The organism is Paenibacillus macquariensis, from assembly GCF_900156375.1.
Classification (GTDB): Bacteria; Bacillota; Bacilli; order Paenibacillales; family Paenibacillaceae; genus Paenibacillus_AQ; species Paenibacillus_AQ macquariensis.
This window is the reverse complement of the sequence record NZ_FTNK01000001.1, coordinates 173,014-230,684: the sequence shown is the minus strand read 5'-3', so window position 1 is coordinate 230,684 and position 57,671 is coordinate 173,014. Positions and strand designations below refer to the sequence as shown.

Genomic DNA, 57,671 nt, shown 5'->3' with positions numbered 1-57,671 from the left:
TATAAGGAGTGAGTCCAGATGTCAACAGAAGCACCTACGGAAGACGAATCTGTAAAGAAAGACGATGCAAGTCAACAACAACTTCAGGATAAAAGAGACAACGAAATGTCGGATTCGATTGAAGAGTCGATTATATATTGGCAGGATAATGATGAATTCACCGGTGATCTAAAACAGCTTATAAAGGTGTTAAACGAGGTCGTGGGATTAGGTACTTCATTTGATGTCGTTCTCCGGGAAATGAACTTTGGTGGCATTGAAACAGGGATACTATTTATAAATGGTTTTACAGATAGCAATATCATGACTGAGATTCTCATGAGATTGACCTTTATTGATCAAGGAGAAGTCTCCTCAGAAGCTATGAAGTCATTCTTTGATAAATACATACCTCATATTCAAGTGGAAAAAGTGACGGCATTAAGTGAGGCTATTAATAAAGTACTTACAGGTATGAGTGCTTTCTTTTTTGAAGGTGATAGCACTGTAGTTTTGGTAGATACGCGTACTTATCCCTCTCGTACTCCATCTGAATCGTCCATCGAACGTGTGGTTAGGGGATCTAGAGATGGCTTTACGGAGACGTTACTCACAAATGTGTCATTGGTTCGACGCCGTATAAGAGACCCTGGATTGAAATATGAAATTGTTCAAGTTGGTACAAGAACGCGTACGGATGTATGTATTGCTTATATTGATGATATTGTGGATAAAGTGCAAAAAGATACCATTCGAGAGAAGATTAAAGGCGTTAAAATTGACGGTATCCCGCTTGGTGATAAACAACTTGAGGAAGCTATCATTAATAAAGGATGGCATCCTTACCCATTGGTGAGATATTCAGAACGTCCAGATGTTGTAGCGTCACATCTGCTCGAAGGAAGAATTGTTGTATTCGTAGATACTTCACCAAGTGTCATGATTATGCCTACAACATTTTTTGATTTATGTCAGCATGCAGAAGAGAATCGACAAACGCCGTTTATCGGAACGTACCTAAGGTGGATTAGGTTTCTAGGGATTTTCTTTTCCATGTTTCTACTTCCTCTATGGATGTTACTTGTTCTTCACCCCGAACTGAAACCGGCTGGTTTAGACTTTATAGGTCCGGATAAGCTTGGGAAAATCCCTCTAATTGCCCAGTTCCTTATGGTGGAATTTGGTGTGGATTTGCTCCGACTTGCAGCGGTTCATACCCCAACTTCCATTGCGTCAGCCATGGGTTTGATTGCAGCAATTCTAGTAGGGGACGTCGCAGTAAAAACAGGTCTATTTGTCAATGAAGTTGTCTTATATATGGCCATTGCTGCGATTGGAATGTTTGCAACACCAAGTTATGAGCTCGGTCTCGCTAATCGAATTGTTCGGCTTGTTTTGCTTGTTGCTGTGGCTATCTTTAAAGTCCCTGGATTAGTGATTGGATCGACGTTGCTTGTTCTCTTATTGACGCTGCATAGATCGTACAACTCTTCATATTTATGGCCATTTATACCTTTTAATGCAAAGGCGATGGCTGAAATATTGTTCCGTATGCCCGTGTTGACGAATAAGAAACGCCCTTCTTTCAATAAGCCGAGGGATAATACACGGATGCCACCTCAACAGGGTAATGAGTAGATCTACGTTAATTAATATAAATGATCTGCAAATTAATCCATTTACTCTTATTTCAGGAGTCTGCTATACTGATGAAAACTCAGATGGAATAATTTATTATTTCCATAAAATGTGGAGGATTGCTGAAATGTTCTTACATGGTACAAGTAAAATAAATGCAAATGGACACTTAGAAATTGGTGGTTGTGATGTTGTTAATCTTAAAGCTGAATTTGGCACACCACTCTATATCGTTGATGAACAATTAGTTCGCGATCGTTGTAAAGAATATGTTGAAGCTTTTAAAGCATCTGGTCTTCAATTTCAGGTAGCATATGCAAGCAAGGCGTTTTGTGTAATGGCAATGTGTGCGGTAGTTGAGCAAGAAGGAATGTCTTTGGATGTCGTATCAGAAGGTGAATTATATACGGCTTTACAGGCAGAATTTCCAGCTGAGCGTATTCATTTCCATGGAAATAACAAAACACCAGATGAGATCGAAATGGCCATCGATGCAGGAATTGGCTGCTTTGTAGTCGATAATTTGATTGAGTTACATTTGCTACAAGCGATTGCGCTTGAGAAGAATGCACGTGTTAAAGTTCTTCTTCGTGTTACCCCAGGTGTTGAAGCTCATACACATGAATATATCTCTACAGGACAGACGGATTCCAAATTCGGGTTCGATATTGGAAATGGTTCTGCCTTTGTAGGGGTGGAGACTGCTTCTAAGCAATCTAACATTGAACTACTTGGTGTTCATTCCCATATTGGATCTCAAATCTTTGAAGTAGAAGGATTCCAAATGGCTGTTCAAAAAGTTGCTGAATTTGCTCGTGGTGTTAAGCAACAACTTAATGTTGAGTTTAAAGTGGTCAATCTTGGTGGTGGATTCGGTATCCGTTATGTTAATGGCGATACACCACTACATGTCTCCCAATATGTTAAAGCAATTACAGATGCGGTTAAAGAACACTTTGCAGGTATCTCTAATCAGTTGCCAGAGATTTGGGTAGAACCAGGACGCAGTATCGTAGGAGATGCTGGGACAACCCTGTATACTGTCGGTACCCAAAAGAATATTCCGGGTGTGCGCAAATATGTTGCTGTTGATGGCGGAATGACGGATAATCCTCGCCCAGCGTTGTACCAATCACAATATGAAGCAGTTCTTGCTAATCGGGCAAATGACGCTGAGGAAGAGATCGTATCCATTGCAGGTAAATGTTGCGAAAGTGGTGACATGTTAATCTGGGATGTTAAACTTCCTGAAGTCGAAAGCGGAGACTTATTAGCTGTGTCTTGTACAGGAGCGTATAACTATTCTATGGCAAACAATTATAACCGGATTCGTCGTCCAGGGATTGTGTTTGTTAAAGATGGCGAAAGCGATCTTGTTGTACAGCGTGAAAGCTTCCAAAATATTATCGGGAACGATCTTATTCCTGAACGAATTCGAAAGCAAGCAGTATTGAAATAAGCCTTAGGTTTAGCTGTTGTATACGCCTGAGATAGCTTTAGATAGGGGATTAATTCTTGCGGGTTTACGCAGGGATTGATCCCTTTGCTTATGATGACTGTGTTTGTTTTGCTTTAAGGTAATGTTTCATAGTAAACTATAGGATGTCTGTTAATAATGCAAGAAATGCTTTTTTAAGTATTGCGTTTAAATGTAATCACATCATATTTTAAGGAGATGGATAATTATGAAAAAAGGTACAATCGAATTAGAAAACGGCGGCGTAGTAGAAATTGAGTTTTTACCAGAAGAAGCACCGAACACGGTGGCTAACTTTGAGAAATTGGCAAATAGCGGATATTATAACGGTCTAAGTTTCCACCGTGTAATTCCTAACTTTGTGGCACAAGGCGGATGCCCAACTGGAAACGGTACTGGCGGACCTGGATATACAATCAAATGTGAAGCATCTAGCAACACAACTAAACATGCTAGAGGCGTATTGTCCATGGCTCACGCAGGTAGAGATACTGGTGGTAGCCAATTCTTTATCGTGTATGCACCACAACCACACTTAGATGGCGTTCATACTGTATTTGGTAAAGTAACAAGTGGAATCGAACTTGTTGACAGTATCAAAGCAAATGACAAAATGAAAGAAGTTAAAGTTTGGGACGAAGCGTAAGTTTATAAAATATCAGAAAAAGCTAATCTCCTAGGGGATTAGCTTTTTTGGCGTTGAATAATAAGGACAAGTTATGATGGTCTCAATAATTTACTACTCTTGTTTTTTTGATTTTTTGATGTTAATATTCGTACATAAATACAATTTCATATTGATTTATCCTTCGGGGTTGGGTGAAATTCCCTACCGGCGGTGATGTCTGATCGTTTATAGCATACTTATGCACACGATGAGGCTTAGTCCGTGACCCGGGCGCTGATGTATGTAGCGTACGGTGGACCTGGTGCAATTCCGGGACCGACAGTAAAGTCTGGATGGGAGAAGGAGAGCAACTTACGTAAATCATAAAGTGATCGCGTAAGTGTTCAAAGATAAAACACAAGAGTATGTGACGACTTTCACATTTGTTCCGCAAGCAAATTTTATTCCATTTGCTGTGGTCTATTTGGGTAATTGTCCATTGACTTTATATTTGTGTATTCTATTTGACTCTCAATATTCCAACCCCTTAACGGATGAGTATCTTTCATCAGGTAAGGGGTTTTTCTATGTGCCGTGTTTTTCTGATAAAGGTTCACGAAACATAAGGTTGAGGTGAAGGTTGAGGTGAAAAGATATTGGAAATTATGAACGATGAGTTTTATATGACGCTCGCACTAGATATGGCTGAACGAGCGCAGGGACAGACGCATATTAATCCTGTTGTAGGTTGTGTTGTCGTAAAAGATGGGGTCTTAGTCGGTCTGGGAACGCATTTAGAACGTGGTACCGCACATGCAGAAGTTCATGCTTTAAATATGGCTGGTGAGAAGTCCGTGGGAAGTACGGTCTATGTTACCTTAGAACCTTGCAGTCACTACGGAACGACACCACCGTGTAGTGAACGTCTGATAAAAGAAGGAGTCAGGCGGGTTGTAGTTGCATGCTTAGATCCTAATTCTCAAGTAGCTGGTAAGGGGATTGCCATGCTTCGAGAGAAAGGGATTGAGGTAGAAGTTGGATTGCTGCAAGAACGAGCATTGAAACTTAATGAGAAATTCATCAAGTATATTACGACAGGAATTCCATACGTCACATTAAAGACGGCCAGCACGTTGGATGGCAGAATAGCTTCCAAAACAGGAGACAGTAAATGGATATCTAATGAAATGGCACGTGAACAAGTTCATACATTACGACATCGGCATCAAGGGATCATGGTAGGTGTGGAGACGGTTGTGAAGGATAACCCACATTTGACTACACGTCTTTCTGTGGAAGGGTTGAGTCCAATTCGCATTATTGTAGACTCCAAACTCCGCATCCCATTAGATTCTAATGTCGTACGTGATGGAGTAGCTCAGTCTATCGTATTGACTACTGAGCAGATGGATGTTTCAAATGCAGAGAAGCTACATGAAGCGGGTGTGACTGTCATATCATGCGGTGCTGGTCCGCAAGTGAATCTATCACTAGCTCTTGAAAAGTTGGGTGCCATGCAAATAGGTTCCATTCTTCTTGAGGGCGGCGGAGCATTGAATGGAGCGATGCTAGAAGCTAAACTGATTGATCGAATTATGATTTATTTAGCACCCAAAATTGTGGGGGGGATAAACGCACCTAGTAGTTTTTCTTTTGAAGGTAGTGAATGGATGAAAGATGCCGTTAGATTAGAATCATTGGAAGTAGAACAATTGGGAGACAATCTATGTATTAGTGGTATTCCTGTGTGGTCCTAATTGACTTGAAGGACGGTGATCATGATGTTTACAGGGTTAGTTGAGGAAATGGGTACACTTCGAGGAATAACTCGAAATGGAGAAGCGATGGTACTGCACATTACTGTTTCAACAATAATGAGTGATTTGAAGATAGGAGATAGTGTCTCCGTTAATGGCGTATGCCTTACGGCGAGCTCATTAGATGCCAACTCCTTTGCCGCTGACGTCATGCCAGAAACTTTTCGTAAATCTAATCTGAAAGATCTTCAGATGGGTAGTAAAGTGAATCTGGAGCGGGCAATGATCGCTAATGGACGCTTTGGTGGACATATCGTGCAAGGACATGTGGATGGGATAGGTCGAATACAACATGTCACTAGGAATCAGAATGCAGTTGTGTACGAAATCACACCTGCAAGCCAGAATATATTCAAATATATTATCCCTAAGGGCTCGATAACACTGGATGGAATTAGCTTAACAGTGATTCAAGTCAAAGAAAATACATTCGAAGTATCAATCATACCGCATACACTAGCACAGACGGTCCTTAATCATAAACGTGCAGGCGACACTGTGAATATTGAATGCGATGTGCTTGGGAAATATGTAGAACATCTGCTTAATTATGGTTCATCAAGGCAGCAAGATGATGTGAAGCCATCGGGAATAGATATGGAATATCTAGCCCAGAACGGGTTTGCGTGACGCTTCAAAACTAAGCATTTGCTTCCGAAGTAAGTTTTGACGAAGTGATTCTCAGAAGTGATGATTCAAAACTTTTAGGAGGAAACGATCATGGATAACGAAATCATTTTTGATTCTATTGAAGAAGCCATATATGATCTGATGCGTGGCAAGGTGATTATCGTCGTCGATGATGAGGATCGAGAGAATGAAGGGGATTTCATAGCGCTTGCTGATAAAGCTAGCCCAGAAGTCATTAACTTCATGATAACGCAAGGTCGGGGATTGGTTTGTTTACCGATCACCCAAGAGAGAGCGGATGAGCTGGATCTGAGACCTATGGTTGCTCATAATACGGATAATCACGGTACGGCCTTTACCGTGTCGATTGATCATAAAGATACAACAACAGGTATTTCCGCATACGAACGTTCTTTGACCATCGAGGCAATTATGGATCCAAATGCAACCAGCAGTGATTTTCGTAGACCGGGTCATATGTTCCCGCTTATTGCCAAGAAGGGTGGTATTCTTCGTCGAGCAGGACATACCGAGGCAGCTGTAGATTTGGCTAAGATGTGTGGTTCTTATCCGGCAGCAGTCATTTGTGAGATCATCAAGGAAGATGGCACAATGGCACGCCTACCTGATTTATTCGAAATTTCACGTAAACAAGAATTGAAATTAATCAGTATTAAAGAATTAATTCATTATCGTAATGAAAAGGAAAGATTAGTTAATCGTGAAGTCTCGGTGCGTATGCCAACGGATTTCGGAGAGTTTCAAGTGATTGCCTATACGAACGAAGTGGATGATAAAGAGCATCTTGCCTTGGTTAAAGGAGAGATTGACCCGGATAAACCGTTACTTGTGCGTGTACACTCTGAATGTCTGACAGGGGATGTGTTTCATTCACATCGTTGTGATTGCGGCCCGCAATTTGCAGCAGCACTTCGTCAGATTGATGAAGCCGGTAGTGGTGTTCTACTTTATATGCGTCAAGAGGGTCGCGGAATTGGTCTAATTAATAAACTGAAAGCTTATAAATTACAAGAAGAGGGTCTGGACACCGTAGATGCGAATTTAAAATTGGGTTTTGCAGCTGATCTGCGGGATTACGGCATTGGTGCTCAGATTCTAAAGGATCTCGGTGTTCGTCACATTAGGCTGCTTACGAACAACCCACGCAAGATTAAGGGGTTAGAAGGATACGGATTAGAAGTCGTAGAGCGTGTACCTATTCAAATACAAGAGAATGAAGATAATAGTCGCTATTTGCATACGAAGCAGGCAAAGCTTGGCCATTTGATGGAATTTGATGATATCGAACAAAATGAAGATTCAAACAAATAATAAAATTTGAGAGGTAGATGATTGAATATGACACAATATTTCGAAGGTAATTTAGTATCCGAGGGCTTGAAGTATGGCATTGTTGTAGGGCGTTTCAATGAATTCATCACAAGTAAATTACTTAACGGAGCGCTTGATGCACTGAAGCGCCATGGTGTTCAGGAGGGTGAAATTGCTGTAGCTTGGGTGCCGGGAGCCTTTGAGATTCCTCTCATTGCCCAGAAAATGGCTGAAAGCGGTAAGTATGACGCTATCATTACATTAGGCACAGTTATCCGTGGTTCGACTTCCCATTACGACTATGTGTGTAATGAAGTAGCTAAAGGGGTTGCAGCCATTAATCTGAAGAGTGGCATACCAATTATCTTTGGAGTCGTCACGACGGAGAACATTGAACAGGCCATTGAACGTGCTGGAACGAAGGCAGGAAATAAAGGATATGATTCGGCAATTTCGGCAATTGAAATGGCAAACTTGACGAAACTGTTTAAATAGTGCTTATTTAATGTAGTATCCTTTTTATTGGGTACTACATTTTTATTATTTCTGGCGGGAGGATTTATCGTGTCTGTACAATATAAACTGGAAACATTTGAAGGTCCGCTGGATCTGCTACTACATTTAATAGATAAAGCGGAAATCAACATCCAGGATATCCCCGTCACTGAGATTACGGAACAGTATATGGTTTATTTGCAGAATATGCAGGAACTCGAACTGGAAGTTACAAGTGAATTTCTTGTAATGGCTGCTACTTTGTTATCCATTAAGAGCAAGTTGTTGCTTCCTAAGCCACCGATCATTGAGATGGATGATTTCGATTTCTATGAAGAGGATGATTATGATCCTCGGATGGATTTAGTGCAAAAGCTCATAGAATACCGTAAATACAAAGGGATCGCTCAACATCTCCATGAACGCGAATGGGAAAGAAGCCTTATTTTCTCGAAAGAACCAGAAGATTTGGCTTCTTGGATGCCGACCGCTTCAGAGAATCCTGTTCAAGGACTGCACACCGTAGACTTAGTCGCGGCTTTTCAGAAAGCATTACGTAAAGTAGTCAAGCGAAATTCTTATGCTCGAATTCATAGAGATGAAATATCTGTCAAAGATCGAATAAGAGATGTTGTGGAAGCTCTGAAACGTGGAGGAAAAGGCGGGAAAGTATTGTTCTCAAAGCTACTACATGAGGATATGGTTCGCCATGAGATCGTAGTGACATTTCTTGCTATTCTGGAGTTAATGAAAATGAAGCAAATTGTGTGTTATCAAGAAAGGCTGTTCGATGACATTGTCATGGAATGGAGAGGAGAAGAAGAATTACATGGAATACCCGATGTTGAAATCGATTATTGAAGGACTGCTATTTCTAGCAGGAGATGAAGGACTGAGTGTTAAGCAGATTGCCGAGATTGTAGAGCAACGTAATGAGTTAGTCAGTGATGCACTGGAAGAGATGAGAGAAGATTTCGTGAGTCAACAACGTGGACTTCAAATCATCCAGATCGCAGGAAATTACCAGTTGGCTACACACCAAGAGCATGCTACCTATTTCGAACGATTAGCTTATTCACCATCTCGCGCTACATTGTCACAAGCCGCTCTTGAGACGTTGTCTATTGTAGCTTATAGGCAACCTATCACTCGTGTCGAGATCGAGGAGATTCGTGGAGTCAAGTCAGAAAGAGCCATTCATACTTTAGTTAATAAAGATCTGATAGAAGAGAAAGGCCGTGCAGAAGCGATTGGCCGCCCTATCCTCTATGGTACAACGAAAGCATTCTTAGATTATTTTGGACTTGCTGCACTTAAGGATTTACCTGAACCTTCTCTTTTCGAGAACAAGGACAACCTCGAAGAAGAGACTCAAATGCTCTTTGATCGCCTCGATGGACGTCAACTGACATTCGATGATGTCAAAGATTCGTAAAAGCTATCATTCATACCACAGCCATCATTTCTTATAGAAATGGCGGTTTTTTGTTATGTTTATCTTCTTTGCCGAATTTTTTCCAAGTATAGTTGCCATACTAAGAACAGACGTTTAATTTCAAACAGGCAACGGGGGTTTATATGTGTGGATTTTAATAATAATTGTATTTGTTCTTGTACTACTCGTTATTACTGTCCTCCTCTCTAAGATTAATATGGATATTAGGCTGAGTAAGTATGGGAAGAACGATGAAGTGGTATTCAATATAACGATGTTATATGGATTGATCCGGTATCACTATGACTTACCGATGTTGAAATTTGAGAATATGAAGAAAGGGCTAACCGTCAAAGTCAATAAGCGAAAAAATGTCGGTATGGGTGCCTCCACAAGTAAGGAGGATAGCGAAACACAAGTGAATAGACGGAAAATTGATCTCTGGATGAGAGAGGTTCATGAAATTCTCGAAGCGACGGAATCATTTAAAATATGGATGAAACGTACGTTATCTCGACTGTCTATCGTGAAGCTTACTTGGTCTACGCAGTTTAGTATTGGAGATGCTGCGAGTACTGCAATCGCTACAGGAGTCGTTTGGAGTGTGAAGACATTCATCATTGGGTGGTTATCATATCAAGTTCGCATGAAGAATCACCCTCAATTGGTTGTTGTTCCTGTTTTTGAAGATAACCCTCAGTTCTCCACGGACATCTCTTGTACTGCTCATATCACTTTAGGGTACGCATTATATGCGGGATCAGTTCTCATCTTTCGTGTGTTGAAGATTAAAGGGGGAGTAAAAAGATGGAAGGCGCTTTTATTTAAACGTTAAAAGCAGATGGGAAGTAAAAATTATAGGGAAGATACATATATGAGGTGGGTTAGTTGCAATAGTATTATGGTGTTTCCGTACATACTCCATCTTCATAATGCGCATAATACAAAAAGCGAAGGAAAGTCCTTATTATTATCGCACTAAGGAGGAAATAACATGTCTGATCATCCTATTCAAGGGCTAATGCAGACGGCAATGGAGAACATTAAGGGAATGGTGGATGTGAACACGATCGTTGGTGATCCTGTTCAGACACCTGATGGTAGTGTGATTCTGCCTATTAGCAAAGTAACATTCGGATTTGCGGCTGGTGGTAGTGATTTTCGTGTTGAGGGCTCAGCGAAGAATGCTGGTTCAAATGACCAACAAGATAAAAAGACGCTCCCATTTGGAGGAGGTACGGGTGGTGGAGTATCCATTCGTCCTATCGCTTTTCTTGTAGTTGGTAAAGATGGCGTATACATCTTGCCACTTGATTGCCAGACACATATTTATGAAAAAATGATCGATACAGTACCGTATGTGATGGAAAAAATTCAAGAGATGTGTCAGAAAAATTTCAGCAAACCGAATAAATCAAATGGTTCTTCTACAACTGCACCTGCTGGGGAATAATCAGCTAAGCCTGTTTTTGAAGAAGATGAACCCCCTTCCACAAAAATGGAAGGGGGTTTTCGTTTCCATAAATGTTATGCGTGAATGGTGGACATACCTGTTTATAGCTAAGCATATACTTGTACTAGAACCCAAGAAGACTTTCGCTGGAGGACAAGAAAAACATGAACAATAACAATAAATTCAAGATCGTTCTAATGATATGTCTATGTTTATCCATTGTTGTTGCTGTACCTACTTCTGCAAGTCAAGTACAGAATGGTGTTTCAACGCATGCTCAAGCAGCATCATTAATGGATGTTACTTCAGGTCGTGTGCTGTTTACTAAGCATGGCGATGATGAGCTTCGAATCGCTAGCTTAACTAAAATCATGACTGCTATTGTGGCTATTGAATATGGACAGATGAATAAGCCAGTTAAGGTTAGCAAAAATGCATATGCGAAAGAAGGCTCCTCTATATACTTGAAATTGGGTGAGCAAATGGGTCTGGAGAATATGTTGTATGGACTCATGTTACGCTCCGGAAATGATGCAGCTACAGCGATTGCCGAACATGTTGGTGGTTCTGAAGAGGGATTCGTCTATTTGATGAATGCCAAAGCTGAAGAATTAGGTTTAAAGCATACTCATTTCATGAATCCACATGGATTAGATGCTGAAGGACATTATTCTTCCGCAAACGATTTAGCAACTATGACCGCATATGCTATGCATATCCCCATGTTCAAGGAAATTGTTAAGACTCCTGTAAAAAAAGTCCCAAACCCTAATGAAGCTTGGGATTACAAGTGGGATAACAAGAATAAAATGTTGCGATTTTATGATGGAGCAGATGGAGTGAAAACCGGTTATACGAAAAAAGCTTTTCGTTGCCTGGTTAGTTCTGCAACGAGAAATGGACAACAGCTTGTAAGTGTCACTATAAATGATGGTGATGACTGGAATGATCATGGGAAAATGCTTGACTACGGCTTCGCTTATTTTCCACTAGTACACTTGATAGAGCGAGGACAGAAAGTTGAAGGTCATGAACTTGTGACAAGTCAGTCATTCTCATATCCGGTAGCGATAGGAGAAGAATCTGCCATTACCAAACGCCTTGTGTTACTGAAACCAGTAGAAGCGGGTGTGGATCTTACTTTTGGACTTAAGGGTAGAATTGAGCTTATACATGATGGGATAACGATAGGTACAGTACCCGTCTATTCTCCTAGGAGTCTTCTTCCAGGTCCAGGTCAATCAAATCCAACCAAAGACATAAAGCAACAAGAACATGATGGCGGTAAACCTAGCAGTATGTGGTTTCCTGTATTTGGAAGGGTGTTAAAAGAAATGTTGGTTGTATAAATGAAAGAATGAATATATATCGATCGAAAAAAGTTGGGAGGTAACAGGGATGATCAATGTGATCTGGTTTGCTTTAATTGTCATTGGCTTTGTATTTGCGGCTATAACTGGAAATATTGAGTCCGTAACGACAGCAGCGTTTGATGGTGCGAAGACAGGTGTTACCGTTTGTTTCGGTCTCATCAGTGTGCTCGTATTCTGGATGGGGATGATGCGAATCGCGGAAGACTCTGGACTTCTGAAAAAAATTGCAAAGCTTTTAGGTCCCATCGTTCGTTTCTTGTTTCCTGATGTCCCACGAGATCATCCCGCGATCGGATATATTCTATCGAACATGAGTGCGAATCTGCTTGGATTAGGGAATGCAGCAACACCCATGGGCATTAAAGCGATGCAGGAACTTCAGACCCTTAATCCCGATAAAGAAGTAGCAAGCCCTGCCATGTGCACATTACTTGCTCTTAATACTGCAAGTGTTACCCTTATTCCAACAACACTTATCGCGATTCGAATTAATTACAATTCAGCTAGCCCAACTGAGATTGTCGGAACTACCTTGGTAGCTACAGCCATTGCGACAATGGCTGCTATCTTGGCAGATCGTTGGTGTAGAAGATGGAATCTTCATAGAGATCGTACACCACCTGCGACAAGCATCTCTTCCAAGCCGAGTCTGAAAGGATGATTATTTGTGTATGCACTCATTAATCTGGTCTCTATTTGGGCAATACCGATCATTATCGTCTTTATCCCCTTATTCGCTTTTACCAAAAAAGTACCCGTCTATGAATCCTTCATTGATGGTGCCAAAGACGGATTCTCGACAGCGATTCAAATCATTCCTCATCTTGTTGGGATGATGGTAGCGATAAGTATATTCCGTGCATCGGGCGCACTTGATTTCTTCGTGGGTTGGACAGGTTCCTTTCTCACTTCTTTAGGTGTTCCTAGCGAAATTCTTCCCTTAGGTCTTCTTCGTCCATTAACCGGGACGGGGTCTCTTGCCTTCGCAACAGATTTAATTCGAGAATATGGACCCGATTCTATGATCGGGAGAATGGCATCTACAATACAGGGAAGTACAGACACGACGTTATATGTCCTTACTGTATATATGGGCGCTGTAGGTATTCGTAATGGACGGTATGCACTTAAGGTTGGATTATTCTCTGATGCGGTCGGTTTTGTTGCGGCGATAGCGGTATGTCTGATTTTCTTTGGATAACTTGAATAATAAAAATACATAGCTACCCATGTTTTTGCCTATACCATTAGGATGTATCCTTCATATTCTATACAAGCCAAATGGCCCTAGAATGAGGTGAATATATGCCATATGAAGGTTTTATGATTCATCACTCTGCCTGTTCCTCGATATACAAGAAAGAATACGATTTCTGGATAAGTTCCGACTCTTCAATCATCGTTTCCTCAGTTCTATCCGATCATGAATATATTCATATCTGTCTTGAAGGTCATTTCAATCAACAATATGAACTGATGTCAGCAAGAGCGAAACAACAACTTTTTACGGCCAGTAAACTGATTATGGAGCTCTCCAGGCTTTATGAAATCTCCCCTCTATATCTCCATCCCTATTCCCAAGTTTGTCCAGGTTCACATTTTCCGTGGAATGAACTTGTGATTTATCCTGCTGATGGGTATCATTAGCATGAGGTGAATTATCCAAAATGGAAAGATTACAGAAAATATTGGCACAAGCTGGGATAGCTTCTCGACGTAAATGCGAGGATTTAATCGTAGCAGGTAAAGTGGAAGTTAACGGGGAGGTCGTAACTACACTAGGAACAAAAGCGGACCCCGACCAAGATATCATTACGGTAAGTGGTAGACCTATTCGTAATGAGAAGAAGGTTTATCTCGTTATGAACAAACCTAAAGGGGTTATTACGAGTGCATCTGACCCTGAAGGCCGTAAGATTGTTTCTGATTATTTAAGAGACATTAAAGAAAGAGTATATCCCGTGGGAAGACTTGACTATGACACAGAGGGTTTACTTCTTCTAACCAATGATGGAGAGTTCGCTAATCTTCTTACGCATCCCAAACACCATGTGCCAAAAACATATATGGCAACAGTGAAAGGGGTGCCTCACGGTACCGAACTGGACAAGTTGAAGCAAGGAATCATGCTCGATGATGGAATGACAGCTCCAGCTGATGTTGAGTACAAGGATATCGATACTGCAAAGAATGAAGCAACAATCTCCATTACGATTCATGAAGGGCGTAACCGCCAAGTACGAAGAATGTTTGAAGCTATTTCGCATCCCGTAATTAAATTAAAGAGAATCTCTTTTGGTGAACTTTTGCTACAGAACCTTAAGCGAGGATTATTCCGCCATTTAACGAAAAATGAAGTTGAAGATCTAATTAAATTGGCTAAATCCCCTAAATTACCGAAAAAATAATGTCTAGTCACATAAATTTCAAAATCTTCTGCTATATTTATGACAAAAGTCGTTATAATTGTTCATAGGATGTTCACACTGCGTGAATTTATTATGACTATTGTCATAGAGGGAGGCTTTGAAATTGGGAAAATCCAGAAAAAAAGTCCAGATCGTTATTTTGCTTATGATTGTCATTCTAGGAGGGTATGCCATTATCTCTAACGTTTATGGATCGGGTGGCAAACCTGAGGTTGGAGATAAGGCACCCTCCTTTAATCTTTTAGGATTGGACGGGAGCGTTCATAACCTTGATGAATACAAAGGCAAGGCAATGGTTATCAATTTCTGGGGGACATGGTGTAAACCTTGTGTCAAAGAGATGCCTGCACTTCAAGCACAATCGGAGAAGTGGAAGTACAAGGATGTGGTTGTTATAGGTATTAATGCAGGTGAAGATATCATGTCAGTTGATAATTTCGCGAAACAGGCGAATATTAGCTTTCAAATCCTGTTAGATCCGAATAAAGAAGCCATTCAAAGTTATGGAATTTCACCGTTACCGACAACGTTTTTTGTGGCAGCAAATGGGAAAATAAAGAAAATTCATTTGGGCGAACTTGATTTAAATGCCTTAGATTATGAAATTGAACAGTTGGTGAGTAATAAATGATCCCAGAAATATTATCTTTTCAGAATACAAAGTGTGAATGTGGCCATCAGAACCCTGTGGGAACGGTGCTATGTGAAGCTTGTGGTAAGCCCATAAGTAAGGAAGATCAAGAGTCTGACAAATTATTAGAGATGAGATATGACGGTATGGCCCGTCGCTCACAACGTAGTGCTCCTAACATTATTGATCGAGTTTGGAACTTTTTTAGCTCAGTAAAAATTGCTGTATATATGATCATATTCACGTTGGTTGGCTCTATGTTAGGGACGATCTTTCCACAAGAGAGTACGTTCTTGAACATTGATGCTGCAACATATTATCCTGAAACATATGGGACAGCGGGTAGCATTTATTATAAGTTAGGGTTGTCAAACACGTATGAGTCATGGTGGTTTGTGTCACTTCTTGTGATGATTGGAGCATCGCTTGTGATTTGTAGTCTGGATCGTGTATTGCCCCTTTATAAGGCACTCTCGAAACGAAAGATTCGCAAACATATGCAATTCCTGACGCGTCAGAAAGTTGTATATCAGACACGAGTAAATGACGATGAGGAAATTTGGATTAACAACATAGTACCAGCACTCAAAAAAAAGGGCTACCGAGTACATACAGATGGAAGTGCACTACTTGCCGAGAAGTACCGATTCAGTCGTTGGGGGCCTTATATCCTTCATATTGGATTGATCATTTTCTTATTGGCCGTACTTGCACGGGGACTTCCTGGTTTAAATATGGACCAGCATTTGGCTTTTCCTGAAGGGGAAATCAAGCCTATTCCCAATACATCTTACTTTTTGAAGAATGAGAAATTTACAGTAGAGTACTATACGGAAGATGACCTTCCTGAGGAGTTTAAGGGGAAAGGGAAGATGCTTCCAAAGCTATTCCGAACCCAAGCTACGCTCTATGAATGTACGGCAGATTGCAAGGATCCTTCTAAGGAACCGCAGTTAGTTGAAGTGGATAGTCATCCTATTGAGGTTAATGATCCTTTAGATTATAAAGGGCTTAAGGCATATCAGTTTGATTTTGACACAAACCCGATTTTGAGATCGGTTACACCAGCTTTAATTGAGAAAAAGACAGGCAAGAATTTGGGTCAATTCAAGTTGGATATTCGTAATCCTGAACGTTCTTATCAAGTGGGAGAATATACGCTTAATCTAGTAGAGAAGTATATGGATTTTGGTATGAACGATCTTGGGGAGCCTGTATCCATATCACCTAATCCAAATGCGCCATCATTTCTGTTTTTGATTAAGGGTCCAAATCTACCCGTGCAGGGTGTACAATACTTTTATTTCCCTAAACAAATTGATAAACAGCGATTTCAACAAGACATCATTAATGAAAAGTTAGCGGGCACTAATAATTTATTCGAACTGGATGTCCAAGGAATGAGTAATGTGGACTTCTCGATGTCTACATCCTATTTAAACATTCGGGTGGACAAAGTTATGCCGTTTGTATGGTTGGGTTCAGCTATCGGTATGCTTGGTCTTGTCTTTGGTTTCTACTGGCAACATCGTCGGATATGGATCCGCATCGATCAGGGGGATTTGACGCTAGCAGCTCATACCAACAAGAATTGGTTCGGCATACGTAAAGAAATAACAGTAATATTACAAAAAGTGAATATGGAAGTGGACGAAAAGTCGCTAGATAACGGAGGAAATCAAGTATGAATTTATTAGATTTCAGTAGCTTGTTTTTTACTATCGCATTCTTGGTCTACGGTGTGGCATTCATTCTGTATGGAGTAGCCGTGATGGGAAGTGTGTGGAGAAATCGTGATCCCAAGCTACATATGAAGAAGTGGGGGAAAATCTCTTTCTCGGTATCCTCATTAGGTCTTGCCTCTCATTTGATCTATTTCTTCACACGGTGGGCTGGCGCGGGGCATATTCCAGTTAGTAATATGTTTGAATTTATGAGTACATTGTCTATGATGATTATGATTGCATTCACAGTTATATTTATCATCTACAGAAAGACTCTTTTGGGACTATTTTCCGTTCCGATAGCTATTATTATAATGGCTTATGCCGCTGTTTTCCCACAAGAAGCTCAACCACTGATTCCTTCTCTACAGTCGTGGTGGTTGCAAGTTCATGTCACGATGGCTGCATTAGGTGAATCATTCTTTGCGATTGGTTTTGCTGCTGGATTTATGTATTTGCTTCGTACAGTAGATTTCAATAGCAAGAACAAAAGTGATCGACGACAACAACGTGGTGTGGAGTTCACGCTTCTGTCTATCGTCATTGTTATTGGATTCATTGCTTCTGTCTACGCTTTCCGTGTAGGTGGATATGAAACTGTGTTCACCCAAGAACAGGCTGTAAATGCTCAAGGGGACAAGACTATTGCAAAGGTCGAGTATAATTTACCACCAATCGTCGCGCCTTACCAAAGTGAGGTAGAGAGCTTCCAATCCTTCTTAGGTATAGATAAACCTTTATTCGAGGCTCCATCTTGGATGGTTGGTATTAATGCAGGTAGGAAATTAAATACGATTATTTGGTCGGTATTAGCAGGACTCATTCTTTATGCACTTATTCGTCTTATCCTTCGTAAACCGCTTGGTAAAGCCATACATCCTTTGTTAAAAGGGCTGGATGCAGACGACCTTGACGAAATTACGTATCGAACGATCGCGATAGGTTTCCCCATATTCACCTTAGGAGCACTTATATTTGCAATGATGTGGGCTCAAATTGCATGGGGACGTTTCTGGGGCTGGGATCCGAAAGAAGTATGGGCACTTATCACTTGGTTATTCTATAGTGTATATTTACATTTGAGATTATCACGTGGATGGCAAGGAAAGAAATCCGCTTGGCTTGCTGTTCTTGGCTTTATGATTGTGATGTTTACACTCGTAGGCGTGAATTTAGTAATAGCTGGTCTACACTCTTATGCAGGTACGAATTAAGTTGGAGTTACAAATTATGTCTAATTCGACAATCCGTTTCACATTTGATGTTGAATGTTGAAACGGATTTTCGTTATAATTGGATTTTAGAAGAACTATTTAATGTATTACATAGTCTATCTATCCGAGAATCGGGCTTTCACGGGTCCTACGAAGGATAATTAAGGGGTTGTAGATGATGTCAGAGGAATTGAATCGGATATTGATAGTGGATGATGAAGAACGAATTAGACGTTTACTTAAAATGTATTTGGAAAAAGAAGGTTATGTGATTGATGAAGCTGAAGATGGAGAGATTGCTCTTCAGAAAGCGACAACTAATGATTATGGCTTAGTTATCTTGGATCTTATGCTTCCGGGCATGGATGGCGTAGAAGTCTGCACGCGTCTAAGACAAGTGAAATCGACTCCGATCCTAATGCTTACGGCAAAGGGAGAAGAAATTAATCGAGTGCAAGGTTTTGAAGTGGGAGCAGATGATTATGTGGTGAAACCATTTAGTCCACGAGAAGTCATTTATCGCGTTAAAGCGATTTTACGTCGTTCTTCCACGACTTCCTATTTATCCAAGGAAGGGAACTCCAGTAATGATATTGTGTTTCCTCATTTGGTTATTGAGCATGATGCACACCGTGTTACGGCCAGTGGTGAAGAAGTTAGTCTTACGCCTAAGGAATATGAGTTGTTGCATTATTTGGCCATTTCTCCAGACAAAGTGTTCTCAAGAGAAGAGCTTTTGAAGGATGTATGGAATTACGAATTTTTTGGAGATTTACGTACCGTAGATACGCATGTTAAACGTTTAAGAGAGAAATTAAACAAAGTATCTCCAGAGTCAGCGACGATGATTACGACGGTATGGGGTGTAGGTTATAAGTTAGAGGTCTCGAAATAACGTGAATTTCTGGAAAACACTTGTCGGTAAAATATGGCTGACGATCATTTGTCTAGTTGCCGTTGTTCTGATTACACTGGGGTTGTTCTTGTTACCCTATATTGATACGAATTTTGCTAACTCTGGGGATATCAAACGTTTATTTACGTACACATCCATTATCGGGTTCTCGATGACAACTTTTTTTGGACTGTTTCTCCTCTCAAGAATTACGCAACCGATGCAGAAGTTAATTCATGCTACGGATGCTATTCGTAAAGGAGAGTATGGAACGCGGTTATCCGTCGTTACTAGTGATGAGATCGGCGCATTAGCGACTACCTTTAATCACATGGCGGCAGAGCTTGAAGATAACATTCGTAATCTGAATCAAGAGAAGGAACATCTAGCTAGTGTTCTACGAAGTATGAGTGATGCTGTAATTACTTTTGATAATTCCGGTAAAGTTATCCTAACGAATCCACCGGGTCATCGCGTGCTTGAAATGTGGCGAACGATTGATTGGGATTACGAATATACGAATGATGATCAAGGAGATCAGTCGTTAGAAGTACCTGAACCTTTACATGAGTTATTTAATATGACAATCAACGGTAGTGGAGATTCTAGCACCTCAGTGCATGTGAAGCAAGATGTATGGTCCGTTATTATGACACCTCTGTATTCGGATAATGATATCCGTGGAGCTGTAGCTGTGATGCGTGATGTGACCGAGGAAGTTCGTTTGGAGAAAATGCGTACTGATTTCGTAGCGAATGTGTCTCATGAAATTAGAACACCACTTTCGATGATGCAAGGTTATAGCGAAGCGTTATTAGATGGTATGGCTACGTCTCCTGAGGAAAGCCGAGAATTGATTCAAGTGATCCATGATGAGTCGCTTCGTATGGGCAGACTTGTGAAAGACTTACTCGTTCTAGCTCGTATGGAAGCGGGTCATCCTGATATGGATATGGGCTTAGTAGATATTCATGAGTTGCTTGAAAGAGTCTATCGAAAGTTCTCAGTTCGTTCTAAGGATTACGGTCTACATCTTCATTATGAGCAGCGTTCTGATCATTTGGTCATTCAAACCGGCGATGAGGATAAGTTAGAGCAAGTCATGACTAATTTACTTGATAACGCCTTCCGGTACACACAAACGGAAAAAAATGTCTATATTATTGCGGAACATATTCAGCTTGAGCAACAAGCTTCCTTCGTGCTAATACAGGTTAAGGATGAAGGTGTTGGCATTCCGAAAGAAGACGTACCCTTTATTTTCGAACGATTCTACAAGGCAGATAAAGCTCGCGTTCGTGGGGAATCGGCAGGTACTGGACTGGGACTTGCTATCGTTACGAGTATTGTGGAAGCACATCATGGAAGTGTAAAAGTCGCAAGTGAGTTGGGTCAAGGTACTATTTTCACGGTAAAACTCCCTGTCGAATACCGTAAATAATGAAATAAGGTTAAAAAACACCTCTTTTGGAGGTGTTTTTTGTAGAAGAAGAAAGATAAATCTTGTTCACCGTGGAACAAAATAGAGATAGAAATCATTCATTCGGATACTCCTTAGGATGTTCCAGAAGAAATTAAGGAGGCTTAGAAATTGATGAGCAACCAATATATATTAGCACTTGATCAAGGAACTACGAGTTCAAGGGCGATTGTATTTGATCAGCAGGCTAGACCTGTAGCGCAGGCTCAAAGGACGATTAGACAAAGTTATCCACAACCTGGTTGGGTGGAACATGATGGTGTAGAAATATGGGAATCACAACTTGCCGCAGTCCAGGAAGCGTTGCATAGTGGCCAAATTAATCCTGAACAAATAGGTTCTATAGGTATTACTAATCAAAGAGAGACCGTTCTCGTCTGGGACCGTACAAGCGGTGAGCCTATCCACCCAGCAATCGTATGGCAGGACAGGCGTACGGCATCACTTTGTGAGGCGTTGAAAGATCGGGGACTTGCGAAGGTAGTTACGGACAAAACAGGCCTATTGATAGATGCTTATTTCTCAGCAACCAAAATAGCATGGATTCTAGACCACATTGAGGGTGCGAGGGAGAAGGCGAATAGGGGCGAGTTGCTCGCAGGTACAATGGATACATGGTTGATATGGAAGCTTACAAGCGGGCAAGTGCATGCAACGGATGTAACCAATGCATCCAGAACGATGTTATTCAATCTAGATACCCGAGATTGGGATGAAGAGCTATTAAGTGAATTACAAATTCCGCGGTGTATTCTTCCTACGATATGTATGTCGGGTCATTTCTATGGGATGACTGACCCTAAATGGTTAAATGGTGTTGCCGTTCCTATACATTCTGTACTTGGTGATCAGCAAGCTGCCCTTTTTGGTCATACCTGTCTAGAGGCTGGAAGTGCTAAGAATACCTATGGTACAGGTTGTTTCATTCTGATGAATACAGGGAGTGAACGGGTTACCTCCACCCATGGATTACTCACTACGGTAGCATGGGGTATGGGAGATGAAATGTATTACGCTTTGGAAGGTAGTGTCTTTGTAGCTGGAGCTGCCATACAATGGCTCGAAGAAGGTTTAGGATGGATTGATGAACCTGCTCAGTCAGAAAGGATGGCAAGTCAAGTACCTACAAGTGATGGTGTTGTCGTTGTTCCAGCTTTCACGGGGTTAGGAGCACCTTATTGGGATATGTATGCTCGTGGAGCTATATTCGGGCTTACGCGTGGCACGACATCAAATCATATTGTACGGGCAACGCTAGAGTCACTAGCTTATCAATCAAGGGACGTTATTAATGCGATGGAGAAAGATGCTGGGATGCCTCTCCAAGAGCTTCGTGTGGACGGTGGGGCTGTCTCAAATGATCTCCTCATGCAATTCCAAGCGGATATTCTTGGGGCTGTGGTCACACGGACAGAGACTGGAGAGACAACAGCTCTTGGAGCTGCGTTGTTGGCAGGTTTAGTCAGTGAAGTATGGAGTAAAGAACAACTCAAGCAATTTAATCCTGCAGAAAGAATGTTTCAGCCCTTGATGGATGAAGAAAAAAAAGAGGAATTATATCGCGTGTGGCAGGATGCGGTGAGGCGGACAATGGGTTGGGAACAACATCATTTCGAATCATGAGGTAGAAATCTTGATATGCATTAAAAACCGTCGATCAAAGGATCGACGGTTTTTTGTGATTTCGCTAAAGTTGATACTAATTAAGAATAATTTCTTGAGCTGTATTAATCTCTTGAAGTGCAACAAGTTGAACTAATACATCTTTAGGTACAGCTTTATCAACTGTTAATATCATAAGGGCAGAACCACCAACAAGTGTACGTCCAACCTGCATAGAAGCGATGTTGACATCATTCTTACCAAGAAGAGTACCTACTAGTCCGATGATACCTGGTTTATCATTATGTGAGATCAAGATTTGGTGTCCCTCAGGAGCAATATCAACTGGGAATTTATCGAGTAATACGATGCGTTCTCCATAACCCTGAAGTAGTGTACCTGCTACTAGGCGATCTTGATCGCTTTGTGTTTTGAGGGTAACCGATATAAGGTTAGTGAAACCTTTTGTTTTTGGTGCTTTAGATACAACAATGTTTATATCGCGTGATTTCGCTAGGTGTGAGCAGTTAACAATATTCACTTCGTTACCTAAATGATAGGAAAGCACACCTTTCAGGATATAACGCGTAAGAGGTAATGTATCCACATCAGACAGATCACCTGCATAGTCGATATGAATTTCGCTTACTGCTTTTGTCGTGATTTGTGCTGCGAAGCTTCCTAGTTTCTCACCAAGGGAGAAATAAGGCTGAAGTTTCTTCATTACCGTTGGTGCAACTGGTGGAATATTTACAGCATTCTTGAAAGGCTCATTACGTAGAATGTGCAACACTTCCTCAGATACATCAATGGCAACATTTTCTTGAGCTTCGATCGTCGAAGCACCCAAGTGAGGTGTAACTATAATTAGAGGATGACTTAAGAAAGGATGATCACTTTCTGGTGGTTCATGCTCAAATACGTCAAAGGCAGCTCCTGCAACAATACCTTGGTTAATGGCTTCTACTAATGCCAATTCATCAATAACACCACCGCGAGCACAGTTGATAATACGCATTCCTTTTTTCATTACTTCGAATTGAGGGCGTGAAATCATATGACGAGTTTCAGGAGTTAAAGGTGTGTGTACAGTCATGAAATCTGCGTTGTGAATAATATCATCCACTGAAGCTAATGTCACTTCCATTTTCTCTGCACGTTCTTGCGTCAAGTATGGATCGTAAGCAAGAATATTCATTCCAAAAGCTTTCGCACGTTTAGCAACTTCACTACCGATACGACCCATACCAAGTACGCCCAATGTTTTGTTGTTAAGTTCTACGCCAAGGAAAGTCTTGCGATCCCACGTACCGCCAATTGTCTTAGCATAGGCCTGTGGAATATGACGAGCCAATGCCATCAGCATTGCGAAAGTGTGCTCACATGTTGTGATGGTGTTTCCGTCAGGTGCATTTATGACTACGACTCCGCGTTTCGTCGCAGCTTCCAAATCAATATTATCAACACCAACGCCGGCACGTCCTACGGCTTTCAAATTCGTACCTGCAGTCAAAATACGTTCTGTTACACGAGTCTGGCTACGAACGAGTAATGCATCGTACTCACCGATGATCGCTACTAATTCATCTTCACTAAGCCCCGTTTGTTTCACAACCACTACATCTTCTGCGTCCATTAATTTCTGAATTCCTAAATCACTAATTGGATCCGATACCAACACTTTAAACATGGTTTCTTTCCTCCTTAATAATCTATAACTTTATATTTAGGCACGAATCTATAGTTAGATACATGACCGAAAAACCGATATTCTCTCAATTAACGCGTTGTCGTAACAAAGGCGATGTATGTAACAAAGTGGCCACTTTTAAGGTATGATGGTGAAAGAGTAACAAAAAAACTCTCAATCCTCATACTACTTGCGTAGTAAGGGACGAAAGTTGTTCGTGGTACCACCCTAATTCACTGCATCATATCAGCAGCCTCAAATGATCATCGTGATGATCATATCTTATAACGGAGATTATCCGATTGCACCTACTTAACTTCAATGCAATTTCTCAGGAATGCTAAGACAAATTCTCGCCATCGGTTTGCACCAACCACCGACTCTCTGAAGACTATTGATCTGTCCTTTTTCCATCATCGACTTATTCGTACTTAATTTTTTCATAATGTATCATGGTCGCGTAAGAGATGTCAATAGCATTATGAACTAAATTAAGTTCAGAAAGTGAGGTCAACTTGAATTTCTTCTTATAATTCGCTATGATTCTTTATACTGTTGAGGACCTGAGAGCCCTCAAGATATATCATAAAAAAAGGGTATTTGAGGAAGAAGTTCGTTCGTGTAATATTTGTTCTTCCACTTTTTGAAATCATTCTCTTTTACGGCATCGGTATTGTTTAATAGATTAATAACAGCTTCTACCGAATGCAGATTCATAGATTGTATCTTACCTGAGTTGATCATGTTGTCAATTCTTGCAGTCATATCTTGCGGATCGTACGCGCCATAGATTGATTTTTTTGTCAAAATTGTGGACACAGCGGCATTTTTAACAATTAAAGAATATTTTTTCCAAGATGTGAAAGAAAGATCTTTTGAGAAATCATATTGTAGGGTTAGAGATGGGTCCACTTTAGCATTCCATTTTAGCATCGAATTGTAATATTTTTTCTGAGCTGAAAGGCCATAAATTATTCCTTTCGTGTACAAATCATTGTGTTGGAATTCTTTCATTAATTTCTCTCCGCTATTAGAAATCGAGGACGAAGAGATGTTATCCGCGGATTCACGAAACAGACTAATGCTCTTAAGGAGTTCTGTCTGAGATTCCTGTAACATTGGAGAGGCGGAATACAGGGTGGTCTTCGTGATTGCGTTATATTTCTCATCCGCTAGATTTCGAAGTTGTTTGAGTATCTTTTTAACTTGAGAGGAATCTTCGGTTTGACTGATTGTTTCTGTTTTAGCAACCCATTCTGATTTGAATTCTCGATAAGGTAAAAATACGGTATGATAGAAAGTAACTAAATCTTGTTGTTGGTATGAATCGTTGAATTCAGGTTCAGCAGGTGTGATTTTTAAGTAGCTATACTTGGTTTCCACTTTGTCGGCACCTACCTTAACACCCATGAAGAAAGCTGCTGCGCTTAAGATGAGGACGGATATTAGGGTTAGGCTGAAATACAATTCAATTCGAGAAGTGCCTTTTTTCATAATAATATCTCCTTCAAATTTCAAATAATACGAATTAAGAACAGGCAGGACACAATGAAAAAAATAAAATTTAAAGTCCCGAAAATAAGGATTAAACAAGTATCAGCAGATCAATTAACAACTCGGCTACTTCTTATCAATCTATATTTTACACAAGGTCTTACTTTACTTATCGGCATATGTTGGATTTTTTTGCAGAAGAGAAATCCATTTGAATTATTTTCATTCCAGCAAGATGTCAATTTTGTGGCATGGGGTCTTGGGTTAGCATGCGTGATGCTTATGATTGATTTTCTAGTATCCAGAATTATGCCGGAAGATGCCATGGATGACGGTGGAATTAACAAAATGTTATTCAGTGATCGTCCTGTATGGCACATCGTATGTATTGCAGCTATGGTAGCCATTTGTGAAGAATTATTATTTCGTGGGGCAATCCAGTATGCTATAGGTCCATATTGGACCAGTATTATATTTGCACTAATTCATATTCGATATCTGAAACATTGGATTCCTACGGGGTGGGTTTTCCTAAGTAGTTATGGACTTGGCTTTATCTACATCCAAACCGGATCGTTGTGGGCTCCAATTGTTTGCCATTTCGTTATAGATTTGATTTCTGGGTTAGTGATTCGATTGCGGAGGGAAACATGAGTAGTGGATTAAGTAGGGTAGAATCGAGTAAGAAGCGTAGGCTCAAGGAGAAGAAGCCTTTAATACGTAGTGGATTAAGAAGAGATAGAACAACTTCAGAACCGATTGAGCTTTCTAACAAGAACGAACCCTTAAGAAGATCAAGTAAATCCGACAATGAAGTGGATAGTGGGAGCGAGGTTGTGCCTTCCCGAACGGATACCTATTCAAGCCGTACTGTTAAATTAAGTAAAATATTTCTTAATACATTAATTTTTCTTTTCGTAATTCTGACCGTGGGATTAGTATGGTGGGGGCTAGCAGGTGCTCCTGACTTGAAGGAGATTTGGTGATGAGTGCGCTGATCTGGGTGTATGCTAGTATTGCTTTAGTGGGATTATCTCTAATATGCAAGATGATCAATGAGGCATTACGTAATAAAGTGAGTCCGATTGAAATTGAAATGGATAGACTTCCAACTTCTTTTGATGGAAGTCGTATTCTCTTAATAACTGACATTCATCGGAGGAAGTTACCTGAGTCTCTTTTGATGGCTCTACACGGGCAGGTGGATTGGGTGTTTCTTGCCGGGGATATTATGGAGAAGAATGTTCCCTTGGGCCGTGTAGAGGCTAATATGAAGCTCCTTAGACGTGTGGCTCCTGTGTATGCAGTACACGGAAATCATGATTACAAAGCTAAGATATCTTCTTTGGATAACATGCTTGAACAATGTGATATTGAATTGTTAATGAACAGCAATGTTCGATTGGACAAAAATGGAGATCATGTGTGGTTGACGGGAATGGATTACCCTCCGTTTCGCAAACGATCGTATCCAGCGTTACCAAAGTTACCAGTCCATGAAATGGAGACATGTCGGATTGTATTGGTTCATGATCCAGCATGGGCTAATCGATACTCGGTTAAACCAGCAGACCTTACCTTAGCTGGGCATACGCATGGAGGTCAGATCAATCTTCCGTTCATTGGACTTATTTCTTTAGACAAGGAATATCATCATATCGCATGTGGGTTGTTCCAATGGAATCAACCAAATGCTGTTGTGAAAACGGCTACAATGTTAGTTAGTCGAGGGTTTGGATATCGTCATCTTCCGCTGAGATTACGTTGCCCTGCAGAAATGCATCTTATTACGTTACGTGCAAACAAGGTTGAAGGATGATGATATACATCACTAAAAAAAGGAATTACCCTACCAAGGTTCATTAACTGACCTTGGTAAGGTAATTCCTTTCTTTATAATACAATCAACTAATATGGCTCTACACCTTATTTAGTATCTGCAGAAAATATAATCGATAAGTTCGAAGTAGCGAAGATGACGGAATTGTCCTGGAGAAGCGTAAGCGTACGCTACAAGTTTTCCGTAGGAAAGCTACTCCGAAAGCATATGCTTGCCCTCTGATTTCCACCGCTTTAGCGGTATATAATCAAGAAATCAGACGGCAACAGCGAGCGGAAGGATAATCCGTCATCGTAGCGGCATCGACACGATTTTTGAAGAATACGGGTTAAGGAGCGGAGCCATTCCTACCTCATCTCCAACTCAATGCTTCGAGGATCAACGAAAGAATATCCTCTGCCTTCAAGTTCGACTAACAACGCTTCCAATGCTTCAACTGTCCAAGGTAATTCATGCATAAGAATGTTGCTTCCTGAATGGAGTTGATCGGTCACATTCTTAATGAGGGCAGTCGTTTTGTTGGCATCTGACGCTTTCATTTCCCAGTCCAATGATCCATTTGACCAAGTCATATATAACAAGCCGTTGTCTTTGGCAACTTTTTTCCCTACATCTCCACCTCCACCATGAGGCGGACGAAAGAATACAGGTGCTGTTCCAGTAATATCCTTAACAGCTTTTTGAACGTCTTCAATTTGTTTTTTCACTTCTGTTTCTGTCTTCTTTTTCAATACAATATGATCCCAACTGTGATTACCAATGATTTGCTCGCGATCATGTATGAGCTTAAGGAGATCCGGGTTTTCTTTTACTCTGTAACCATTCACGAAGAAAATTGCTTTCGCATGATGATTGTCCAGCGTATCAATCATGCTATTGATCATCGATGCCTCTTTTGGTCCATCATCGAAGGTGAGTAGAACAACCTTTTTAGGGGTTTCTTCATCATTTGGAATGATGTCATAATTTTTGTTCATATGATATTTAAGTTCGATTGGAGCTGCTTGATCCGTCTCAGTCTTTGGTGTTTCTGGGTCTTTTTCTGCTGGAATTGGTTCTGTTGAGGGTATGTTGTTTGGTTTGCTTACTTCGGTATTAGGTTCTTTACCTTCTTCTTTAGACTGTTGAAATTGATTTGTAGTCACATTTGAATTAGAGCTGCTTGTTGTCGAATTTCCGCAGGAACTAAGCAAAAAAGCACAAATCAGGAATAGTACTGTTGTTTGTTTGGTCATTATTCCATCTCACTTTCCTGTAATTAACCGTATGAGTACTTAAATTAATGCAAATACTAGCGATGATTCTATCACATAAGGAGGCTACACATGTGAATATTTCGTCACTTTTAACCGGTATTGTTATTGGTGCAGCAGCTACCAATATGATGTCCAAAAACAACCAAAATGGTTCTGTGAATCCAATCGCAGACCTAGCCAAAGGAAAAATGATGGATTTTGCAACACTCGGAATGAACTTTGTGGGGGATAATTTCAGTGAAAGTCCCACGAGTGGCTCCACTCACAATTCGACACATGAATCACCTGCTACATCCGGAGCTGAGACACAGACCCATTCGAAGGAGTCCAGTATGAAGATGGTGAAGGATTTTATTAAACAAAATCCTGATGTCAAATATGAAGTGGATATGATTCTGAAAGAAACAAATACGGTTATACCGGGTTTGTAAACTAAAATGCCTACCTTAGAATCATTTATCAGGCGAGTTTGTCTGATTGAATGATTCTTTTTTTGACTTTATTAATTCGTGCATTTATGAATAGAAAATGATACGATACTTACATAAGAACCATTTTTAGCACATTTAAAATGAGACATCATAACTTGTAATATCTCATTGCTTGCAAAGGAGGATCCTGTCATGAAAATAGAACGTTTAAGTCCAGATAAGATACGGATTTTCCTTACGTTTGATGATCTAAGCGAGCGTGGCATCCAAAAGGAAGACATGTGGCAAGAAATACCGAAGGTGCATGACCTGTTTACTGACATGATGGATCAAGCCTATAATGAAGTTGGTTTCGATGCAACAGGACCTTTGGCTGTCGAAGTGTTTGCCTTACCTGCTCAAGGGATGGTCGTCATCGTAACTAGAGGGAAATACGATCAACATCAATACGCCAATATGGGCGAAGATGAAATTCCAGAGGAAGTTTATGAAATGGAAGTCACGCTTGAACAAAGCGATTCTATTGTATATGCCTTTAATGATTTTGAGGTGCTAATAGAAGCGGCCCATGTACTTCGAGGAAATATTACAGAGGCTGGAAAGCTGTATAACTATAAAGATAAATGGGTTTTGTATTTAGATCCAGAAGATTTAGACGAATTGAAGCATCCCTCATTGATTGCTGTTTTGGCTGAATTCGGAGAATCGATTTCAACAACTGAAGCGGTGCTTGAAGAATATGGAAAAGTCATTATCCCAGAAGATGCGGTTCAAGTTATTTGTCATCATTTCGCTCGACAGAAATAACAGCAGATTATTTGTATTTGGAGACGGAGGAGTAAACGGTGCTACTATTTTCAATAATTGCGTCTGCAGTGGCGCCGGGAATTGCTTTATTGACGTTTTTTTATCTAAAGGACAAATATGATGCAGAACCCATTCATATGGTGATACGCATATTTCTACTCGGACTGCTAATTGTCATCCCAGTGATGATTATTCAGAGAGGGCTAACGTTGTGGCTTGGTCAGGGGCCCTTTGTACAGTCATTTTTCATCTCTGCTGGTGTTGAGGAATTATTGAAGTGGATTGTCTTGTATTACATTATTTATAACCACGTGGAATTTGATGAACCGTATGATGGAATTGTATATGCTGTCACGGTTTCTCTGGGTTTTGCAACCGTTGAGAATGTCATGTACGCTTGGTACAGTCACGCTTCAATTGGGACCATGTTTATACGGGCTTTACTTCCTGTTTCGGGTCATGCCTTATTTGGGGTCATTATGGGCTATTATTTTGGCCGTGCTCGTTTTTCAAATGGGGTTCGCACCAAGCGATTCCTTGTGTATTCACTTTTGACTCCATTACTTTTTCATGGGACGTATGATCTGATATTGGCAACCGTAACTGATTATTGGCTATGGCTTATGATCCCTCTAATGGTCATATTGTGGTACGGAGGAATGGGGAAAGTAACACGTGCTAATAGCCGTTCTCCTTTTCGTTTCCTGAAGAGGGAAGAAGAGGTTAATACTTAAACTTGTTGGACACACTTTATCTAATGAAATGACGTTTACGAGCTACACGTCATTCAAAGATGGGGGTGTCTTTTTTTTGCGCGTGAAAGTTAAAATTATATGTCAAGAATGCGGCGAATTTTTTATACTGAGTGGTAAAAAGGAACAGGGGAAGATTGAAACGGGCTTTAAACAGTGTCTTTGTGATAACCAACAGCACTTTGAAATTGAAGAGCATTTTTTTTGATATGACAGATTGTGAGCCTCGGTAGGACTTGTTTGACAATACATTCTAAAAGAAAGAGTGACTAGCATGCATAAGACGTCTTCCTTCTTGTCACACTAACGGCAAGGATTACAAGAAAGGAGACTTGGAGACATATGTATAAAAGGTTAAGTAGTGTATTATTTCCAGTCATGACGTTATTGTTGATTGGGGCTATAGTGTGGGGGTATCAAGAGAATCAGGAGAAGAATGCAATCCTCATCAAAGCGGAGAACCAATATCAACGAGCGTTTCATGATTTATCTTTTCATATGGATAAACTACATGGCGAAATCGGAAATACGCTAGCTGTAAACTCTACTTCTGGATCCATGCATCGCAAGGGGCTAGTCAACGTGTGGCGCATGACCAGTGAAGCACAGAATGAAATCAACCAACTGCCCCTCACGATGCTTCCTTTTAACAAAACGGAAGAATTTTTATCGAAAATATCTAAATTAGCATACCAGACTTCGATACGCGATTTAGATAAAGAACCACTGAACGATAAGGAATTTAAGACGTTGCAAGTATTGTATAAAGATTCAGGTCAAATTGCTAAGGATTTGCAAGGTGTGCAGAACAAAGTTATAGATAGCCGCCTTCGTTGGATGGACGTAGAAACGGCATTGGCAAGTCAATCCACCGGTGAGAATAGTATTATTGATGGATTTAGGACAGTTGATAAAACGGTGGGAGAATATCCAGATATGGATTGGGGTCCTTCTGTAGCATCGATGAAGGACAAACGTGCAGTAAAGAAATTAGATGGCGTACCCGTAACTAAAGAAGATATTCATCGTAAAGCGATTAAGTTTGCTGATTTAGGATCAAACCCAGAAGTCCAAATTACCGAGAACGGGAAAGGGACAGAATGGGCATCCTTTACGGCTAAAGTGAAGAAAAACAAAGATTCAGCTGCTATTGCTATGGATTTCACTCAAAAAGGAGGAATATTAATCTCCTATACGGACGAGCGGACCATTGGGGACAAAAAAGTGGATATGGATCTTTCCCGAGGGAAAGTCGATAAATTCCTTGAACATAAAGGATATAGTAATATGACTCCGGTCATGGCTGATGAGTATGGGAATATGGGGAACTTCACTTATGTTCGTAAACAAGATGATGTTCTTATTTACCCAGAGAAAATGACCATCCGTGTAGGACTTGATAATGGAGAGGTTACTGGGTTTCAAGCAAGTGATTTCGTGTATGAACATCATGCTCAAAGACCGATTCCTAAAGCGAAACTTAGTCTAGATGAAGCTAGGAAAAAGTTAAACATAGACTTCAAAGAGGATTATAGTCGTAAGTCGCTTATCGAAGATGAGCTTTCAAACGAAGTATTGTGCTATGAGTTTGGTGGTAAGGTGAATGGAGCCAACTATCGAATCTATATTAGTGCTGAAGATGGATCAGAAAAAGCGGTGGAAGAGATCAAGACCCCTATTAAGTCTAAATAAAGACGGTTTATACAACACATTAAAATGGCATTCGAGATGATTAAACACTCGAGTGTCATTTTTTTGTTTCATATAACGATTGGCATGATATAATTACAAGCAGATGATACTATTACGAACGATGGCGGTGAGCAGCTTGTATCCAAAAGTAAATGAACTCCTATTTATCAATATTGACTCAGCTAACGAGATAGAAGCGAATATCGAATATAAGTCTAGAATCTCAGATATTGAAGAACAATCTATATTGATGGAGATTCCAATGCAAGAGTCCGTACGTCGATTAAAGAGAATGAATGTAGGCGACGAGTTATCTGTTTATTATTTAAATGAGAACGGCGTTAAGCATTATTTTAATACATATGTTTTAGGGTTTAAAGAGGACGTTATTCGTATGGTTAGAATTCGTAAGCCGGAACCAGAGACGATTTCGAGAATTCAGAGGCGAACGTTCTTACGGGTGAATGCAGAAGTAGAGATTGCAGTTAAATTGAAAGATACCACACGGTTCATTACCACGACAGTAGATGTTAGTGGGGGGGGATTGTCATTTTACTCCGTATCTAAATATAATCTTAAAGAAGGCGACTCGTTGTCTTGTTGGGTTCTGATCCATTACAAGAATGGTTCAGTGGAACATGTTCCACTGAATGCAGAAATTGTGCGTATTAAGGATCAGGAACATCATCGTAGTATTGTTATGCTTAAATTCATGAGTATATCTGATATAGAGCGGCAGAAATTGATTCGGTATTGCTTTGAGAAACAATTTGATTTCCGCGATCGATAATTTTGGAGTGAATATGAATGTATCTTCTCTAAACTAGGTACACTAACGGAAAAATTCCGGGAGATTAGAGAATGAAAGAGAATCAAGAAGACATAGATTATTACGTTACACTGTTTGAAGAGTTGTTTCGAGCGAGCACAAAAGTGGTCAAGCGTGTATTCTGGACGTTGTTATGTTTGTTGGTTTGTTTTCAGATCTGCATGCATATTCCGCAATTACGAATTTACTTGTCTTTTGTGTATAGAACAGATGGCATCCCTATGGTTGAACGCAATGTAAATGATTGGTAAGGGAAAAGTGGCGGTTCCTTTTGCATGAATATCTTATATGTGGTATAATTCTTACGTCGCAGGCAATGCCTGCTTTTTTCTTGAGTTGATGTTATGGGAGGAATACCCCATTGGTTAGGCAAGAGACAGAATTTAACGACAGAATTAACATTGCAATTGATGGTCCTGCTGGGGCAGGAAAGAGTACAGTTGCACGCTTGGTAGCAAATGAATTGTCGTACATCTATGTCGACACCGGTGCTATGTATCGAGCCGTCACATGGTTTATGACGAAACTTGGCGTAGAACCTGAGTGTCAAGATGAGGTGCTTCGACACACACTTAACATGGTGCTTGAATTAAGACCAGGATCTGAAGGTCAGAAGGTCTTTGTTGATGGTGAAGATGTTACGTCGTACATCCGTTCTACGCAAGTGAACAGTATGGTGTCCCGATATGCGCAAATCGAGGGGCTGCGTACGCATTTAGTACATTTACAGCGGCAAATGGCTTTGCGTAAAGGCGTCGTGATGGATGGACGAGATATCGGAACTACGGTGCTTCCTGATGCAGAAGTTAAGGTATTCTTAACCGCTAGCGTTAAGGAGCGAGCTCTTCGTCGATTTAGCGAACTGAGTGATGCTGATGATATGTCACTGGAACAACTTGAGAAGGATATTGCGAAGCGAGATGCTCTGGATGAACAAAGGGAGATTTCTCCTCTTCGTTGTGCAGAGGATGCTACTGTTCTCGATACTACCAATATGAATATTCAACAAGTAGTAACCACGATTGTTTCATTTTGCAAAAGTCAGAGGGATGGAGAGAAAATTCGATGATTTATGTTTTTTGCAGAGGACTATTACGTCTCATATTTGCAGTTCTTTATCGTTTGGAGACGGTAGGTAAGAATCATATTCCTACTGAAGGTGGCGTATTACTCTGCGCAAATCACATTAGTGTGATGGACCCTATAACCGTAGGGATTAAGTTAAAGCGTCAAGTGAAATATATGGCTAAGGCGGAATTGTTTGATATTCCCGTGTTTGGCTGGCTACTTCGACAACTAGGTGCTTTTCCTGTAAAACGTGGTGGGGTCAGTAAAGAGTCGATTCGTTTGTCTATAAACATCTTACGTGATGGGCAACTGATGGGGATCTTTCCAGAGGGAACTCGTAATTCTACAACAGGTGTTGCCAAAAAAGGAGCTGCAAGTTTCGCACTTCGCTCAAAAGCAACAGTTATTCCAGCTGCTATTATTGGTGAATATAAGCTTTTTCGTAAAATGAAAGTGATATATGGCGCTCCTGTAGATTTAACTGAGTTTATGGAAGAAGGTACAGGCGACCAACTTGAAGCGGTCACAGAACGAATTATGTCTCGTATTTATGAAATGCAAAAGACAGGTAAGCCATCATTGAATTAGTATCTATGCATGAAGGAGATTCCTTTATGGAAAGATACTACAGCATAATGTGTTTTGAACACTGCTTTAGCAGGTTTAAATAAATGGGGTTTTGAATTGAGGAGGGTATTGTTATGTCGGAAGAAATTAAGAATGAAGAAGTAGTAGTAGAAGAATTAAACCAAGAGGAATTGGAACAAGCCATATTGAAAAGTGGTGCTGAAGAAATCGAGAAAGCATGGGATATCTTGGTGAAGAATTTTGAGAGCCAAGAAATCATTGAAGTTATCGTTTCTGATGTCGTTAAGGGTGGTCTAGTAGCAGACGTAGGCGTACGTGGATTTATTCCTGCTTCTATGGTTGAACGCCACTTCGTTGAAGATTTCAGCGAATACAAAGGTCGTACATTGCGCGTGAAAGTGAAAGAACTTGATCGTGAGAACAATAAAGTGATCTTGTCTGCTAAAGACGTTCTTGAAGGTGAGTTTGAAGCGAAGAAACTTGAAATCATGGCTAACCTTAAAGAAGGCCAAGTGATTGAAGGTACAGTTCAACGCCTTACTCAATTTGGAGCATTTGTTGATATCGGTGGTGTAGATGGTCTTGTACACGTATCTGAAATCGCATGGAGCCGTGTTGAGAAACCTTCTGATGTCGTTTCTGAAGGCGAGCAAGTTAAAGTTAAAGTGCTTAAAGTTGATTCCGAAAAAGGTAAAATCAGCCTTAGCATTAAAGCTGCACAACCAGGACCTTGGGAAGCAGCAGCAAGTCAGTTCAATACAGGTGATGTTGTAACTGGTGAAGTTAAACGTCTTGTTGCATTTGGAGCATTCGTTGAGCTTGTTCCAGGCGTGGAAGGTTTGGTTCATATTTCCCAAATTTCACACAACCATATTGCTACACCACAAGAAGTATTACAAGAAGGCCAACAGGTTCAAGTTAAGATTCTTGAAATGAACCCAGTTGAAAAACGTGTTAGCCTAAGTATTAAAGAAACAGAAGAAGCTCCGGCTCAAGAACAAAGATCTGATAAACCAAGAGCGCCTAGAAATTCTAGAGAGCCTAAAGTGGAATTCAACAACCCTAACGTATCACTTTCTAATGAGGGTCTAAGCTTTACACTTGGCGATCTATTCGGCGATAAGCTCGATAAATTTAAATGATCGGGATTTGATGCTCCATGAAATCGGCGAACCCTCCCGTGGGGTTCGCCGATATTTTTTTTATGAATGCACATAATAATAGGTAATAGGACACAATCCTCTACCCTATGACATATAAATCAACAAACATAAGAGATTGTGAAACGTTAGCAAAAATAGTTGTTTTTTGCTATGATGATATTCGTAAGATTTGACAGGAGGAATGCTATATGGCAAGACCCGTAGTTGCGATCGTGGGTAGACCTAATGTAGGTAAATCAACGATATTTAACCGGTTAATTGGCGATCGTTTGGCTATTGTAGAAGACAAGCCAGGGATTACGCGTGATCGGATATATGGTATATCAGATTGGAATGGTAAAAGTTTCAGTGTTATTGACACTGGAGGTATCGAATTAGACGGTGATGATCTTATGATGAAATCGATCCGTATGCAAGCTGAACTTGCAATAGAAGAAGCAGATGTTATCGTGTTTATGTGCGATGCGAAGTCTGGTATTACGTTAGCGGATGAGGAAGTTGCTCAAATGTTGTTCCGTTCCGGTAAACCAATCGTTCTAGCCATTAACAAAGTAGATAATATCAAGAAGATTGAAGATACGTATGAGTTCTATAGTCTTGGGTTCGGGGATCCTATCGGTATCTCAGGAAGTCATGGAACGGGTATTGGTGATTTACTTGACGCTGTTGTCAATAATCTACCTGAACTTGTAGAAGAAGAATATGATGACGACGTAATTAAGGTAGCCTTGATTGGACGTCCGAACGTTGGTAAATCTTCATTAGTTAACGCAATTTTAGGTGAAGAACGAGTTATCGTAAGTGACGTTCCAGGAACGACTCGCGATGCGATCGATACGCCGTTTGAGCGTGACGGACAACGTTATGTTATTATCGACACTGCTGGTATGCGTAAACGTGGAAAAGTATACGAGAATACCGAAAAATATAGCGTAATGAGAGCTATGAAAGCCATTGAAAGAGCTGACGTGGTACTTATGGTTCTAAATATCGAAGAAGGTATAATCGAGCAGGACAAGCATATCGCTGGTTATGCATATGAAGCAGGAAAAGCTTCAGTCTTCGTCGTAAATAAATGGGATGTCGTTGAAAAAGACGATAAGACCATGAAGAATTTCGAAACGAAGATTAGAGATCATTTCTTGTTTATGACTTATGCTCCTATTGTCTTTCTTTCGGCCTTAACCAAACAACGCCTTCAAAAATTACTTCCAGTTGTTCAACATGTAGCTCAACAACATGCCCTACGTGTACCAACACATGTGTTGAATGATGTCGTATCGGATGCAGTTGCTTCTAATGCTCCTCCGACGGATAAGGGACGTAGACTACGGATCAATTATGCTACACAAGTAGCAACGAAACCACCAACCTTCGTTATTTTTGCGAATGATCCAGATATGATGCATTTCTCTTATGAAAGGTATTTGGAAAATAAAATCCGTGCTGCATTTAATTTTGAAGGAACGCCGATAAGAATATTCACCCGGCGTAAGTCTGATGAAAGCTAGGTGATGACGGTTTGTTAATGCAAATAATTTCACTCATCATGAGTTACTTAATAGGTTCCATTAGTTTTAGTGTACTTTTGGCTAAGATGCTGAAGGGAATTGATATTCGTCAACATGGTAGTGGAAATGCAGGGGCAACCAATACATTACGTATATTGGGAAAAGGACCGGCTATCGTCGTACTTTGTTTAGATGTACTTAAAGGAATCATTGCAGTATGGCTTGGTAAATGGCTTGGAGGAGACGCAGCGTGGATCCCAGCGCTTTGTGGGATTGCTGCTATCATCGGTCATAACTGGCCTCTTTATTTTCATTTTCGTGGAGGTAAGGGTGTTGCAACGACGATAGGCGTTTTGGTTACTTTAAGTTTCTTCCCTGCTCTAATCGCTGGCATAATTGCAATATTGTCCATTGTAATTACTAGATATGTTTCGTTAGGATCTTTGATTTTCGTAGCACTAACCCCCGTAGTAATGTTACTGTTGGGTGGCTATCCTTGGCCTACTTTTTGGTGTAGCCTTATCATTGTTATTTTTGTTGTCTTTCGACACAGAACGAATATTGTGAAAATAGTTCAACACCGAGAGAACAAAATTGGCTCAGGGGGATCCAGCAAAGGAGGGAAACGTGTTGTCTAACAAAGTCTCCGTGCTTGTTGCAGGAAGTTGGGGTACGGCATTGGCTAGTGTACTCGCTGCAAAGAACCTTGATGTTTCTTTATGGAGCCGTAACGAACAACAGGTGAATGAAATCAATGAATTTCATACGAATAGTCGTTATCTACCAGGTATTACATTATCCTCCAATATAACGGCTACCTATAGCATGAAAGAAGCTGTAGAGAATTCGTGTGCAGTTGTCATTGTTGCTCCTTCTTCTGCCATGAGGGAAGTTTCTCGTGAACTTAAGCAGTATTGGAAGGAAGACATGTTATGTATTCATGCGACCAAAGGATTTGAGACAGAGACGTTACATCGGATGTCATCGGTTATCTCAGAGGAACTTGGTTGTGATGAAGGGGATATCGTTGTATTATCTGGCCCAAGCCATGCAGAAGAAGTCATTCGTCGTTGTCCTACTACGGTTGTAGTAGCCTCGCTCAATAAAGAAAAGGCCGAAGCTGCTCAAGAATTATTCATGAATTCCTATTTTCGAGTGTATACGAATAGGGACATGATTGGTGTTGAGTTAGCAGGCGCGCTAAAGAATATCATTGCGCTTGGTGCAGGGATGTCTGATGGGCTAGGATTTGGTGATAATGCGAAGGCTGCTCTATTGACGAGAGGTCTTGCTGAAATCTCGCGTATAGGTGTAGAACTAGGGGCCAACCCTCTTACGTTCTCTGGTCTAGCGGGTATAGGCGACCTTGTGGTGACGGCTACAAGCCAGCATAGCCGTAATTGGCGAGCAGGTTCATTAATAGGTAAAGGAAATAAGCTGGATGAGGTTCTAGAGTCTATGGGTATGGTTGTAGAAGGGATTCGAACCACGCAAGCAGCTTATAAACTTTCGATTAAGCATGGCGTCCAGATGCCTATTACAGATCAGATCTATCAAGTGCTGTTCAAAGAGCGAGATGCCCGTACTGCGGTTGAGACTCTTATGGGACGCGATCCAAAGACCGAAATGGAAAATATGCGCTTGGATACTTGGGAGCAGTGGCACACTTAAGTTATTCCATTCACCTTTTACGGCCTATCCTCATATTATATTGTGAGGATATTGCCAGAGGAGGGATAACATTTGAGCAAAAATATACCCAAGGATGCACTGAATGCTATTAACAAAAAAACGGGTAAAAACATTACTGAAAGTGCAGTTAAGAAGCTCGCAAGTACCGTCAAACCGACGACTATGCAGAATGAGGATCAACTGCGTCAATTGATCAAGCAAGTCTCTGCCATGGCGAATGTACCTGTTAGTGAAAATACGATAAAGGATATTGTTAGTGCTGTTAAGAAAAGTGGCATGAATTCCCAAAGTATGGAAACCTTAATGCAAATGATGATGAAGAAATAGATTTAATAAGTTGTATCATATGAACACTTTACTATAGGACATGACATTATTGGAGCCTCAGGCTACAAGATGTTCTGCCCTATTTTTGCGAATTGGGACAAGTTTCATGTTATAATAACGAAATATGACCTTAGTGAGAATGGAGAATTAAATGATATGGATCCAATGACAAAAATGTGGGTATCTCTCATCGGAATATTATTGATGGGACTTTCTGTTTTTTTAATTACATATGCCCGTAGTAAAACCAAGGGAATATTTAGAGGACTGTTGTCTATTATTGCCTTTGGATTTATGTTAGTTGGTTTTCTAGGTGGAGTGGTCTCCCTGATTTAAATCTGAAATTATAATAATCATACAGGATTAGGTTGGTGAAATTTGTGATAGCATCATCTGTACAACTTATGGGAAGAACAGTAACAAAAAGTGTTGAACCGAAATTGGGTGTATCTATACTCCAGCATGCTATTGCACATAATGTGGATTGGCAGCATATGTGTACGCGTGGGACGTGTGCTCGTTGTCGTTGTATCATCGAAGAAGGCGCTGAACACTTGGAGGAGCCGACTAAGGCGGAGCATGCACGTCTTGATCCGGAAGAAATCGAAGAAGGGTATCGTCTAGGATGCCAAGCCATTGTGAAAAGTTCAGGTCAGATTACAGCTCGTAATAAAACATATTTCTAAAATAAGAGGTAGTATTCGAACAAGGGAAGTGACAAACGATGCATCATCTCATAACCGAAATGCAGTGTGCACTACAAATGGCTGCTAGATGCTTGAATTCAACCAACCGTGTCTGGTTGGTCGGGGGGAGCTGCAGCTTGCTACTGCAGGGAGTGGACGTTCTCAGTCCTCCACGGGATATTGATTTGTATGCTGATTTGAATTCGGTACATATGCTACATACCGCAATGGAAGAATGGTCTACAGATAAGCAAGTGTTAAATAAAAGTGGACTATATTCGTCCGTTCTTAGTCATTATGATTTAAACGATACACAGATAGAGTTGGTAGGTGATTTTACAATCACTGCGAAAGGCTCCCAGTATAGGGTTGAAGTAGAAGCTAGACTTCATCCTCATGCTCCTGAGATCGAACTTGAGGGTGTTCCAATGAGTTTAATGCCTCTTAGTCACGAACTTTTATTTAATTTGCTAAGAGAACGCAAAGATAGATATGAAGCGATAGCTACAGTCATCCGGCAGCAACCGGAGCACCATGTGCCGTTATTAGTACAATTGTTAGACAATAATAGATTGGAAGCCAACCATATTCGGCAGATCGCCGCACTATTGGATCTTCCAAGTATACTCCAATATGATGCTTATGATCGTAATTGAGTATAGGAGGTGACTGTTGTGGATCATACCATAACGTTTAAACCAGCAGGAAAACATATTAAAGTCAGACACGGTACTAGCGTACTTAATGCCGCTCGTAATTGTGGAGTACATATTCCAACAAGGTGTGGAGGTAAGGCAGGTTGTTTGATGTGTAAAATAGAAGTGAGCGGACAACATTCTGTAGCTCTATCTCGGATTGCCGATGTTGAGAAACGTAAGTTAGGGTCATTGGTGAATGAAGGGATTCGTCTATCTTGTCAATCGTTGATACAAGGTGATGTCGAAGTGAACATTCCTGAAGATCGCCTGAAGGCTGCTGTCCGTAAACAACTTGAAGCTGCAAGAAACAAAGATTTCGAAGATGAGCTATGGTAACCTGTAGCATCCAATATAATTTTCCGAAGGGTGATGTTGGTTGAAGAAAACTAGAATAGTATCATTATTAATGATGGTCATGCTGCTCATGTCGGTAACGACAGGTTGTTTATACCCTGAGGGGAACAGTTCACAAAGTGTCTCATATCGTGAAAGTGTAAATCGGATTCAGATGGCCGTAGATGATTTTCAGAAAGAAAATGGTGTGTTGCCTATCATAAATGCCAATCAAGATACACCACGTTATGAGAAATTCAGAGTGGACTTAGTTAAATTGAAAGCGATGGGATTTATGGATGAAATACCGAATACTGCGTTTGAACAGGGCGGGAGTGGTTATTTTCTAATTCAAAATGAAGAGACTGATCCAACCATTAAGGTCATGGACCTGGTAACCGTTCAAAAGGTGAATGATGTTCAACAAGCTGTGGATAAGTATAAGCTACAACATGCTAATCAACTTCCTAATGCACAGGAATTATATCCTAATATCTATTCTATAGACCTTGCGAAGGCCGGTGTTCCTTCGATAAAGCTTAGCAGTGTATATTCTGGTGAGGATATGGTCTTTCTCATGGATAACAATGGACAAGTCTATGTCGATTATGCCTATGATATTATGCAAGTGATTGATAAATCGGATCATAAGCCGAAGGATGATGAGGATTTGAGAGTAATTCTTCTGAATAGTTCTTATTATGTCCCAGTCAAATCACTAACTTATAAATGGATAAATGGAGCGCCTGCTGCGGTTCAATCCTAAAGATTGAGTTATTTATGGACTTTTAAGTGGACCCGTCTTTTGGATGGGTCTTTTTTTTTATTTGTGCAACGAACTTCAGTCATAACAAGAGCCGCCGTCGCATATAACTGATTGGGATGGAGAAGTGAGTGGAAATATTGTTGTCCATGTTTGTAAAATACCCGTCATATTGTTTTGTTAAGGTACATAATATGATACTAGTCCAAATGCCCGAACGAGTAACGTCGCTTTGCCGTTCTGAAGCAAATTCTTAAACGACCGGCGGCGGACTACTAACGACATGGAAAGGCTGCTCATCCGTTGCTATGGTTGAGGCCTCAGATGGAACACGAAGCGGATGCTCTTAAAAGCATTTTTCCTTCGGAGTATTATGAGGAGGGGATCTCTCTTGGAAAAGGTAGATATTTTTAAGGATATTGCCGAGCGAACAGGTGGTGATATATACCTGGGTGTCGTCGGTGCGGTTCGCACAGGAAAATCAACATTTATCAAAAGATTTATGGAAACAATTGTACTTCCGAACATCTCCAATGAAGCAGATCGAATTCGGGCAGTAGATGAACTTCCACAGAGTGCTGCAGGAAAAACAATCATGACTACTGAACCCAAGTTTGTACCAAACAATGCGGTGCAGATTAATGTGGCTGAGGGCTTGGAAGTGAATGTTCGTCTTGTGGATTGTGTGGGTTATGCTGTGGAAGGCGCCAAAGGCTACGAAGATGAAAATGGTCCACGTATGATCTCCACACCTTGGTTCGAAGAACCGATTCCTTTCCAGGAAGCGGCTGAGATCGGAACAAGAAAGGTTATTCAGGAACATTCAACATTGGGTGTAGTCGTGACAACGGATGGATCCATTTCAGAAATTGGCAGAAGTTCTTATGTAGAGGCAGAGGAAAGAGTCATAGCAGAACTGAAAGAAGTGGGCAAACCCTTTGTTCTCGTCATTAACTCGACACGTCCTCGCAGTGAAGAAGTGCTTCAATTACGTAGTGAATTAGCTGCGAAATATGACATTCCAGTCATGTCTTTGAGTGCTGCTACGATGACTGAAGATGATGTTACAGGTGTGTTACGAGAAGTTCTTTATGAATTTCCAGTACACGAAGTGAATGTCAATCTTCCAAGCTGGGTTATGGTGTTGAATGAGAAGCATTGGTTGCGTACAAATTATGAGAATTCCGTTCGCGATACAGTGAAGGATATTCGTCGATTACGTGATGTGGATCGCGTAGTATCCCAGTTTATGGATTATGAATTCATTGACAGAGCTGCCCTCAGCGGGATGAATATGGGTCAGGGTGTTGCTGAAATTGACTTATTCGCGCCAGATGAGATGTATGATCAGATTCTGATGGAAGTTGTAGGTGTGGAGATCCGCGGTAAAGATCATTTACTACAATTAATGCAGGATTTCTCGCATGCCAAACGTGAATATGATCGATTTGCTGAAGCATTGGAAATGGTTAAGACGACTGGATACGGAATTGCTGCACCTTCACTCGCTGAAATGACACTCGATGAACCAGAATTAATCCGTCAAGGATCAAGGTTTGGTGTTCGATTGAAAGCGACTGCACCTTCGATTCATATGATACGTGTAGATGTTGAGTCTGAGTTCTCTCCAATCATTGGGACAGAGAAACAAAGTGAAGAACTTGTTCGCTACCTCATCCAAGACTTCGAGAATGATCCGATAAAGATTTGGGATTCAGATATCTTTGGTCGCTCGCTCCATTCCATTGTGCGTGAGGGTATTCAAGGCAAAATTGCGATGATGCCAGATAATGCTAGATATAAGCTACAAGAAACATTAGGAAGAATTATTAATGAAGGATCGGGTGGATTAATTGCCATCATTCTATAACTAAAGTATTCATCCTTTTGTGGAAAAAACCGTAAGCAGGATTAACTCCCTGTTTATGGTTTTTTTGTATTGAAATTTTTATAAAAATACATATTTGTGTATAATATTTTGATTATTTATATAAAACCGATTTACATACTCGGAATTAAGATTTATATTATAGAAAGAGTCTATATTAAATATCACAAACAGTTTCGAAAGGGGAAATAATGATGGTTTTAAAATGGAGAAAAAAACAATTAGTACTGGTTACGCTTCTTATCGTATTCGCAATGATTGCTAGTGCATGTGGATCAAATGCAGCAGGTTCAGGGGATAAAAAAGGTGGTTCCGCTGACAAGCCTTTGAATGGTAAACGAATTGCACTCATCATGGAATTTAATACAGGGACTTTTTCGCAACAATATGTACAGGGAGTTACTGAAGAAGTTGAGAGATTTGGCGGACAGTTGACCAAATTTGTAGCGAATAATGATAAAGCCAAAATGGCTTCTCTTCTAGAATCAGCTGTCACTCAAAAATTTGACGCGATCTTAACAGATCATGGAGACGCAGATATTCTCCAAGCTGGAATTAAGAAGGCATTAGCACAAAATATTTCTGTTGTTGTATTTGACGCCGTTGTTAAGGAGCCTGGCGTAACGGTACTTTCTCAGGACGATCAACAAATGGCAAAGCTCACATTGGATCAATTGAAGAAGGATATTGGGGGCAAAGGAAATATCGTTAAAGTGTGGGTTGCTGGGTTTGCACCTATGGAGCGTCGTCAAATCTCTTATGCCAAGTTCATTGGTGAGAATCCGGATATTAAAGAAATTGCATCTTTCGGAAATGCACAGAACCCGGCTCTAGATACACAGACTCAGATGGAAGCAATCTTGAAGCAATATCCAAAAGGCGAGATATCCGCAGTATGGGCGGCATGGGATGAATTTGCAAAAGGTGCATCACGTGCGATTCAACAAGCAGGACGTACAGAGATCAAAGTATATGGGATAGATATGAGCGATGAAGATTTACAGATGATACAAGATCCTAATAATCCTTGGGTTGCATCTGCTGCTGTAGATCCGAAAGATATTGGACGAATTCAAGTTAGATATGCATATCAAAAATTACATGGGGATAAGACGGAGGATGAAGTTGTTTTGAGTCCGGTCTATGTATCAAGAGAACACTTGCCAACAGAGCAAATCTCAACAACGGAGCTTTCTAAGTATGTTAAGGAATGGGGAAATAGCAAACAAGGGTTTCAAGATTGGATGAATGAATATAGCAAATAACATACGATAGAGTTAGGAGTGACAACATGACGGTATCACCTTTCCTCCTTGAAATGAAGGGAATCAATAAGCATTTTGCTGGCGTACCTGCTCTGGAATCGGTTAACTTCACAGTAAGTGGTGGACAAATTCATGGGCTTCTGGGAGCGAATGGAGCAGGGAAAAGTACACTAATGAAAATACTATCTGGAGCTTATCTTCCTGATGATGGTACGATTAAGGGCAATGGTAGACTATTTCAGTGGGGTTCACCAGCTGATGCCAAAGCTAGTGGTATTCATTGCGTTTATCAAGAGGTAGACGCAGCACTTGTACCGCAACTTACTGTGGCAGAGAACGTCATGTTAGATCGTCTAGCTGCGCCAGAATCGAATGTGTGGATCAAGCCGAATGAAATGATGGCTATATCAGAACAAATACTTTCGCGGCTTGGTGTAGAGATCAATGTACAACAGAGAGTGGGAGATCTGAGCTTAGCAGAGAAACAAATGGTGTTATTAGCACGAATCTTGGCTCAGGATGCAAAGTTGATCATTTTTGATGAACCAACAGCACCGTTAAGTCATAGTGAAACGGAAGTTTTCTTTCGTATTCTGCATGCGCTCAAAGAGAGTGGCGTTGCCTGTGTTTTTATCACGCATCGGTTGTCGGAGGTTTTGTCCCATTGTGATGTTGTCACTGTGATGAGAGATGGGCGTAATGTATATACATGCTCAACATCAGATACAGATACAGACCTGATTATTGAGCATATGCTCGGCAGAACATTTACAGAGGAATTTCCAAAAGTAGAAGCTCCGATTGGAGATATTATATTAGAGGTGAAAGATCTTCGAAAGGGCACAAAGGTACGCTCGGTTGATTTAAAAGTCAGGAGCGGGGAAATTGTTGTTGTCATTGGATTAGTAGGAGCGGGAAAGACAGAAACATCCCGTTTAATAACAGGGGCAGATCAAATAGAAGCTGGCAAGATCCGTATCCATGGAAAGTCAATATCTATGAAAGAACCTGCTGATGCAATCAAATATGGCATTGTATCTGTACCTGAGGAACGTCGTAAGGAAGGTATATTTATACAAGATTCCGTTGACCACAATCTTAGCTTACCAAGTCTAAGTAAGCTTAGTAATATGGGTCTTATATCCAATAAAAAAGAAAAAAGTCTTGGGACTCGGGTAGTTGAGCAGCTAGGGATTAAAACTACTTCGGGTAAACAATTAGTTCAACATTTAAGTGGGGGTAATCAGCAGAAAGTTGCGATAGGCAAATGGCTTGAAAGTGATGCAAGCATATTTGTATTTGATGAACCTACCAAAGGCGTGGATATCGGAGCGAAAAGTGATATCTTTCAAATCATTGGAACGTTAGCCTCTCAAGGAAAAGGAATCCTGTATTTCACATGTGAATTATCAGAAGGCATTGGGATTGGTGACCGGATTGCCGTAATGTGTGATGGTGAAATCACCAAAGAATTCAAGCGTGGGGAGGCTACGCCTGAGAAGCTGCTTTATTATGCTAGCGGAGGTGGGAAGGTAGGATATGAAAGATAAATTAATGAATTTGGCGTTTCGTTATGGTGCAGTCGTAGTAATTACAGGCGTTATCGCATTCTTTTCCTTCAAACTGCCCTATTTCTTTACCTATAGTAATTTAGCAGACATTCTGGGTTCGATTACAATCGTTACCTTTGTGGCGATAGGTGTAACTCTATCCCTTATTGTGGATGGATTTGATCTATCGGTAGGTTCGACAGTATCCATTACAACGGTTGTCTCGGCCTCTCTTATGATTTGGTATGAGCAACCGTTAGTCGTGGTAATTGTAGTATCATTATTGGTAGGAGCGATCATAGGCTTGCTAAATGCGCTACTCATTGTTAAGCTAAGAATCCCAGATCTGTTAGCTACATTAGCTGTGATGTACATCGTTAGTGGTATACATAAAACGTATACACAAGGGTACACCCTTTATAACCATATGGAATTTCCGGATGGGACGAAGGCACCTGGGGAAATGAATGCTACTTTTCTATGGTTGGGGCAAGGGAAATTACTAGGTATTCCATTTTCGGCTATTTTGTTGCTAATTGCAGTGGTATTTGTTCATATATTCTTAACTCGAACCAAGTATGGTAGACAAATGTATGTCACGGGTGGAAATGCAGAAGCAGCGCGACTATCCGGTATTAGAGTAAATAGAGTTAGAACATTAGCTTATGTAGTCTCAGGATTGTTTGCTTCGATCGGGGGTATTCTATTTGCTTCTCGTGTGGGTTCTGGACAGATTGATGCAGGGTCACCTCTATTAATGGAAGCTGTAGCTGCTGTTTTTGTTGGATTCTCTGTACTGGGAGCGGGTAAACCTAATGTCATAGGGACGTTCGTTGGGTCAATATTAATCGGTGTACTAGTCAACGGGTTAACGATGATGAATTTGCAGTATTTTACACATGATATTGTAAAAGGTGTAGTTCTTGTACTTGCATTAGCGATAACTTTTTACGTTTTAAACCGCTCCAAGACCTAAAACGCTTGATATTATGGGTGCACTGTATTACTATAAATTTGTTCCGCGCTCACTGTTCTATGTAGAAATGGGCGATTATGTCTGTAAAAAGCTATTTTAAAGTATATTTTGCGACAAAACGGAAACAAAGAATAACATTCGATCTCATTTCTGAATGAGGAGGTGAAATGATATGAATAAATCGGAACTGATTTCCCAAGTAGCTGAAACATCGGAATTGTCCAAGAAGGACGCTACAAAAGCAGTTGATGCTGTATTTGAAGCTATTGCTTCTGCACTACAAAGTGGTGATAAAGTGCAATTGGTAGGATTTGGTAACTTTGAAGTTCGTGAACGTTCTGCTCGTAAAGGACGCAATCCACAAACAGGTGAAGAAATCGAAATCGCTGCTAGCAAAATTCCTGCGTTCAAACCAGGAAAAGCGCTTAAAGACGGAATTAAATAAGATGTCTACAAAATCCATAGAACAAGTATCATTTTCAAAAAAGAGGTCCGTGACGTTTGTTCACGGCCTTTTCTTTTCTATAATCTCATAGATGGGAGGGATACCACTCGTGGAGAACAATAAAGATGATGACTATATCGTTGTAAAAGCAAAAGAAAATGGTGTACAGGTGATAGGGCTTACTCGTGGGCAGGATACTAAGTTTCACCATACCGAGAAATTGGATAAAGGCGAAGTGCTTATTGCCCAATTCACAAGTCATACCTCAGCTGTAAAGATTCGTGGTAAGGCAGAAGTTCTAACTAAACATGGAAAAGTTGAGAGCGAGAGTTAAAAAGCAGGCATAGCCTGCTTTTTTTAATTGTACAATGAGGTATGGAGTTTAATAGAAACGGTGAGAGGGGAACATTTGATGAATCGATGGATTCTTATGGGATGCACAATGTTACTGTGTATAGGGGCCGTGATATTCTTACCGAAATTATTCTCATTCCAAACCTTAATTGCGCAAAAGAAAGGAGTTATATCCGTGTTTAATCCTCATGCAAGTACGACACTTAGTAATGATAATCTGGTAGACACCCTCAGTACAGTGCCGTTTACGCTACCTATCAGTCATGTGGATTGGAAGACATCAACGTTGTCGTTGGATATGAAAGTAGTCACATCAGAAAGTACGATTACAGATATTTATAAAAATATGGCTGAAGCCATTTCGTTCAGTTTTGAGAATACGCCCAATGTGAATCGACTGATGTTGAGGATTATTGCGGAAGATAAATGGGTAAATACAAGTCATTTGCTGTTGGCTGCAGATGTGAGTCGGCAAGCGTGGAGTGAAGAGGTCACCAATGAACTACGAAATCATGCTGAGGCACCTCTATCAGATCATTTGAAACAAACTTTCCGTGTGACTGAAATGAAGCTATGGCTGAATCAGTTCAAATAGGTGACGATTGTTCAAAAAAAGATAGTAGAACCACAGTGCGTGGTCATTTAACATGTGCTATAATAGTCGAGATTGTGACAACATATAAGTGTTAAAGTTATCAGCTCGGAGGCTAACAATGAAATCTTACTGCATACCCCAACTTGCAAGTGGCTATATCGAGTATGACATGATTGAACAATACACGGAATTGCCAGTATTCCCGGACGCACGTGTCCAGTTATTATATATCTTTTTAAATAGTGCTAGTCATATAACGTTAGATCAGGCTGAACTCTATGCGCTCGTGACCTCTTTGGTACAGTTCGGGATCGACACACATGAGACAATTGACACGCAGCAAGGTAGTCAAGCAGAAGACCTTATGCGTTCACGCCAATTAAAAGTGCTGGCTGGTGACTATTACAGTAGCATATTCTATCAGCTGTTGTCCGATCGAGGGCAAATTGAAGTTATCACGTTATTGAGTAGAGCTATATGTGATTTGAATATGATGAAGATGAACCTGTACGGCTCAATGAAGAGCTTGGAATGCTCAGCAGAACAATATTTGGTGCAAAAAGTGCAGCTGAATATGCAGCTGTTTATTTCTTTTACGCCCATGTTAGAAGAGTCATTAAGGGATCTTTGGAAGTCTTTACTTCATGAGATCACTCTATGCGAGATTGTCATGCAAGAACTTAATCATACGCAAGAGGATCAGCCTCTAAGATATGGTTACAGTTATTGGAAAATGATGGAGTTGGCGAGCGTAGTAGACAAGCTAACGTTGAACGAAATAGAGATAAACCCTATTGAATGGAAAAAAATGATATATCAATATAAACCAATGGAACATATGACAAATTGTCTTCGTGAATCTGTTGATCGTATTCAACACCTCCTTAAAAGTCTAAAAGGAGATGTACGATTCTTAGGTATTGGACAAGTATTAGAACCATTTCTACTGTTTGTGAATTCTTCTGGCACAGTTCTAAGAGAGGGATAGGGTGATATGAATGGAACGAAATACCATACAACAACAACAACAACAACAAGCAGATCAGACGAATACAGTTGGCAAAGATAAGCCAAAGGAAGTATTCGTACAATCTGTATTCGAGAGTATTGCAACGAAATATGATCTCATGAATGATATTCTAAGCTTCCGCAGGCATAAAGCATGGCGCAAATTTACAATGGCTAAGATGAATGTGACACAAGGACAGAATGCCCTTGATTTGTGTTGCGGCACGTGTGATTGGACACTTAGTATCGCTGAGGCTAGTGGAACAGGAGACATCATTGGACTAGATTTCAGTCCAGGCATGCTTGAAGTAGGACGAAAGAAGATTAAGAGTCATCAACTTGAGGATATTATTACGTTAGTTGAAGGAAACGCCATGAGTCTTCCTTTCGAAGATCATAGGTTTGACTATGTGACGATTGGATTCGGATTACGTAATGTTCCAGATCTTGTACAGGTGCTTCATGAAATGAAACGCGTGGTAAAGCCAGGTGGAATGGTCGTCTGTTTAGAGTTATCCAAGCCGACTTGGCAGCCTTTCAAAGGGATCTACTATTTCTATTTCCAAAAAGTATTGCCAAGCCTAGGTAAATTATTTGCTTCAAGATATGAACAATACAAATGGTTACCTGATTCACTTGCTATGTTCCCAGGAAGAGACGAACTAGCAGGGATTTTTCAGCAAGTTGGACTGCAACAAGTCGATGCTTATTCCTTAACCGGCGGTATTGCAGCATTACATATTGGGATTAAGGAGAAATAAGATGTTTAAGAAAATGGCTATTTATCTTGAAATGATCAAGATTGAACACACGTTATTTACACTTCCATTTGCATTTATGGGCGCATTACTTGGATCGGTTACTGTACATGGGGTACTTCCTTCTTGGGCGCAGATTGGCTGGATTGTGATGGCACTGTTTGGTGCTCGAAGTGCAGCATTCGGATTGAATCGTATGATTGATCAGGTGATTGATAAGAAAAATCCACGTACGGAGAATCGTGCTATCCCAGCAGGGTTATTGAAGACGATAGAGGTTGTTGTGTTTACAATCATATCTTTTATACTTCTATTCTGGGCAGCAATAGAGTTATCTCCTCTTGCAGTCAAATTATTGCCTATCGCTGTATTTATGCTTGTGATTTACTCCTACACCAAGCGGTTTACATGGCTATGTCATGTTATCCTTGGAATGACAACTTCACTTGCCGCACTAGGGGGTTGGGTAGCCGTTACGAATAGTGTGGACTTAAGCGCAATCATATTTTATATTACACTTTCATTCTGGACCGCAGGTTTCGATATTATTTATGCCATTCAAGACATGGAGTTTGATAAAAAAGAAGGTTTGTATTCTATCCCAGCTCGGTTTGGGATTGATTCATCTTTAATGATTGCTCGGGTGTTTCACATGATCACAGCCATTGGGTTTATCACACTATTCTTTACTTCTTCACTAAGCTGGTGGTACTTCGTTGGCATGTTAATTTCACTTGGTATTTTATTCTACGAACATTTTATTCTTTCACCTAACGATATGAGTAAGCTACAACTATCCTTCTTTACGATGAACAGTGTTCTAAGTATTATTGTTTTTGTCTTTACGTTGGTTGATTTGGTGGTGCAGACCACTTGAGTGAACTGAACAAGAAACAAAGATGGGTTGTTGGAATAACTGGAGCAAGTGGTTCTATATACGGAATTAGACTCATCGAAACACTATTGACGGCTAATATAGATGTACATATGGTTATTTCAAATGCAGGATGGCGAGTGCTTCATGAGGAATTAGGTTGGAATAGTACAGACCGTGAAGGTATTGTGAAAGAGAAGTTTGGAAGTTATCCAGGAGCATGTATCTATCACCCTGTAGCGGATATTGGAGCCTCGATTGCTAGTGGCTCTTTTCAGGTAGAAGGGATGATTATTGCTCCTTGTTCGATGGGAACCTTATCAGCTGTTGCGCATGGTTCTTCAAGTAATTTGATGACACGTGCTGCGGACGTTATGTTAAAAGAAGGGCGTCCATTAGTATTAGTACCTCGTGAGACTCCTCTACATGCGATTCATTTGGAGAACATGTTGAAGCTTTCGAGACTTGGTGTAAAGATGATACCGGCTATGCCGGCTTTTTATTTCCAACCACAATCAATGGACGATCTAATAAACTTCGTTGTGGGTAAGGTACTTGATTCGATTCGGATCGACCATCATTTATTTAAGAGATGGGAGGGTTGATGATGGGAGCACATGGCTACAATAAGACTATCATTGGTAAAATTAAATATACAAATGCGTGGCCTATTTTTTATTACTTTAATCCTGATTCGTTGTGTGAACCTACAGAATTGATCACAGCAGTACCTTCGTTATTAAATAAAGGCATGAACGATGGTAGTATTGACATTGGAGCGTTATCTTCGTTTGCATACGGGCTATCTTCTGACAAATTACTATTGTTACCTAATCTTTCTGTTAGTGCTGATGGACCAGTACAATCGATTTTACTTTTTTCGCGTCAACCTATTGAGTCGATCATAAATGGTACGATTGCAGTGACGAATACCTCTGCAACCTCAGTTAATTTACTAAAGATACTAATGAACAAAGCGTTGAACGGAAATCCGACTTACCTCTCCATAGAACCAGATCTTAAGACGATGATGGAAGTGGCTGACGCTGCACTCCTAATTGGGGATAACGCGATCAAGGCCTCGTGGGAAGATCATGGATTCTATGTGACAGATCTCAGTGCATGGTGGAAAGAGTGGACAGGGTATAGTATGACCTTCGCCGTGTGGGCTGTTCATCGTAATGCTGCGGAGAACAAGCCTGAGATTATTCAGGATATTGTACAAGCTCTACAGGCAAGTAAACACCGTAGCTTGTCAGATTTGAATCCAATCGTGGATGAAGCGATGATCACCATTGGTGGTACACAGGACTATTGGACGACATACTTTGAGAATTTATGTTATGACTTTGGAGAACAACAACGACAAGGATTAGAACTTTATTTACGCTATGCTCATGAGCTTGGACTTATCCAGCACGAAGTGGCAATGGAAATGTGGGAAGAGAATACGCGAATACGGGTGAAAGAATGAAGAGATTAGACATGTTCGGATTATTGAAAAAGGATATGGATTATATAGAACAGGAACTCTATCGCAGTATTAGCGGTGATGATCTAATCCATGAAACATCGCTACACCTCCTCAAAGCGGGAGGAAAGAGACTCCGTCCTGTCTTTGTGTTAATGGGTGGCAAATTCGGAGAATATGATCTAGAGAAGCTGATGCGTGTAGCAGTTCCGCTAGAACTCATTCACATGGCTTCACTCGTTCATGATGATGTAATTGATGATGCAGACACACGACGTGGTCAATTAACGGTTAAATCGAAATGGGATAACAAAATCGCCATGTATACAGGTGATTTCATATATGCGAAAGCCTTGGAAATCGTAACGCAACTTCCTAATCCTGAGATTCATCAGATTCTCTCTAAAGCGATGGTAGAGATGTCAATTGGAGAGATGGAACAGATCCGTGATTTCTTTAATACAGGACAAAGTGTACGACGGTATATGTTACGTATTCGTCGTAAGACGGCTTTATTGATCGCTGTGAGTTGTCAGCTGGGTGCCGTTGCTGTAGATGCCAATCCTAACTATAGTCGCCAACTTTATCGTTATGGCTATAATGTTGGAATGGCTTTTCAAATACAGGATGATCTACTTGACCTCTGTGGAACAGAGAAGCAGATTGGTAAGCCACCTGGAAGTGACATCCGTCAAGGGAATATTACATTGCCTGTTATTTATGCTCTTCAGGACAAAGAAATCCGTGGTCCCCTTCTTCATGAACTGACACGAATCCATGAATTGAATGGAGATTGTGATGTTTCAACGGCCATTTCGCTTGTTAAAGCAAGTGCAGGAATTCAACGGGCTGAGGAACTGGCATCACGTTATATTAACAAGGCTTTGGATGCTTTGAGTGAACTGCCAGATTACAAAACAAAACGGAATTTGAAAGACATTGCTCACTTTGTAACGAGACGGTCATATTAAGTATTAACGACAGGCCTACTTTTCTGTTAAACTACAGATATTGGTAAGGAAATACTTGCATATGATAGATTTATTAGAAATGGAGAGTGAGCACATGGAACGTACTTTTTTGATGGTAAAACCTGATGGTGTGCAACGTGGATTAATCGGTCGTATTATTTCAAGGTTTGAGGACAAAGGGTTTACTTTAGTAGCCTGTAAGGTAGTTCAAGTGACTGAGAATCAAGCGAAAATTCACTATGCAGAACATGATGGGAAAGATTTCTTTCTTAATTTAGTGAATTTTATCACATCAGGTCCGGTTGTAGCTATGGTGTGGGAAGGCGATGATATCATCGCGTTATCTCGTGTCGTTAATGGGAAGACGAATGTGAATGAAGCACAACCAGGAAGCATTCGGGGAGATTTCGCCGCACATACACCTAAAAACCTGATTCATGGTTCAGATTCTCCGGAGAGCAGTAAGCGAGAGATTGCTAATTTTTTCGAAGATCATGAACTTGTGAAGTACGATAAAACCATTTCGTCATGGATATGAAATCTCTCGTGTTCCCAGTAAATCATAGCGAAGAGACCACATCGACTGATCCAGATTATGCTCACTTTATTGAAATGATAAAAAAAGAGACTGGGATTGATCTCTCGCAATATAAAGAAGGCCAGATGAAGCGTCGATTAACGACTCTACGTGTGAAGAATGGTTATCATTCTTTTGATTTGTTTTTTAAGGGCATGATGCAAGATAAGAACTTATTTAATGAATTTCTGGATCGAATGACCATCAATGTGTCAGAATTCTGGCGTAATCCCAATCGTTGGGAAGTGTTGAGGGATTCTATCATACCTGAGCTGCTTCGTAGCAATAAAGGTCGTCTTAAGGTATGGAGTGCAGCGTGCTCTACAGGTGAAGAGCCTTATACATTAGCTATGATTCTTGCTGATAAAGGAATTCTAATGAATACCACACTTATGGCTACGGATATCGATAATGGTGCTTTAGAGAAGGCCCAGACGGGTCAGTACCTTGAACGATCATTAAAGGATGTGCCTAAGGACGTAGCAGCAAGACACTTTATTTCGGAGGGTATTCAATATAATATCAATGATTCCCTGAAGAAAGCTGTTCAATTTAAGAGGCAGAATCTACTAATGGATACCTTTGATTCTTCCTATGATCTTATTGTGTGTCGTAACGTCATGATCTACTTTACGGAAGAGGCGAAGAATAAGTTATATCGCAAATTTGCAAATAGTCTTCGTCCTGGGGGATATTTGTTTGTTGGCAGTACAGAACAGATCTTTTCACCTTCACAATATGAGCTTGAATCAACAGAAACATTCTTCTATCGAAAAAAGTTATAGGTTAATCGTCTCAAAAATGTATATTATCCTTTCCTCATCGCGATACTACTATTCATAGAACATTATGGATAAGTGGGGGTTAGTATAAGAATGGATAAACGTAAGGTGATCAGAGCCTATCAACGTGGTTTTATTACTATTCAAGAATGTGGACAGATTTTAGGGTTGGAACAGGTACAACTTAATCGCTTGATTCTTGATTCTTTGGATGATCATTCGAGTATTGAACTTGAGATTCAACCGATTAATAGCTGAGTCATCCTCGTATCAAAAGCGCCGAATCCCGTGATTATGAGGATCGGCGCTTTTTTATTATGTATTGTTGAAAGGATATAACCTTTCTTGTCAAAGTGTAAGAGCTATACTATAATAAGCAAAGATATTATCGGGTTTTAGCCATTCACAGTATGAAAGTCTAAAGGGGGAAAGCAACATGAGTTTACGCTATTTAACTGCAGGGGAGACTCACGGTCCCCAACTTACAGCTATTATTGAAGGACTACCAAGTAATTTAACATTGGATTTCGAAGAACTTAACTTCCAATTACATCGTCGCCAAAAAGGGTATGGACGTGGACGACGTATGCAAATTGAAAAAGATACCGCTCAGATCGTGGGTGGCGTTCGACACGGATATACGACAGGAGCACCTATCGCTTTGGTTGTTGAGAATAAGGATTGGACACATTGGCGCAATATTATGAATATTGAGCCTATCGAAGGAACAGATGAAGAGAAACGTCGTGTGCATCGCCCTCGGCCTGGACATGCGGATCTTAACGGTGGACTTAAGTACAATTTGAAAGATTTACGTAATGTTCTCGAACGTTCTAGTGCAAGAGAGACAACTGTTCGTGTGGCATGTGGCGCGATAGCTCGCCAATTCCTTGCTGAATTCGGAATTAAGGTTGCTGGACAAGTTATCCGAATTGGTGAGATTGAAGCACCAGTACATAATTTATCCATTGATGAATTGATTGAACAGACGGAAGCTTCTTCTGTACGGGTAGTCGATGCCGAAACGGAGAAGAAGATGGAAGCTTACATTGATCAAATTAAGGAAGATGGAGATTCCATCGGTGGGATTGTGGAGTGTATCGTTGAAGGCGTTCCTATTGGTCTGGGTAGTTATGTACAATATGATCGTAAGCTAGATGCACGTATTGCTCAAGGCGTAATGTCTATTAATGCATTCAAAGGTGTAGAAATCGGTATTGGATTCGAAGCAGGTATTCTGAGAGGTTCACAGGTACATGATGAGATTCTATATAGCGAAGAACAAGGGTACTATCGTGCTAGCAATCGTTTAGGTGGATTTGAAGGTGGTATCACGAATGGTATGCCTGTTGTCGTTCGCGGCGTAATGAAACCTATTCCAACACTATACAAGCCACTACAAAGTGTGGATATCGATACGAAAGAAGCATTTACTGCTCAAGTTGAGCGTTCAGATGCATGTGCTGTTCCAGCAGCAAGTGTTGTGATGGAACATGTCGTAGCATGGGAAATAGCTAAGGCTTTCTTAGAGAAATTCGGTGGAGATTCGATGGACGAGATAAAAGCGAATTATAACAATTATCTTGAGCAATTGGAGAACTATTAAATATGAGAACGGTGAATGTGGATTTGGGTGAACGTTCGTATCCTATCTATATTGGATCTGGTCTTCTAAATAATATTGGTCAATATTTCAAGGATCATGGGATATCTTTAAATAGCCCATTAATGATTGTTACGGATGATCATGTAGCCGCACATTACTTAAAATTACTACAAAAGTTATTATTGGAGGCTGGGTATGAAACAGTCTCCAAAGTAGTCAAGGCAGGGGAGTCATCTAAGTCGTTATCCGTACTTGAAGAAGTCATGACGACAGCGATCGAAGGGAAACTCGATCGCAACTCAACAGTGATTGCACTGGGGGGCGGTGTCGTAGGCGATCTAGCAGGATTTGCTGCAGCTACATATATGCGAGGAATCAAGTTCGTTCAGATTCCGACGACCATTCTTGCGCATGATAGTAGCGTGGGTGGTAAAGTAGCTGTGAATCATCCTCTTGCGAAGAATATGATCGGGGCCTTTCATCAACCTGAGATGGTTCTCTATGATCTAGACACTTTGCAGACGTTACCTCCACGAGATGTTGCCTCAGGTCTATCTGAAATGGTGAAACACGGTCTGATTCGAGATGGTGAATTCGCAAGATGGTGCAGAGAACATGCGAGTGAATTGTTAGCACTTGACCCTGAAGCTTTAGAATATGGCCTTTCACGAGGATGCGCGATCAAAGCGGATGTTGTATCCCAGGATGAACGAGAAAATG

63 protein-coding genes, 1 pseudogene, 1 riboswitch and 1 other annotated feature (1 of these 66 running past the window's edge) are annotated in these 57,671 nt (G+C 40.6%); of the genes and pseudogenes, 61 read left to right on the top strand and 3 right to left on the bottom strand.

Annotated elements, in window-relative coordinates; translation table 11 throughout:
* Nucleotides 1-18 precede the first annotated feature (18 nt).
* The 22 genes from BW961_RS00945 (at nt 19) to glpK (ending at nt 22,232) form a co-directional block, all read left to right on the top strand.
* Nucleotides 19-1,617, top strand: coding sequence for a spore germination protein (locus BW961_RS00945; RefSeq protein ID WP_068590101.1), 1,599 nt, complete (start codon nt 19-21; stop codon nt 1,615-1,617).
* 127 nt (nt 1,618-1,744) lie between these two features.
* Nucleotides 1,745-3,076: a diaminopimelate decarboxylase gene (gene lysA, locus BW961_RS00940; RefSeq protein ID WP_068590103.1), complete on the top strand. Its 1,332-nt coding sequence runs from the start codon at nt 1,745-1,747 to the stop codon at nt 3,074-3,076.
* Nucleotides 3,077-3,302: 226 nt separating this feature from the next.
* Nucleotides 3,303-3,740: a peptidylprolyl isomerase gene (locus BW961_RS00935; protein WP_068530251.1), complete on the top strand. Its 438-nt coding sequence runs from the start codon at nt 3,303-3,305 to the stop codon at nt 3,738-3,740.
* A 155-nt stretch (nt 3,741-3,895) separates the two neighbouring features.
* Nucleotides 3,896-4,070: riboswitch (FMN riboswitch) on the top strand.
* Nucleotides 4,071-4,357: 287 nt separating this feature from the next.
* The gene (ribD, locus tag BW961_RS00930) at nt 4,358-5,458 is read left to right on the top strand and encodes a bifunctional diaminohydroxyphosphoribosylaminopyrimidine deaminase/5-amino-6-(5-phosphoribosylamino)uracil reductase RibD (protein ID WP_068590105.1); all 1,101 of its coding nucleotides are present in this window, start codon (nt 4,358-4,360) and stop codon (nt 5,456-5,458) included.
* A gap of 24 nt (nt 5,459-5,482) precedes the next feature.
* Nucleotides 5,483-6,148 (top strand): riboflavin synthase, encoded by a 666-nt coding sequence (ribE, locus tag BW961_RS00925; RefSeq protein WP_068590567.1) that lies wholly within the window; start codon nt 5,483-5,485, stop codon nt 6,146-6,148.
* A gap of 90 nt (nt 6,149-6,238) precedes the next feature.
* Nucleotides 6,239-7,480: a bifunctional 3,4-dihydroxy-2-butanone-4-phosphate synthase/GTP cyclohydrolase II gene (locus BW961_RS00920; RefSeq protein WP_068590107.1), complete on the top strand. Its 1,242-nt coding sequence runs from the start codon at nt 6,239-6,241 to the stop codon at nt 7,478-7,480.
* A gap of 27 nt (nt 7,481-7,507) precedes the next feature.
* Nucleotides 7,508-7,975, top strand: a complete 468-nt coding sequence (gene ribH / locus BW961_RS00915) for a 6,7-dimethyl-8-ribityllumazine synthase (RefSeq protein WP_068590569.1) — start codon at nt 7,508-7,510, stop codon at nt 7,973-7,975.
* 66 nt (nt 7,976-8,041) lie between these two features.
* The gene (locus BW961_RS00910; RefSeq protein WP_244555849.1) at nt 8,042-8,836 is read left to right on the top strand and encodes a segregation and condensation protein A; all 795 of its coding nucleotides are present in this window, start codon (nt 8,042-8,044) and stop codon (nt 8,834-8,836) included.
* Nucleotides 8,805-9,410: an SMC-Scp complex subunit ScpB gene (scpB, locus tag BW961_RS00905; RefSeq protein WP_068590111.1), complete on the top strand. Its 606-nt coding sequence runs from the start codon at nt 8,805-8,807 to the stop codon at nt 9,408-9,410. The genes BW961_RS00910 and scpB overlap by 32 nt, the downstream gene beginning before the upstream one ends.
* Nucleotides 9,411-9,555: 145 nt before the next feature.
* On the top strand, nt 9,556-10,245 hold the full coding sequence (locus tag BW961_RS00900) for a DUF2953 domain-containing protein (protein WP_068590113.1): 690 nt from the start codon (nt 9,556-9,558) through the stop codon (nt 10,243-10,245).
* A gap of 159 nt (nt 10,246-10,404) precedes the next feature.
* Complete coding sequence (gene ytfJ, locus BW961_RS00895; RefSeq protein WP_068590116.1) at nt 10,405-10,863, top strand: GerW family sporulation protein; 459 nt, start codon at nt 10,405-10,407, stop codon at nt 10,861-10,863.
* Between the two features lie 164 nt (nt 10,864-11,027).
* Nucleotides 11,028-12,212 carry a D-alanyl-D-alanine carboxypeptidase family protein gene (locus BW961_RS00890; RefSeq protein ID WP_068590118.1) on the top strand — a complete coding sequence of 395 codons (1,185 nt, stop codon included), beginning with the start codon at nt 11,028-11,030 and terminating at the stop codon, nt 12,210-12,212.
* A 49-nt stretch (nt 12,213-12,261) separates the two neighbouring features.
* On the top strand, nt 12,262-12,897 hold the full coding sequence (locus BW961_RS00885; RefSeq protein WP_068590120.1) for a nucleoside recognition domain-containing protein: 636 nt from the start codon (nt 12,262-12,264) through the stop codon (nt 12,895-12,897).
* A gap of 6 nt (nt 12,898-12,903) precedes the next feature.
* Nucleotides 12,904-13,437 (top strand): spore maturation protein, encoded by a 534-nt coding sequence (locus tag BW961_RS00880; protein ID WP_068590122.1) that lies wholly within the window; start codon nt 12,904-12,906, stop codon nt 13,435-13,437.
* A gap of 104 nt (nt 13,438-13,541) precedes the next feature.
* Nucleotides 13,542-13,883, top strand: a complete 342-nt coding sequence (locus BW961_RS00875; RefSeq protein ID WP_068590124.1) for a hypothetical protein — start codon at nt 13,542-13,544, stop codon at nt 13,881-13,883.
* Between the two features lie 20 nt (nt 13,884-13,903).
* Nucleotides 13,904-14,644 (top strand): pseudouridine synthase, encoded by a 741-nt coding sequence (locus BW961_RS00870; protein WP_068590126.1) that lies wholly within the window; start codon nt 13,904-13,906, stop codon nt 14,642-14,644.
* A gap of 124 nt (nt 14,645-14,768) precedes the next feature.
* Complete coding sequence (locus BW961_RS00865) at nt 14,769-15,296, top strand: redoxin domain-containing protein (protein WP_068590128.1); 528 nt, start codon at nt 14,769-14,771, stop codon at nt 15,294-15,296.
* On the top strand, nt 15,293-16,984 hold the full coding sequence (resB, locus tag BW961_RS00860; protein WP_068590130.1) for a cytochrome c biogenesis protein ResB: 1,692 nt from the start codon (nt 15,293-15,295) through the stop codon (nt 16,982-16,984). Before BW961_RS00865 ends, resB begins: the two co-directional genes overlap by 4 nt.
* Entirely contained in the window at nt 16,981-18,234 is a 1,254-nt protein-coding gene (gene ccsA / locus BW961_RS00855) for a cytochrome c biogenesis protein CcsA (protein ID WP_068590133.1), read from the top strand. Before resB ends, ccsA begins: the two co-directional genes overlap by 4 nt.
* Nucleotides 18,235-18,412: 178 nt before the next feature.
* Nucleotides 18,413-19,129 carry a response regulator transcription factor gene (locus BW961_RS00850; protein ID WP_068590135.1) on the top strand — a complete coding sequence of 239 codons (717 nt, stop codon included), beginning with the start codon at nt 18,413-18,415 and terminating at the stop codon, nt 19,127-19,129.
* A 1-nt stretch (nt 19,130) separates the two neighbouring features.
* Entirely contained in the window at nt 19,131-20,570 is a 1,440-nt protein-coding gene (locus BW961_RS00845) for a HAMP domain-containing sensor histidine kinase (protein WP_068590137.1), read from the top strand.
* Between the two features lie 153 nt (nt 20,571-20,723).
* Nucleotides 20,724-22,232, top strand: a complete 1,509-nt coding sequence (gene glpK / locus BW961_RS00840; RefSeq protein ID WP_068590139.1) for a glycerol kinase GlpK — start codon at nt 20,724-20,726, stop codon at nt 22,230-22,232.
* Between the two features lie 76 nt (nt 22,233-22,308).
* On the opposite strand, the gene serA is transcribed toward glpK, so the two are convergent.
* Both serA and BW961_RS00830 read right to left on the bottom strand, forming a co-directional pair.
* The gene (gene serA / locus BW961_RS00835; protein WP_068590141.1) at nt 22,309-23,901 is read right to left on the bottom strand and encodes a phosphoglycerate dehydrogenase; all 1,593 of its coding nucleotides are present in this window, start codon (nt 23,899-23,901) and stop codon (nt 22,309-22,311) included.
* A gap of 197 nt (nt 23,902-24,098) precedes the next feature.
* Nucleotides 24,099-24,327 (bottom strand) — a binding site (T-box leader).
* A 147-nt stretch (nt 24,328-24,474) separates the two neighbouring features.
* Nucleotides 24,475-25,395: a hypothetical protein gene (locus BW961_RS00830; protein WP_082867624.1), complete on the bottom strand. Its 921-nt coding sequence runs from the start codon at nt 25,393-25,395 to the stop codon at nt 24,475-24,477.
* Between the two features lie 54 nt (nt 25,396-25,449).
* Here BW961_RS00830 and BW961_RS00825 point away from each other — a divergent pair, with 54 nt between their 5' ends.
* The 3 genes from BW961_RS00825 to BW961_RS00815 are packed head-to-tail and all read left to right on the top strand — an operon-like array spanning nt 25,450 to nt 27,214.
* On the top strand, nt 25,450-26,049 hold the full coding sequence (locus BW961_RS00825) for a CPBP family intramembrane glutamic endopeptidase (protein ID WP_068590143.1): 600 nt from the start codon (nt 25,450-25,452) through the stop codon (nt 26,047-26,049).
* Complete coding sequence (locus BW961_RS00820; protein WP_068590145.1) at nt 26,046-26,381, top strand: hypothetical protein; 336 nt, start codon at nt 26,046-26,048, stop codon at nt 26,379-26,381. The genes BW961_RS00825 and BW961_RS00820 overlap by 4 nt, the downstream gene beginning before the upstream one ends.
* On the top strand, nt 26,381-27,214 hold the full coding sequence (locus BW961_RS00815; protein WP_068590147.1) for a metallophosphoesterase: 834 nt from the start codon (nt 26,381-26,383) through the stop codon (nt 27,212-27,214). Before BW961_RS00820 ends, BW961_RS00815 begins: the two co-directional genes overlap by 1 nt.
* 368 nt (nt 27,215-27,582) lie before the next feature.
* Here the strand turns inward: BW961_RS00815 and BW961_RS00810 are convergent, their stop codons facing one another.
* A complete protein-coding gene (locus BW961_RS00810; protein ID WP_068590149.1) occupies nt 27,583-28,470 on the bottom strand; it encodes a polysaccharide deacetylase family protein in 888 nt (295 codons plus the stop codon).
* Between the two features lie 92 nt (nt 28,471-28,562).
* On the opposite strand from BW961_RS00810, the gene BW961_RS00805 reads away from it, so the two are divergent.
* From BW961_RS00805 to aroB, 36 genes and pseudogenes are all read left to right on the top strand, one after another.
* Nucleotides 28,563-28,922 carry a hypothetical protein gene (locus BW961_RS00805; protein ID WP_139331490.1) on the top strand — a complete coding sequence of 120 codons (360 nt, stop codon included), beginning with the start codon at nt 28,563-28,565 and terminating at the stop codon, nt 28,920-28,922.
* A gap of 192 nt (nt 28,923-29,114) precedes the next feature.
* The gene (locus BW961_RS00800; protein ID WP_068590151.1) at nt 29,115-29,729 is read left to right on the top strand and encodes a genetic competence negative regulator; all 615 of its coding nucleotides are present in this window, start codon (nt 29,115-29,117) and stop codon (nt 29,727-29,729) included.
* Nucleotides 29,730-29,767: 38 nt separating this feature from the next.
* Nucleotides 29,768-30,463, top strand: coding sequence for a glutamic-type intramembrane protease PrsW (prsW, locus tag BW961_RS00795; protein WP_068590153.1), 696 nt, complete (start codon nt 29,768-29,770; stop codon nt 30,461-30,463).
* A gap of 360 nt (nt 30,464-30,823) precedes the next feature.
* Nucleotides 30,824-32,173, top strand: a complete 1,350-nt coding sequence (gene ypeB / locus BW961_RS00790) for a germination protein YpeB (RefSeq protein WP_068590155.1) — start codon at nt 30,824-30,826, stop codon at nt 32,171-32,173.
* 136 nt (nt 32,174-32,309) lie between these two features.
* On the top strand, nt 32,310-32,963 hold the full coding sequence (locus tag BW961_RS00785) for a flagellar brake protein (RefSeq protein WP_170878510.1): 654 nt from the start codon (nt 32,310-32,312) through the stop codon (nt 32,961-32,963).
* Between the two features lie 71 nt (nt 32,964-33,034).
* Nucleotides 33,035-33,253 carry a hypothetical protein gene (locus tag BW961_RS00780; protein ID WP_068590158.1) on the top strand — a complete coding sequence of 73 codons (219 nt, stop codon included), beginning with the start codon at nt 33,035-33,037 and terminating at the stop codon, nt 33,251-33,253.
* Nucleotides 33,254-33,363: 110 nt separating this feature from the next.
* Complete coding sequence (gene cmk / locus BW961_RS00775; RefSeq protein ID WP_068590160.1) at nt 33,364-34,071, top strand: (d)CMP kinase; 708 nt, start codon at nt 33,364-33,366, stop codon at nt 34,069-34,071.
* The gene (locus tag BW961_RS00770) at nt 34,068-34,658 is read left to right on the top strand and encodes a lysophospholipid acyltransferase family protein (RefSeq protein ID WP_068590162.1); all 591 of its coding nucleotides are present in this window, start codon (nt 34,068-34,070) and stop codon (nt 34,656-34,658) included. Before cmk ends, BW961_RS00770 begins: the two co-directional genes overlap by 4 nt.
* Nucleotides 34,659-34,810: 152 nt before the next feature.
* A pseudogene (gene rpsA, locus BW961_RS00765) lies at nt 34,811-35,800 on the top strand (30S ribosomal protein S1); the annotation flags it as partial.
* 209 nt (nt 35,801-36,009) lie between these two features.
* On the top strand, nt 36,010-37,332 hold the full coding sequence (gene der / locus BW961_RS00760; protein WP_068590164.1) for a ribosome biogenesis GTPase Der: 1,323 nt from the start codon (nt 36,010-36,012) through the stop codon (nt 37,330-37,332).
* An 11-nt stretch (nt 37,333-37,343) separates the two neighbouring features.
* Nucleotides 37,344-37,970 (top strand): glycerol-3-phosphate 1-O-acyltransferase PlsY, encoded by a 627-nt coding sequence (gene plsY, locus BW961_RS00755; protein WP_068590166.1) that lies wholly within the window; start codon nt 37,344-37,346, stop codon nt 37,968-37,970.
* Entirely contained in the window at nt 37,963-39,003 is a 1,041-nt protein-coding gene (locus BW961_RS00750; protein ID WP_068590167.1) for an NAD(P)H-dependent glycerol-3-phosphate dehydrogenase, read from the top strand. The genes plsY and BW961_RS00750 overlap by 8 nt, the downstream gene beginning before the upstream one ends.
* Nucleotides 39,004-39,075: 72 nt before the next feature.
* Nucleotides 39,076-39,351: a stage VI sporulation protein F gene (locus tag BW961_RS00745; protein ID WP_068590168.1), complete on the top strand. Its 276-nt coding sequence runs from the start codon at nt 39,076-39,078 to the stop codon at nt 39,349-39,351.
* 156 nt (nt 39,352-39,507) lie between these two features.
* Nucleotides 39,508-39,687, top strand: coding sequence for a DUF2768 family protein (locus BW961_RS00740; RefSeq protein WP_068590577.1), 180 nt, complete (start codon nt 39,508-39,510; stop codon nt 39,685-39,687).
* Nucleotides 39,688-39,722: 35 nt separating this feature from the next.
* On the top strand, nt 39,723-40,037 hold the full coding sequence (locus tag BW961_RS00735) for a 2Fe-2S iron-sulfur cluster-binding protein (RefSeq protein WP_326110713.1): 315 nt from the start codon (nt 39,723-39,725) through the stop codon (nt 40,035-40,037).
* Nucleotides 40,038-40,075: 38 nt separating this feature from the next.
* Nucleotides 40,076-40,693 carry a nucleotidyltransferase family protein gene (locus tag BW961_RS00730; RefSeq protein WP_068590170.1) on the top strand — a complete coding sequence of 206 codons (618 nt, stop codon included), beginning with the start codon at nt 40,076-40,078 and terminating at the stop codon, nt 40,691-40,693.
* An 18-nt stretch (nt 40,694-40,711) separates the two neighbouring features.
* Nucleotides 40,712-41,071: a 2Fe-2S iron-sulfur cluster-binding protein gene (locus BW961_RS00725; RefSeq protein WP_068590172.1), complete on the top strand. Its 360-nt coding sequence runs from the start codon at nt 40,712-40,714 to the stop codon at nt 41,069-41,071.
* A 40-nt stretch (nt 41,072-41,111) separates the two neighbouring features.
* On the top strand, nt 41,112-41,834 hold the full coding sequence (locus BW961_RS00720) for a hypothetical protein (RefSeq protein ID WP_244555832.1): 723 nt from the start codon (nt 41,112-41,114) through the stop codon (nt 41,832-41,834).
* 388 nt (nt 41,835-42,222) lie between these two features.
* Nucleotides 42,223-43,701 carry a stage IV sporulation protein A gene (gene spoIVA, locus BW961_RS00715; protein ID WP_068590174.1) on the top strand — a complete coding sequence of 493 codons (1,479 nt, stop codon included), beginning with the start codon at nt 42,223-42,225 and terminating at the stop codon, nt 43,699-43,701.
* 209 nt (nt 43,702-43,910) lie between these two features.
* Entirely contained in the window at nt 43,911-44,984 is a 1,074-nt protein-coding gene (locus BW961_RS00710; protein ID WP_068590176.1) for a sugar ABC transporter substrate-binding protein, read from the top strand.
* 26 nt (nt 44,985-45,010) lie between these two features.
* Nucleotides 45,011-46,534 carry a sugar ABC transporter ATP-binding protein gene (locus tag BW961_RS00705; protein WP_068590177.1) on the top strand — a complete coding sequence of 508 codons (1,524 nt, stop codon included), beginning with the start codon at nt 45,011-45,013 and terminating at the stop codon, nt 46,532-46,534.
* Entirely contained in the window at nt 46,524-47,510 is a 987-nt protein-coding gene (locus tag BW961_RS00700; protein ID WP_068590178.1) for an ABC transporter permease, read from the top strand. Before BW961_RS00705 ends, BW961_RS00700 begins: the two co-directional genes overlap by 11 nt.
* A gap of 172 nt (nt 47,511-47,682) precedes the next feature.
* On the top strand, nt 47,683-47,955 hold the full coding sequence (locus tag BW961_RS00695; RefSeq protein WP_068590179.1) for an HU family DNA-binding protein: 273 nt from the start codon (nt 47,683-47,685) through the stop codon (nt 47,953-47,955).
* Nucleotides 47,956-48,064: 109 nt separating this feature from the next.
* A complete protein-coding gene (gene mtrB / locus BW961_RS00690) occupies nt 48,065-48,289 on the top strand; it encodes a trp RNA-binding attenuation protein MtrB (protein ID WP_068530390.1) in 225 nt (74 codons plus the stop codon).
* A gap of 78 nt (nt 48,290-48,367) precedes the next feature.
* On the top strand, nt 48,368-48,904 hold the full coding sequence (locus BW961_RS00685; protein WP_068590181.1) for a hypothetical protein: 537 nt from the start codon (nt 48,368-48,370) through the stop codon (nt 48,902-48,904).
* A 118-nt stretch (nt 48,905-49,022) separates the two neighbouring features.
* Nucleotides 49,023-49,892: a heptaprenyl diphosphate synthase component 1 gene (locus tag BW961_RS00680; protein ID WP_068590183.1), complete on the top strand. Its 870-nt coding sequence runs from the start codon at nt 49,023-49,025 to the stop codon at nt 49,890-49,892.
* 10 nt (nt 49,893-49,902) lie between these two features.
* Nucleotides 49,903-50,673 carry a demethylmenaquinone methyltransferase gene (locus BW961_RS00675; RefSeq protein ID WP_082867626.1) on the top strand — a complete coding sequence of 257 codons (771 nt, stop codon included), beginning with the start codon at nt 49,903-49,905 and terminating at the stop codon, nt 50,671-50,673.
* A 1-nt stretch (nt 50,674) separates the two neighbouring features.
* Nucleotides 50,675-51,547 carry a UbiA-like polyprenyltransferase gene (locus BW961_RS00670; protein ID WP_068590185.1) on the top strand — a complete coding sequence of 291 codons (873 nt, stop codon included), beginning with the start codon at nt 50,675-50,677 and terminating at the stop codon, nt 51,545-51,547.
* Entirely contained in the window at nt 51,544-52,149 is a 606-nt protein-coding gene (locus BW961_RS00665; protein ID WP_068590187.1) for a UbiX family flavin prenyltransferase, read from the top strand. The genes BW961_RS00670 and BW961_RS00665 overlap by 4 nt, the downstream gene beginning before the upstream one ends.
* 2 nt (nt 52,150-52,151) lie before the next feature.
* Nucleotides 52,152-53,018 carry a menaquinone biosynthesis protein gene (locus BW961_RS00660; RefSeq protein WP_068590189.1) on the top strand — a complete coding sequence of 289 codons (867 nt, stop codon included), beginning with the start codon at nt 52,152-52,154 and terminating at the stop codon, nt 53,016-53,018.
* Nucleotides 53,015-53,986: a polyprenyl synthetase family protein gene (locus BW961_RS00655; protein WP_068590191.1), complete on the top strand. Its 972-nt coding sequence runs from the start codon at nt 53,015-53,017 to the stop codon at nt 53,984-53,986. Before BW961_RS00660 ends, BW961_RS00655 begins: the two co-directional genes overlap by 4 nt.
* Nucleotides 53,987-54,080: 94 nt before the next feature.
* Nucleotides 54,081-54,524, top strand: coding sequence for a nucleoside-diphosphate kinase (gene ndk / locus BW961_RS00650; protein ID WP_068590585.1), 444 nt, complete (start codon nt 54,081-54,083; stop codon nt 54,522-54,524).
* Nucleotides 54,515-55,348 carry a CheR family methyltransferase gene (locus BW961_RS00645; protein WP_068590193.1) on the top strand — a complete coding sequence of 278 codons (834 nt, stop codon included), beginning with the start codon at nt 54,515-54,517 and terminating at the stop codon, nt 55,346-55,348. The genes ndk and BW961_RS00645 overlap by 10 nt, the downstream gene beginning before the upstream one ends.
* Nucleotides 55,349-55,438: 90 nt before the next feature.
* A complete protein-coding gene (locus BW961_RS30235; RefSeq protein ID WP_169810339.1) occupies nt 55,439-55,603 on the top strand; it encodes a hypothetical protein in 165 nt (54 codons plus the stop codon).
* Between the two features lie 178 nt (nt 55,604-55,781).
* On the top strand, nt 55,782-56,951 hold the full coding sequence (aroC, locus tag BW961_RS00640; RefSeq protein ID WP_068590195.1) for a chorismate synthase: 1,170 nt from the start codon (nt 55,782-55,784) through the stop codon (nt 56,949-56,951).
* Between the two features lie 2 nt (nt 56,952-56,953).
* Nucleotides 56,954-57,671: the 5' portion of a 3-dehydroquinate synthase gene (gene aroB / locus BW961_RS00635; protein ID WP_068590196.1), read on the top strand. 389 nt of this gene lie beyond the right edge of the window; the window shows 718 of its 1,107 coding nt (coding positions 1-718); it begins with the start codon at nt 56,954-56,956; its stop codon lies off the right edge, out of view.

Bases quoted from the DNA above. Each gene is read 5' to 3' on its own strand.
- BW961_RS30235 (WP_169810339.1), top strand. From the start codon at position 55,439: ATGGATAAACGTAAGGTGATCAGAGCCTATCAACGTGGTTTTATTACT.
- scpB (WP_068590111.1), top strand. From the start codon at position 8,805: ATGGAATACCCGATGTTGAAATCGATTATTGAAGGACTGCTATTTCTA.
- BW961_RS00710 (WP_068590176.1), top strand. From the start codon at position 43,911: ATGATGGTTTTAAAATGGAGAAAAAAACAATTAGTACTGGTTACGCTT.
- BW961_RS00670 (WP_068590185.1), top strand. From the start codon at position 50,675: ATGTTTAAGAAAATGGCTATTTATCTTGAAATGATCAAGATTGAACAC.
- ndk (WP_068590585.1), top strand. From the start codon at position 54,081: ATGGAACGTACTTTTTTGATGGTAAAACCTGATGGTGTGCAACGTGGA.
- BW961_RS00815 (WP_068590147.1), top strand. From the start codon at position 26,381: ATGAGTGCGCTGATCTGGGTGTATGCTAGTATTGCTTTAGTGGGATTA.
- aroC (WP_068590195.1), top strand. From the start codon at position 55,782: ATGAGTTTACGCTATTTAACTGCAGGGGAGACTCACGGTCCCCAACTT.
- BW961_RS00680 (WP_068590183.1), top strand. From the start codon at position 49,023: ATGAAATCTTACTGCATACCCCAACTTGCAAGTGGCTATATCGAGTAT.
- BW961_RS00820 (WP_068590145.1), top strand. From the start codon at position 26,046: ATGAGTAGTGGATTAAGTAGGGTAGAATCGAGTAAGAAGCGTAGGCTC.
- BW961_RS00810 (WP_068590149.1), bottom strand. From the start codon at position 28,470: ATGACCAAACAAACAACAGTACTATTCCTGATTTGTGCTTTTTTGCTT.
- BW961_RS00825 (WP_068590143.1), top strand. From the start codon at position 25,450: ATGAAAAAAATAAAATTTAAAGTCCCGAAAATAAGGATTAAACAAGTA.
- glpK (WP_068590139.1), top strand. From the start codon at position 20,724: ATGAGCAACCAATATATATTAGCACTTGATCAAGGAACTACGAGTTCA.
- BW961_RS00935 (WP_068530251.1), top strand. From the start codon at position 3,303: ATGAAAAAAGGTACAATCGAATTAGAAAACGGCGGCGTAGTAGAAATT.
- ccsA (WP_068590133.1), top strand. From the start codon at position 16,981: ATGAATTTATTAGATTTCAGTAGCTTGTTTTTTACTATCGCATTCTTG.
- lysA (WP_068590103.1), top strand. From the start codon at position 1,745: ATGTTCTTACATGGTACAAGTAAAATAAATGCAAATGGACACTTAGAA.
- BW961_RS00875 (WP_068590124.1), top strand. From the start codon at position 13,542: ATGCCATATGAAGGTTTTATGATTCATCACTCTGCCTGTTCCTCGATA.
- ribE (WP_068590567.1), top strand. From the start codon at position 5,483: ATGTTTACAGGGTTAGTTGAGGAAATGGGTACACTTCGAGGAATAACT.
- BW961_RS00645 (WP_068590193.1), top strand. From the start codon at position 54,515: ATGGATATGAAATCTCTCGTGTTCCCAGTAAATCATAGCGAAGAGACC.
- ribH (WP_068590569.1), top strand. From the start codon at position 7,508: ATGACACAATATTTCGAAGGTAATTTAGTATCCGAGGGCTTGAAGTAT.
- BW961_RS00705 (WP_068590177.1), top strand. From the start codon at position 45,011: ATGACGGTATCACCTTTCCTCCTTGAAATGAAGGGAATCAATAAGCAT.
- serA (WP_068590141.1), bottom strand. From the start codon at position 23,901: ATGTTTAAAGTGTTGGTATCGGATCCAATTAGTGATTTAGGAATTCAG.
- BW961_RS00695 (WP_068590179.1), top strand. From the start codon at position 47,683: ATGAATAAATCGGAACTGATTTCCCAAGTAGCTGAAACATCGGAATTG.
- BW961_RS00675 (WP_082867626.1), top strand. From the start codon at position 49,903: ATGGAACGAAATACCATACAACAACAACAACAACAACAAGCAGATCAG.
- BW961_RS00740 (WP_068590577.1), top strand. From the start codon at position 39,508: ATGGATCCAATGACAAAAATGTGGGTATCTCTCATCGGAATATTATTG.
- BW961_RS00700 (WP_068590178.1), top strand. From the start codon at position 46,524: ATGAAAGATAAATTAATGAATTTGGCGTTTCGTTATGGTGCAGTCGTA.
- BW961_RS00890 (WP_068590118.1), top strand. From the start codon at position 11,028: ATGAACAATAACAATAAATTCAAGATCGTTCTAATGATATGTCTATGT.
- BW961_RS00730 (WP_068590170.1), top strand. From the start codon at position 40,076: ATGCATCATCTCATAACCGAAATGCAGTGTGCACTACAAATGGCTGCT.
- BW961_RS00920 (WP_068590107.1), top strand. From the start codon at position 6,239: ATGGATAACGAAATCATTTTTGATTCTATTGAAGAAGCCATATATGAT.
- BW961_RS00945 (WP_068590101.1), top strand. From the start codon at position 19: ATGTCAACAGAAGCACCTACGGAAGACGAATCTGTAAAGAAAGACGAT.
- ytfJ (WP_068590116.1), top strand. From the start codon at position 10,405: ATGTCTGATCATCCTATTCAAGGGCTAATGCAGACGGCAATGGAGAAC.
- ypeB (WP_068590155.1), top strand. From the start codon at position 30,824: ATGTATAAAAGGTTAAGTAGTGTATTATTTCCAGTCATGACGTTATTG.
- BW961_RS00830 (WP_082867624.1), bottom strand. From the start codon at position 25,395: ATGAAAAAAGGCACTTCTCGAATTGAATTGTATTTCAGCCTAACCCTA.
- BW961_RS00780 (WP_068590158.1), top strand. From the start codon at position 33,035: ATGAAAGAGAATCAAGAAGACATAGATTATTACGTTACACTGTTTGAA.
- resB (WP_068590130.1), top strand. From the start codon at position 15,293: ATGATCCCAGAAATATTATCTTTTCAGAATACAAAGTGTGAATGTGGC.
- BW961_RS00885 (WP_068590120.1), top strand. From the start codon at position 12,262: ATGATCAATGTGATCTGGTTTGCTTTAATTGTCATTGGCTTTGTATTT.
- BW961_RS00660 (WP_068590189.1), top strand. From the start codon at position 52,152: ATGGGAGCACATGGCTACAATAAGACTATCATTGGTAAAATTAAATAT.
- BW961_RS00770 (WP_068590162.1), top strand. From the start codon at position 34,068: ATGATTTATGTTTTTTGCAGAGGACTATTACGTCTCATATTTGCAGTT.
- BW961_RS00800 (WP_068590151.1), top strand. From the start codon at position 29,115: ATGAAAATAGAACGTTTAAGTCCAGATAAGATACGGATTTTCCTTACG.
- BW961_RS00870 (WP_068590126.1), top strand. From the start codon at position 13,904: ATGGAAAGATTACAGAAAATATTGGCACAAGCTGGGATAGCTTCTCGA.
- BW961_RS00850 (WP_068590135.1), top strand. From the start codon at position 18,413: ATGTCAGAGGAATTGAATCGGATATTGATAGTGGATGATGAAGAACGA.
- BW961_RS00685 (WP_068590181.1), top strand. From the start codon at position 48,368: ATGAATCGATGGATTCTTATGGGATGCACAATGTTACTGTGTATAGGG.
- BW961_RS00655 (WP_068590191.1), top strand. From the start codon at position 53,015: ATGAAGAGATTAGACATGTTCGGATTATTGAAAAAGGATATGGATTAT.
- der (WP_068590164.1), top strand. From the start codon at position 36,010: ATGGCAAGACCCGTAGTTGCGATCGTGGGTAGACCTAATGTAGGTAAA.